Source organism: Salmonirosea aquatica (assembly GCF_009296315.1).
GTDB classification, from domain to species: Bacteria; Bacteroidota; Bacteroidia; order Cytophagales; family Spirosomataceae; genus Salmonirosea; species Salmonirosea aquatica.
Genome location: NZ_WHLY01000001.1, coordinates 57,672 through 115,342, shown reverse-complemented (window position 1 = coordinate 115,342; position 57,671 = coordinate 57,672). Strand labels below are relative to the sequence as shown.

The following is a 57,671-nucleotide window of genomic DNA, read 5'->3' as shown; positions in this document are numbered from 1 at the left end:
CCTGAACATAATTTCCCAGCTGTGGTACGTTGCGATCCATCCATGCCAGCCGATTTCGAAGCCAGTCTCTCAGAAAGTCCATTTCCTCGTCAAAAGTCCCGTGGTCTCCCACTACGTTCCAACGCTCATAATCACGCGGCTGCGCCTCGGAAACAAGATCGCGATTCTGCTGGATCATCGCCATGATAGTGCCAAGATTCAGCACTCCGTTCCGGAGGGTGGTCCATCGTGCCTGTAGCTGCGCCACGTACGCGGGATCGTCCAGGAGCCGCTTCCACCAGAAAGGCTGCTTCCGGTCTACCCGGCACAGCCGCTGGCTCTGGTACTGCCAGCCCGTCGTGTCGTTGGCAGCACAGAAATTATAGGGCGTGTTTCCCATGGAGGCATTGTAATCCCACATGGGACCCATGACCAGTTTACCGCCCTTGCTGTCGCGATTCTTGTACATGTAGGTACTGAAGCTATAAGCATCCGTCGATCGGACCAATTCCGAAAGCAAAAAATAATCGATAAAACTGCCCACATCGGCATACGCGCGGTACCCCTGCACCGGGTCTGTAAAAGCCGGTCCCGACAGGGCAGTCTCGAACTGATAAAGGTAATTCTTTATATAAACCAGGTGGGCGGGGTGTATGTCCTCGTCAGCGGGCTCGTGAAGTTCAAAATCAGTTCGAAAATCTCCGCATTCGTTGGGATACTGAGAATTCCAGTAGGGACCGGGTGTGCCGGCGTGGTGGTCTATCTTGACGATGTACCCACCCGTCAGGGCATTGCCGGTACTGTCCTTGTATTCGAGCTCAGAAATATCCACCCGGTTCTTATCCTGCTTGATTTTTTCCATCAGCACATAAATCCCCTTGTAGTCTTCATACTCAAAGGAATCATTCGAGGAAACAAACAGCTCCACAAAAACCGTCCGGGGAGAGTAGTGACCGGCATTCCTGGCCAGTGCGTGGGTGAGTACATCACGCATGAAGGTTTCATCGTCGTAGGTATTAAACAGTACCCAATCGTTCTCGACGGGCATTCCCAGCAACGATACATTCAGGTTAGAACCATCGGCTTTTCTGGTTTCGAGGCCGTAAGGCTTTTTGGGTGAATTCTGCGAGGTATTCCCGCGAAACTCGATGCCGATTTTTCCATTATAGTGGTTCAAAGAATCGGTCAGCTGATTCCTGTTCCCGGGGCCGTTGTAGATAATCCCCATGTCAGCCATGATCTTAGGTTCGTCTACGATCGTCTGCCCGTTGGTTTTTATAATGACAATGGGTAAGTTTGAGGACGTGGGAATGGATTGAGCGAGCAGGGGGACAGGAAGGCCCGCGATCACGAATGTCACGAGTGAAATTTTCATGGCGATGCTTGGATGAGGGATAGTGAGCTTCTTACAGTATACCTATATTAGCCGGGGAGCTGCTTGTGTGTTTTTTTTATTTGAATCAGGCGTTCACTCTGGAAGACGAAACGACCGCCTGTTGTATGGCATCGTAACCCCTCGATATTCACCACGTTGTCGTAGCCACGGGCTTTCAGGATGGAGCAGGCGTTCATCGAGCGGTAGCCACACCCGCACAATGCAAGGAGATGGGCCCGGGGTTTTAGAAAAAAAGCGCTATGTCATCACTGAGATGGTTCAAGGGGACATTACAGGGCTGTGCCTCCCGCAACGGGTCGATGACTGCCGCCTCACCTTCGGATTAGTATGAAATAGGCTCCCGGCGCCAGGCAGCCCGTATAGATTTGTTCGATTTTCATGTTTACAGATTGGTTTTTTTATAATAAATAATGAACTGACTTCACACCCGCATAACCAGCACCGGGGTTTTGGCATGGTTAAGGACGTCTTCCGCAACGCTGCCTGACAACAGGTGCCGGAGGCCTTTATAACCGTGGGTGAACAAAACGATCAGGTCAGCCTTGGTTTCTTCGGCGTAGTCGATGATACCCTCCTGCACCGTATTGGCGGTGCGCAATGCAAGCTCGTAATCGGTTATACCCTTAGTCCGTGCGAAGTCACTCATCCACTCCCTGACTCCATCGACCACCTTGCCATCCGTAGGGGTGAACACGTACAGGAATTTGTGAAGCCCTTGTTCACCCATCTGGAAAGGATAGTGGTGGATGGTTTTCAGGCGGTCGTCCGTGTCGATGGCGCAGACGATGTTTTCAGGCCGGAAGTGTTCGATGGCCTCTTTCACGATTAGCACCGGGCAATGGGCGTGCCGGACGATCACCTCGGCGTTGGAGCCGAAAAATAGCTCTTCCAACCCAGAAGCGCCCTGGGAAGTCATCACGATCAGATCGGCCTTCTGGCCGGTGACGTCGGCCACCATTCCGTCGCCATTCGTGATAAGTTTTAGCTTTATATCAATGCCCTGGTATTTTTTCTGTGAAATGAGCCGCCGCATTTCCTTCTCGGCCTCGCTTTCGGCGTCATAGAAATCCCTGACCATACTGTCGGTAGTGACGGGCATGGAGCCAGCGTAGGCAATGGACTGGACGGGGTACACCACCGAGTGCAGCAGAACGATGGATGCTTTGTAGACTCTTGCAATATCCGCCGCTACGGAGAGAGCCACTTCGGTACCGGGGCGTAGGTCGGTTGGGACGATGATCGTTTTCATGAGTGAAAGGGGTTAGTTGATAAATGGTAGGGACTTATTTTTCAATTCTGTTTTTGAAGAATGAGCAGCGGCCGCCGGGTGGTCAGGGCAAGCTGGCGAATTGCGCTGCGGTGAAAGAGCCGCGCGACCATACCCCAGTCGCGGTGAGCCAGCACGACAGCGTCGGGCCAGTGGAGCTTTACGTAGGTTTCGATACCGTCGGCTACGGTATCGAACATCAGATTTTGGAAAGTGATCCGTTTGGCTGCGTATGAAACTTCGAACATCTCCGTGATAGCTTCGGCCTCCAGGAAATCCTCTTCCTCCACTGGGCTGACATGGACTACGTTCACCCTGGCCCTGAGTTTTTCGCCCAGATCGAGAACCTGGTCGATGCAACTCACTTCGCTGCCCGCCAATTCGGCAAAATAGGCGAATTTCCGCAGGGTGTTCAGCCGCGTGGCATTGGGCAGAATCCACAGCGGGCGGCGGACTTCCTGCGCCACGGCCGACGAAACCGATCCCACCATTTTATCCCAGGCGTTGGATGCTCCCACAGTTCCCATGACCACAAAAGCGGGGTGTTCGCTGTGGGCCACTTCCAGAATCGCTTCGACGGGCTGGCCCACCACCATGCGACTGCTGATCTTCACGTCCAACATACCCGCTTCCCGCCTATAGTCGTTCAACTCGTCTTCAAAATGCTGTAGATCGGTGGTCAACTGATCATAGGAGCTGCTTTTCCTGCTGTCGCTGTCCATTTCCACCATCGGAATGCTCAAACTGGGAGCGGAGGGCGAAGGATGCACGACGTGGAGCAGCAATACACTCCCTCCAAGCTGGTGAGCCAGTTCCAGCCCGAAGTGGGCGGTGTGGTAAGACCTGGAACTAAGGTCGATGGGAATGAGGATGGTTTTCATGAGGTGGAGCTAAGTGTCGTCTATGAAATTGGTTATTACAAAAGTGCGGTATGTACCGCCCCGCGACCATGAGCGTCGTCAGATGCCGACATGAAAAAATTCAGCGAACCGGCTGACGGGCCCCATGTTAAATAAGCACCCTGCCGGTGATCTTTGCTGGTAGATAACCCCATCCGTGGGGCGGTCGCCCAAAAAGTTTTTTAACCATTAAACCAACCTGATCATGGAAATGGAAACCGCATTCCCCATCGCCCAAAGAATGGGCCGCAGCCTGTCGAACACCCTGTTCGACCCGTTGACCGACGCATTCGGCAAGTTCTTCCACGACCCCTTCACGCTGAGTATGCCCAAGGCCAACGTGACCGAAAGCACCGATGAAGTCAAAATCGACCTCGCGGCCCCCGGTTTGGAAAAAGAAGACTTCTCCATCAAGGCCGACGGAAAAGTGCTGACCGTCAGCGCGGAGAAAGAAAGCAGCACTTCGGAAGGCGAAGAAGAAACCAACTATCGTCGCGAGTATAGTTACACCTCGTTCTCGCGCTCATTTGTTCTGCCCGACTCAGCCTTGGTGGATGATACGCAGGCCAATTACCAAAACGGCGTACTCCATATCCGAATAGCTAAAAAGGATGCGCCGAAGCGCGAAAGCAAGACCATCGCGATCGACTGAAAAAATTAGTACTAACTCGGGTACGAATACGGGCCGCTTCACCTACAGCGGCCCGTATTCGTATTCAGGCAAAATTTTTCGATCGGTATCCCGAATATGCTTTCCGAACTACGGCCACTGCCGGTAGACATCCTTGTACACCCGCAGCACCTTGGCCTCGTCCAGATCCAGGACGTTATAAACCACCAGCACCGGAATGGCCCTGGGCAGGATGAGCGACTGCGGACTGGCGTCGATCGGGCAGGTCTCCATGTAATTGTCGTCGAAATGCTCGTAGCCCAGGAGGATGTTGGCCAACTCGACGGGCTTCTCCACCCGGATGCAGCCGTGGCTCAAAAAGCGGTCTTCGCGGGAGAAGACGCTCCTGTTGTTCGTGTCGTGCAGGAAGATCGCGTACGGGCTGGTCACCTGGAACTTCAACAGACCCAGCGCGTTGTCGCAGCCCGTCGATTGCCGCAGCCGATAGGGAAAGGTCTTGGTGGTCCAGTCGATGGTAACCGGATCCACGGCCCTGCCCTTACCGTCGATGACTTGCAGATTCAGGGCTTCCAATTGGGCGGCTGGATTACGGCGGATTTTGGGCAGCAGTTCCTTTACCGTAATCGAATGCGGGACGTTCCAATAAGGGTATAGTATGATGCTCGGCACCAGGGCCGCGAATCCCGGAGTTCTGGTCGAGGATTTCCCCACCGCTACCCGGCTGTCCAGCAGTGTGACTCCCTGGGCATCCACCACGCGCAATGTGGCGGAGGGTACGTTGACGATGATGTACTTGCCGCCGCTGAACCGATTGATCCAGCGGTAGGTGTTCAGCGTTTCGTACACCTGCTCGATCGTCAGCTCGTATTCCATGTAGTCGTCAACCAGGCAGCGCTTGCAGAATTCTTTCAAAAACCAATAATTGACATCTTTCGATTCAAGGGAGTCCAGCCGGGAGCGCCAGTCGCCCCCGGCCAGGAACTGCTGGGTCAGGCGTTCGATGCGAGCCGAGTCGATCTGCTCCGTGACTCCCTCGTAACTCATCCGGCGCGGTGTGTGGCCGTAAACGATCTCCGTGAAATAACGGGTCAGGCAAGCCGTGCCCGGTTGGACGCAAAAGTTGCTATCCACGCCAATGCTCTCGGCGTAGTTGCGCAGGCTATTCCAGGCTTCGGCGGTCTGGGCCTGGGCGGAATTGATGGCGAACAGTAAAAGGATAAGCAGTCGAAAGGTCCGGAACATGGTTCGGTCGGTTGGTTGGTAGGACAAATTTCATATCCATTCAGCGGGTTTCGGGTGACGCCGTATAGCCACCATCCTGATATAAATCAGTACCTCTCCTGACGCAGGCCGTAGGTCGTTTTTTTCCTGGCTCCTATTTTCGTTGTATTCAATTCGCACTACTTTCCCCTTCTAAATCATGACGTTCGAACCCGCCAAACGACTGCTGGCCTTCGTCCTGCCTTCTTCTTTCCAAAAAGGCGACGTGACTTTTTTTTCCGCTACCCAGGCATCCGACTTCCGGGTGCCTATCAAACCTAATGGCCAGGCACGGCAGTTGGTCCCCACCGACCAACTGGCCAAGGGCCGGTGGCTGGCCCGGCTGCAATGGTCCGACGGGCGGGTGTATTATTCCGACGAGCAGGAAATTCTCGTTTCCTGAATTACAGGCCATAACACCAGGCAATCCCCGAACTTTCGATGAGGTTCGGGGATTTCTTTGTGCAAGCGCTCGGTACATCGGCCCAGGCCGAATCTCACAGAGTCATGTCGAGTACCACGCGGCCTTCGATTTTTCCGTTGGCCAAATCAGACATGACCTGATCAACATTAGCCAGGGCTTCCGTACGGTAGTGGGTCTTGACTTTGCCTTCCGCCGCGAAGGCCAGGCTTTCGGTCAGGTCGAGCCGGGTGCCCACGATGGAGCCGCGAACGGTCTTGCGGTTAAGCACCACGTCGAATATGTTCAGGTCGAAAGCCCCGGCCGGTAACCCCACTAAGGCCATGGTTCCGTGTCGACGCAGCATCCCGAGCCCCTGATCGAATGCCCGGCGCGACGGAGCAGTGACCAGCACGCCGTGCGCCCCCCCGATTTGCCTCGTGATGACCGCGACCGGATCTTCCCGGCTGGCGTTGACCGCCAGGTCGGCCCCCATCGCCTGGGCCAAGTCCAGCTTATCGTCTTGGATATCCACCGCAGCCACACGTAGGCCCATCGCCCTGGCGTACTGCACCGCCAGGTGACCCAGGCCGCCTATCCCCGAGATGACCACCCATTCCCCCGGCCGGGTATCGGTTTCTTTCAGCCCCTTGTACACGGTGACCCCGGCGCAGAGGATGGGTGCGGCTTCGAGAAAAGGCAGCTTGTCAGGAATATGACCCACGTACTCAGGGTCGGCCAAGACGTATTCGGCGTAACTGCCCTGCACCGAATAGCCCGTATTTTGCTGCTCGTGGCAAAGTGTTTCCCAGCCCGCGTGACAGTATTCGCAGTGGCCGCAAGCCGTGTAGAGCCAGGGAACCCCGACGCGATCACCCACTTTCACCTGGGCCACTCCCTCGCCGACGGCCACCACGGTGCCCACGCCTTCGTGGCCGGGAATCAGCGGCAGGGTCGGCAGGACTGGCCAATCGCCGCTGATGGCATGGAGGTCGGTGTGGCAAATGCCGCAGGCGGCCACTTTCACCAGGATTCGGCCCGGTACCAGAGCGGGTACGGGTACTTCTTCAATTTCGAGGGGGCGGCCGAATTCATGGCACACCGCTGCCTTCATAGATTTCTTCATAGGACAGTGTAGTGGGATTTGGGGTAAATGTTCGAACGCCGACGGCGTCCCAAGTCTATACCCCAAAAGTACCGCGCCTCGCTTGACGACCGGGTCACAACTATCATCGTCCATCCTGATTTTCGTCAATCGACCAATAAACCGATTGTACGAGCTTTGCCCATGCCAATCGCATAAACTCTACCAGCACATCCTATGAAAACCATTGTCGTTGCCACCGATCTTACGTCCAACTCCAACAAAGCGGCCCACTTCGCCGCCCGGCTTGCCCGCGACCAGGGGGCAAGCCTAATTCTAGTGAATATTTACCGCTTCTGGCCTGCCAATCCCGCCGAGGTGGTAGGCGACTATCCGCTCAGCACCGAGGAAATGCGTGACAACCATCAGCGCGAACTGGACAGCCTGGCCAATTCGATCAGAAAAGAATACGGGTCGGGGATTGTCCTCGAAGCCCTGACCGAGGAGGGGTACGTCATTCCCACCGTCCAGGGAATCGTCGCCGAGAAAAAGGCCGATCTGCTGGTCATGTCGCCCGTGGGTTCGGCCCCGGACGGGGCACAAATCATGGGCAGCGTCGCCACGGACATGGTCACACAGACCACCGTGCCGCTGCTCATTGTCCCGCCCTCCCAGGAGTACGGCCCCTTCAAGAACGCCGTCGTGGGCATCGACCTGGATTCGCCGCCCGATGCCTTTGTCGTTGACAACCTGTTGCGGTTTGCCAAGAGATTCGGGTGCGTGGTCAATGTCATTTCCGTTCACAGCCAACCCGACGAACCGAGTATAAAGAAGCGGGCCGAACGCATCAGGCATCTGCTGGCATCGGTCCCCCACACCTTCACGGTGCTGAAAGGAGAAGAAGTTTACGAAACCCTGTTGGATTTCACAGTAAGTACCAAAGCCGACCTGATGATGATGATCCCTCAGGAACACGGCTGGCTGTGGAGTATATTCAACGAAGGTGAGAGCCAGCGGATGGCCCGTTTGACGGAAATTCCGTTACTGATCGTCGTCCGGTAAGACTTGGCGGTGCCCGCCGTTCCGTATGAGCCGGATTTTGATTCCGAAAAATTTCCACCCTTTTTATGCCCACACCCGCCTTGCCCCCGATCTTTGAAAAACCAGCGGGCCTCACAACCGAGCAAGCTAGCGTCGCCCGGCAGGCCTTCGGCTCTAACGGACTGAACCCTTTGTATAAAAACAAAGGATGGCGCATGGTGGGGGAGGTGGTCTCCGAACCCATGTTCCTGCTGCTTGCAGCTGCCAGTGCACTGTATATGGTACTGGGCGAGTGGCAGGAAGGCGCCGTGCTGGGCGTGGCGATGGTGCTGGTGGCGGGAATCTCGATCTACCAAACAGTGCGCAGTGACCGCGCCCTGTTGGTCCTGCGGCAACTTACCCGCCCGACAGCGTCGGTGATGCGGGCGGGTTGCCTGTCCGAGTTGGCGATCGAGGACATCGTGGTGGGCGACACGCTGTGGCTGACCGAGGGCGACACCGTACCCGCCGATGGCGTGCTGCTCTCGGCCAATGATTGCGCGGTGGACGAGTCCACCCTGACCGGCGAGTCCGTACCTACGGAGAAAGCCAATGCTGGAACGGACAAGTTCTTCAGGGGCACCACCCTGGTTTCCGGGAGTGCTTATGTACGGGTAACCGCGGTCGGCGAAGCTACCGAATTCGGCAGATTGGGACGATCACTCCAAGCGGTGGAAGTCGAAAAAACGCCGCTGCAAAAGCAAATCAGCCGATTTGTGCTGCGCATGGCCCTGGCTGGTTTCGCGGCATTCGTAGTGGTGTGGTCCATCAACTTTGCCCGAAGCGGCGACTGGGCCGCCTCGCTGTTGCTCGGGCTCACCCTGGCAATGGCGGTCATTCCAGAAGAAATCCCAGTGGCGTTCAGTAGCTTCATGGCGCTGGGAGCCGCCCGGATGGTCAAGTCCGGAGTGCTAACCAAACAGCCCCAAACCGTGGAAAGCCTGGGGTCGGCCACCGTGATTTGTACCGACAAGACCGGCACGATCACCCAGGAGGGCATGGCGGTCGCCAAACTCTACGACGCCGAAGCACGGGTAGTCGTGGGGGTCGATGCCCCCCTGAGCGAATCCGCCGGCCAAGTACTGCGGTACGCCCACCTCGCCTCCGAACTGGAACCCTTTGATCCCATGGAGCGGGCGATCGTGGCAGCCTATCGACGCACAGATGCCCGAGTGGTCGATAAGGCGGCTTCGATCCGCCATGAATACCCCCTGGGCGGAATTCCCCCCATGATGACGCACCTATACGCTTCGGACGCGGATGGCTTCCAGGTATCGGGCAAAGGAGCCGTCGAGCGCATCGTGCGGGTCTGCCGCCTCACCTCCGCCGAAATTGAAGAAGTACAAAGGCAGGCCGAGCACCTGGCGGCCCAAGGCTACCGGGTGCTCGGCGTGGCGGGCTGCTTTTGGTCGGGCGAGGCTTTTCCCGCGGATCAAGACGATTTCGATTGGACATTCCTGGGGCTGATAGCCCTGGAAAACCCGCCCAAGCCCAACGCCCGGCTGGTAGTCGACCAGTTTGAGCAAGCCGGGATTTCGGTGAAGATGATTACGGGGGACTCTCCCGAGACGGCCCGGGCCATCGCCCGGCAGATCGACCTGCCCACCGCTGACCGACTGCTGACTGGCCGGGAGGTCATGGCGCTTTCAGAGGGTGATTTGAAATTAAAGGTAAACGAAGTAAATGTCTTCGCCCGCATGTTTCCCGAAGCCAAGCTGCGGGTGATCCGGGCTTTGAAGGCCAACGGTCAGGTGGTGGCCATGACCGGAGACGGCGTCAACGACGGTCCGGCCCTGAAAGCGGCTCACATCGGGGTGGCCATGGGGAAGCGCGGCACCGAACTCGCCAGGCAGGCCGCCTCGCTCGTGTTGGTCGAGGACGACCTCGGGGGCATGGTCGATGCCATCGCCCAGGGACGGCGTATCTACCAGAACTTCAAGAAGGCCGTGGGCTATATCGTGGCCATCCACATTCCCATCATCCTCACCGTGACCCTCCCGCTACTGCTCGGCTGGCGTTACACCAATCTGTTCTCACCCGTCCATATCATATTCTTTGAGCTGGTGATGGGGCCCATCTGTTCGATCGCTTTCGAGAACGAACCCGCCGAACCCGGCCTGATGCGCAAAAAGCCCCGACGCCTGAACGAGACTTTCTTCACGGACCGCGAACTCGGCTTCCGGGTGGTGCAGGGGCTACTGATTTCACTGGCAACTTTGACCGTGTACTATATGATGATGCAAGCAGGAGCCTCGCCGGAGAAAGTAAGAACCATGGCCTTTGTTACGCTGGTGTTGAGCAATGGGTGGCTCACACTGGTGGTTCGGTCGGACTTTGAGTCGGTGTTCCGGACAATCCGCCGCCCCAACCGGGTGCTTTGGTACCTGCTGGGTCTGAGCGTCTCGCTTCCCGTGTTTTTTCTATTAATCCCACAGATCCGGGACTTTGTGCTCTTCGCCCCATTATCGCCTATTGATTTGGGCTGGTGTTTGGCCGCGTCGCTGGCTGGCGTGGGATGGGTGGAGGGCTATAAGTTCCGAAAATGGGTGAAGGTTTATAAAACACCGGGAGCTTCGTAGCCCTGATGAGCCTTTACTGTTTCCGATCGTGTAATTCCGGCCTAACGTGCACCCCATCGGTTATCTACAAGTTAGAACGGTCGAAATTGTCCCAGGGCGCCCCCTCGTTTCCAGACTACCTGGTGCTGCCCAAAGATACCTTCGCCTAATGAATTACCACACTTTCCAGATAAGGGACTGACGTGATAAATTTCATACCACCAGCTATTAAAGCTCATGTTATCTGACTCACGCAGAGTGTAATTTTATCATGAAGTTTAACTTCTCATACACCGCTGAGGAGCAAGCAGCAGCATTCTTTTATAATTACTCCAGCCCGATCGTCTTATGAGCACACTTCAGACCAACATAATTAAAGTGATAAAGGGAATCTCTATGAGGACAAACCCAGTAGCGAAGAAAACTGCCCTTGGAAAGACCGAAGATTTAGATGCGTTCCTTACCAGGATAAAAGCGAATGCCCACAGGATGAAGTCATAGCAGAATCTGAGGAAATCAAATCTGCTGCTTAGGCTGTAAAAGTCGCCATCCCAACAGATACCCTGTGATTTTATTCAGGTCGTTTTTGACCTAGCTAATCCTTGGGGTGTTGGGAAGGATGCAACTTTAAATTTAATTTGAAAGGATTTGGTCTGAAACCTGATTCAGCCGATAAAAACATTAATTATGAAATTATCATCCCCGTCTATTTTGGTACTTGTGATTACCATGTTGGGCGCCTGCACCGACCATGACATCCCCAATGCCTTGGATCGGTGGAGGGTTAAGAGCCTGACTCGGATACTGCCAGAGAACGGTGGGACAGCCAATATCAGCACCTTCGGGTATGATGCTCAAAACCGGCTCTTTTCTGTCGTTTCATGGCAAACGCCGGACAGTACCGCAGCCGTTATCGGCCGCACGTCTTATGAGTATGACGACCAAAACCGCCTGTCGATGGTGAGACGGTCAGTTGATCCATTTGGCTCAGAAGAATATAAATTTGCTTACAACGCCAACGGCCAGCTAGCCACACTTGATTACGATGCGGGCTTTCCGGACACCTATCATATGACTTTTATCTACAGCGGTGAAAGACTGGCGAGCAGTTTGAGGAAATTCGATTTCTTCTCTTCCCTCAGGTTCAGAAGCGTGCTCAATTATACGTTCAGTGGACGCAATCTTTCAAAAGTCAGCTCAAGCCAGACTATTGAGAAGGTCATTCCTTTCGTTTCAACAGACTCGGCAACCTTCACCTATGATGATAAAACCAATCCGTTTTACGGGGTTCACCTGGTTCCTGCCCCCGTTCTGCCCGCCAGGCCGACGTTTGCTCAGTTCAGCTATACACCTATTACGGTGGTTACGACAATCTGCTTACCTTAAGCCCGGCTAACATGCTGAGCGAAACCAAAGCATCGGGCGAGGAGGTCCGCTATGAATACCTATACAACAATGCAGGGTACCCCACAAGCCGTATAACCATAAAAAAGCGCTTCGGAAAGAGTGAAAGTGCGGTTGCAGAAACTTTACTGTATGAGTATGAAAATTATTAACGTAAACCTGACCTGGACATGCGACCCATTTTATCCAGAATCATCACGCTTGCCCTTTTTGGCACCCTTTGTTTTGTACAGGGCTGTATAGACCATGTTCCGCTACGTTCCACAGTGCTAACCACGCTTCCTTTCGAAGTACAGAACGGACAGTTTACTTTTACTATTCAAGGAGATCAGTTAGGTGATTCGCCTGTGAAAGAGTACGGTGTGGTCTATGCCGCCTATTTTCGGGCGGTCGGCAACCATAATTAAATCCAACGATTGACGACAGTCGAATTATGTTTAGTTTGCCACTTGTGCAGGGGCTCAATAGATTCGATTTCGGTCCCAACATCTTGAATGGAAGAACGTTTTTTTATTATCGTGCCTACGCCATATCGGAGGATAAATCGGTTGTTTATGGCAACAGACTGACTTTCATGCTTCCATAACCGAATCCCTAAGTCCGGTTGAAATTCAGATTTCAGTCAGTTCTGTGGAAGATACAAGCTTGGCCAAAGGCACCTGGGAGTAGGTAAAGTACGGTGAATACCAAAATCTAGAAAGATTTTCAGTTAAGATTGGCCCATAAAGGGTAAAAATTGTACTTTTTCATTGCCTTTCGTTGCTTCAGAGAAGGGGCAGGCAGCCAAGTGGTTGATGCTTCCTTTCCTGATTATTGAAGCGAAAGTATTCGGTTTGGCCTTAATACGAGCCTACCCATCCAGAGCATAAAAAGCCTGACGGTCCGATGGTTCAGGCAATAGAAATCGGACCGGCAGGCTTTTTATGCTCTCCACATACGGGATTCCCTCGAACTTGTGGTTTTGAATAGCAATGGGAAGGCGGCTTAGTTCAGAAAAGTTGAGGCGCTGCTTTCCCTCCTTGAAGTTGTCAGCCCACTGGCTGCACATTTGCATACCAGGGATGACTGGTTTTATTTGTGTGGCAGTCGTTATAGGCTACTTGGACCAGGTGGTTAACGTTCTGAGGGATTTCGTATCTCGTTGAGATGTCGTAAGTTCTTTCATTAGATCTTTTTCTTTCGTCCCCAAAGAACTGCGCGATTAGAATAAGAACCATTAAGGCAAGGAATAATTCCAGTGCCATACTACCAAGGAAAGGTTTAAAATCGAGCGAAGAAAAGGTTTATTTTGGCTCTTTAAGAAAATTCTGCTGACAGAAACAGGTGGTTTAATAAGTCTTATTTTGTTCAAAATTATTGGTCAGCAGGAATTTATAAGACACAGAATCAGTGAATGAGGACGATTAGCAGGCGGAAGGCCTTTTACTATCGTTAAAGTAAGGCAAAAATGGCAAGTTACAGTTAGGTTCGCTCCCCACAGGGCTTACTAAACGTTGAGCTGCAGTCCCTGTTACTGCTGATTCTTCGGACAATTTCCGAGTATATTTACAGCTATTAGGGAAAATCAAATAGCTCTCGATGAAAGGGTTCTGAAGAGCGGGATGGTATGAGGGCTTTATGATTTTCCATATTATTCCTATTACAGAATAGAACTACCAAAATGCAGGAGGAAGACGAATTATCCGCCGAAAGCGCCATCCACATCGACCGATTAAAGGCCATTGTTGAAGAAACGATCAGGGAGGAGCAGTTAATTATCAACAACCTGCTACACCCGCCTGCCGAGGTCCTGAACCGAGGTCAGCGGGTTTCTGATAAAGTCGCGCGGTTCGGCGGAAGCTGGAAATTCATTATCATCTTCGGGGTTATACTTCTGGTATGGATCGTATTCAATACGCTGGCACCCAATCAACAAAACTTTGACCCTTATCCCTTTATTTTAATGAACCTGGTACTCTCTTGCGTGGCGGCACTTCAGGCTCCCATCATCATGATGAGCCAGAACCGCCAGGAGGAAAAGGACCGGATCAGGAGCGAGAATGACTACCTCATCAACCTGAAAGCGGAACTGGAAGTCAGAAGCCTGCACCAAAAAATGGACTTACTGCTGCAGGAGGAAATCAAAACCCTTTACAATGCCCAAGCCCGGCAAATCAGTATGCTGCAGGAGTTGAATGGTAAACTGGACAAACTGACCAGATAAATCAGCCATACGATTGGATGGATTCCCAAAGAGTAAAATGGAATGTTACTTAAAGCAACTCTGTTTCATTGCCGGCGCAGTCATGGCGCTTTCCGACGGCCTGGCGGTACCATTCACCTTGGCATCCAGCCTGAGGGGGGGCGATTGCTTACAATAGGACCATTGTCGAGGCAGGCATTGCCGAAATCATGGCTGGTTCCATAGCAATAGGGCTGGAGGGTAATTTGCAGGAAAACAGAAATAGAACACTGTGTTTCCAAACTGAAGGGCGAGTATGAGGAAGTAGAACTCGTACCCGAAAAGGATAGGGTGGACTTCACGATGAAGTTCAAGACGGGTCTAGTGCAGAAGCAAGTCGCCCCAGTCGACGAACTTCGGATGATTGTTGTGGTCCCAAGACGCCTGGCGGTGATGGCCTGTGTGCTGTCCTTACGTGAGGCATTTGAGAGTAGTTCGCTGAAAGAAAAAGTATACAGGGATGTCAGCTCATCGGTGGCCATATCGTCTTTTCATCAAGCCTTTACCAGTTTACTCCGTCACGTCCAATCGCTGGTGGTATTTATCCGTTACTTGGAGACCTTAGCGCAAACGCTCATAACTAACAAATGGTCTATGTCAGGTAACCTGAAACTTTTGTGCCACTTCTACAAGATACCCCCAACAGTTGGCCAGGTCTGTTTCGAAAATCTAAAAAACACTTCAAACAGACCCCGGATGAATACGCGGTCATCGTCTAATTGTGGAATTAGATGCAAATACTGTAATCGGGGCAAGGAATACAGATTAGCAGCGTGGTTCTACCCTGTTAACGCATGGACACCTAGCGCCGGGATGGACAGGTGTTGATTCCCACCATTGTATATAAAGGGCAAAAGCTCATTAAACTGGTCAGGAGAAACACGGCGGATAAAACAATCAGCACTATGCCTAGTGTGCCGGAAACGGTACCAGTGGCATACAGGGCAATGGCCGTGATGGCGAGCACCGTCCGAACGATGCGATCAGTGATTCCCATGTTTTTTTTCATCGGGAGGGTGAATTTTGTTCAACAATGAGACAATGATACGGTGTATCAATATCAGGATCAGTGACATTTGTCACACATGTAAAAGGCTCACGGCAAATCGCCGTGAGCCTTTTACATGAATTCCGAAGAAAACAGCCAGGCATCAGAAACCAGCCAGACATCTGGTATTCATGACCCAAAAGTTTAAAGCGCCATTTTAGCCAGGTAGAAATCTACTATCTCCAGTCCGCTATGCAATCATTCCTCGAGAGCGTCGACCGTTTTCAGCGGAGAAAGAATGACCTTATCGCCCGGTTGCCAGGGATATGTTCAATGAAGTGTGTCATTTCTTAAATTCGGGTATGGCTTCGGTCGCGATCCCCGAACACAATTGTGGTTTCTAGTGCAAAACGGGGCCAAAAGTATTAAATGATGACTGGGAGAGTGAGTTTAAGAAACAATATCCTCTATTTCGGTTGCAAGCGGGTGCGACCGTTTCGATGGCGGCTCAACCTGCTTGACCCCAAGCCTTTTTTATGCTCTCTAAAGCCCGGAGTAGGAGACGGGTATCCGGTGCGGACTCACACGACGGTAACTTTTTTTTGCCAAGTCAAGTTGGGGAAAAGTGAAGGGCCATAGGGCATTCACCTCGCTTTGTAAGACAGTTAGGTGCAATCAACATCCCTCGGTAGTCTTCCGCTGATCCACACTCCTCGTCAAGAATGGTGAATTGTACAATAGCGGACATCAAGTGTTCGATAGCGGACAGCTTCGGCGTGTTCTTTCAGACCAAACAGGGCTCGGGGCGCTTGAAACGCATTTTCCTTTTGCTGGCATTGCATTTGATCAGCAAATATAGAACTAATTGTTTGCGAATGGAACGGACCTATCTGGGCGAATTTGAAGAAATTGTACTATTGACAGCGGCGGTGCTGGCCTTGCAAAGCGAGGCTTACGGCGTGGCGATCACCCACCAGATTATCGAGGAAACGGGCCGCTCGGTCCGGCTGAATCAGGTCCATGCGGCGCTGCAACGGCTGGAAGACAAGGGGATGGTAAAATCGCACCTGGGCGAACCAACGCCCCAGCGCGGAGGCCGACGCAAGCGACTGTTCAGCATCACGGCCTACGGGCAGCATACCCTACGGGACATTCAGACCGTGCGGGAAAGCCTTTGGAGTCGCTTGCAAATACCCTTCCGCCCCGCCTTAAACCTATGAGCACCCCTACCCCCCACGCCTGGCCGACCGGCTGCTGCAGTGGCTGGTGGCCCCACACCTGCTGGAATCCCTGCTGGGCGACCTGCACGAGGAGTTCGACTACCAGGTCGGGCGAATCGGCATACAGCGGGCGCGGTGGCGCTACTGGCGCGAGGTGCTGGGTTTTGTCAAACCCCGCTTCATCCGCCGACCCAAATCACAGTATTCAACCCTAAACACCATGGATATGCTACGCAATTATTTGAAAATCGCCCTGAGGAACCTGATTAAGAACAAAGCCTACTCGGCTATCAACATTGGTGGGCTGGCCGTAGGCATGGCTGTGGCCCTACTCATTGTTCTATGGGTATGGGACGAGTTGTCTTATAACAAATCATTTCAGAACTATGACCGGATTGCGCAAGTCATGCAAAATCAGACCTATAAGGGCTTCTTTTAGTAAATGGACAAAGAATGGCGCTAAGCACTTTACGATCTCAATGGGCGTAAGCCATTCTCCTCAAATTGATCGACTTTCTGAAAAGTGTAACGGCCTAACCGGTTAATATGTGCAAACCTGGCCGGAGACAGATGCCCAAAATCATTTTCATCCACTGTGTGCCCATCCTCCTGATGCTTTTTGAGGACTTCCTGAGTATACGCCGTGTTCCAAACCACAACCAAATTAGTCAGAACGTTCAAACAGCCGGCAGTCTCTTGCTGGGCATCCTCCTGTTTCCTCCGGAGATGGCCGTCGCCACCAAACCAAAGCCACGCACGAAGCGCGTGCAGCTGCTCCCCCTTGTTAAGCTGGGCATGGATGCGGCGGCGCAACGGTTTGCTTTGCAAATATCGCAGAATGAAGGTTGTTTTAACCAGTTTCCCGTACTCTTGCAAGAGTGCCGTCAAATGGTGTTGCCGCGGGTACCCCTGTAATTTGCTGATTAGCAGTGAGGATGTTACCCACCCGCTTTTTAGTGTGGCCGCAACTCGTAGCAGGTCATCCCATCTGGCACGGACGTATTCTGGTCGGAAGTTTGAAGTGAATTTAAGCGAGGGATACCGTAAGTCCATTCCCTTAATCCGGCAAAGCCGTTGGTTTGCCAGGTCGCGCAGCCTGGGAGAAAAGAGCAGCCCTAACAAATCGAACAAGGCGAAAACAATATCTGTATATCCGCCGGTGTCTGTTGTGTGCTCTACAATTTCAAGATCTGTCTCGTTACCCAGTATTTCATCCAGCACATAAGTCGCATCCCGGATTGTCGACGGTACAGATCTACTACCATACTGGGCATACTGGTCTGAGGTATGGGTAATGAGCGTATACCCCCTGCCGTAACCGTAATAACGCGGAATGGATTGTGCATTACGGATTTTGCCGCTTACCGGAAAGCGCTGCCCGTCAGAAGAAGACAACACCCCGCTGCCCCAATAGGAGGACAACCAAAGTTCATGTTGATAGTTAACCAGCCGGACCGTAGCCCGTTTGAGAGTCTCTTCCCTGATGTAATTGGTCGACACCCACCAAAGTGACTGATAGTCAAGACCTGTACTCTGGGCCATTTCGGCCAGGGGAATATTACATGCTCCCGCAAGAAGTGCTGCATACAACAATGCCTGGTGGTCTTTACTCTTGGATTCATTCTCCAAACCTGTCAGTTCACTGGAAAATCCTGTCCAATTGTCTACTTCGACCAGCAAATCAGTTAGCTCAACCCGCGGCAACAACCTGTCGACAGCTGCCCGAAGCGCTTTTAACGAATCAGGTACGTCATCCGCCTTTAACGGAGTTACTACCAGCTCACCCTCATCATCCAGACGAATATCACCGCCATCGGCCAGTATTCTTTCCATCAGCGGCAAGTGTGATTCCAGTTCCGAAATTTGCTCATCCAACCGGTAGGGTGTTGCATCCCTGTAGCCTAAATAGGTAAGCAATTCGGTACGATGCGCTTTCCAGTTGGCTTCCGGGATCAAATAAGTATCCGGACTCGCATATTTCCGGGAGTGATTCACATAGACATCTCCCGACCGGAGCCGGTCCCGCAGCCGGGCCAGAACACTTAACTCATAAGCGGGTCTGTCAATTTGCCCCTTTACAGGCTCAACGAAGGATTTCCAGGATGGCAGCATGAATTTCATAGGTATTTCATCAGGACTCTTTCGCTTTCTGCTCGTTTGCCAGTCGGCTACCAATTGAAGCGCCTGTTCAAAATCATCCCCTGCAAAGACATGCTCGAAGGTCAGGATATCCAAAAAACTGGCAGAAAAGGATTTAATGGATCGGTAGCGGTTAACAAGAAAGTGGTGAAAAGTCCTTGGCCCTTGTTTGGTCAGCCTTTGCATGATACTGATGGCTTCTACTAACTCGCTTCTGGATACGCTGGCATATATACTAGCTCTCAATTCGGCAGCCGGAATGTTGATCTCATCCACAATAGGTTCGGCAGCCTTTCCCAAAGTAACAAGTGCGCCATCCCTGGACTTGACTTGTTTCAGTTGGTACTCGGTCAGCTCCCGCGCTGATTGGCCACAGATATCCTCCCAGTACTCATCAAAAAGCCTCAGGGTATAATCCGTGATTGTAATGTATGCTTCCAGGCAAAAAGCAACCAGCATGGGGTAACGTTTTGTGCCGGACATTCGCATCACTGCCTGATTGGTCTTACTCCTGGCCAGGACTGCAAGCCGCTTTCGACGGTTGGGATGCAGACTGCTGGTATCCCATTGTTCGATACCGAGCTTGGCAAGATATTGCCGTTTATGCAGCATGAGTTTGATTTGGTTCGCCGTTGGACTAACCGGAGGTTTTGAAAGCCAGTTGTGTGGGGTTATCTTCAAGACTGTGTCAACGGTCAGAAGCTTGTCTAATTCCTCTTTGAAGGAATCGGTCAACAGTGTCGAAAGCCGGCGATAGGTTTCCTGATGCGCTAAATCAGCTAGGGAAACCACCAGCCGCTCCAGTTCGATAATGGCTGGCCTTAAAATTCCTTCTTTCCTTAGCCAGTCACATGCCAGAGATAATAGCACATGTTCGTTATCATGCTCTAAGGCTCGCTCCAAAAGCCAACGCTCCAGGGGTACCGTATCGATTAGGGGTTGCCACCTTCTTCGTTTTAGATACGAAAGGATCATGTATGAATGTTCCGAGATCGTTTTTTCCCGACTTCCATAATTGTTAAGGCATCGCGGATCGTCAATGGCCAGTTGTCCCGCAACATAATTGATCAGATTGTCCGGTACCTTCCGGTACCATTCCTGGGGCAAATGGTTCATCAACCTTATAACCGTCAACTGGAGGGCAAACCCTAGCCTGTTGTGATCACGCCGCATACCGGCTACCAGCAGATGATCTGTTGGGGATAGAAAACAATACCGGATTAAATCCTCCTGCGGTAGATCAGATGGAATGCTTTGATAACGTTCGCGTTCTTGATCAGAAAGAAATTCAGCGGGCATAGTTTTGATCCGGCGGAGTGGTGGCAAAAAAACGTTCGTTTACAGGTACAGCTCCTTACTTCTGGAAAAGAGGCGGAACCTGGTGAAAAAGTTGTATCCAAAACTTATCTACTTTATGAATGTACCGTATATTGCGAATTAATGAGTATCAGATACAAACTACAAAAATCAATGCGGGTAGGATACGCACGGGTCAGCACCCAGGAGCAAACATTAGATTCGCAGACCGATGCTTTACGTCAGGCAGGTTGCGAACGGATTTATGAAGACAGAATATCCGGAACGAAGTCCCGTAAACCGGAATTTGAATTGATGATGGGTTTCTTACGTAAGGGGGATACCATCGTAATCTGGAAGCTGGACCGGCTGGGGAGGTCGACACGTGGGCTTATTGAACTCGTTGAAGAACTTGGCAACAAAGGCATCCATCTGGTGTCTCTCAATGATCCTATCGATACTACTTCACCCGGAGGCTTGCTAGTGTTCCAAATATTCTGTGCGCTTGCTGAACATGAGCGCAATGTCATTGTGCAGCGTACCCGTGCCGGACTCGAGTCGGCTCGTGCCAGAGGGAGAAAAGGTGGTCGACCAAAGGGATTAGCTGTAAAATATCAGAAGATGGCTCCTTCGGTAAGGGATCTTTATGAACTAGGCCAGCAGTCTACAACCCAAATCATGAATTCCTTTCAGATTGGAAGTCGCAGGACATTGTACAAGATACTTCGTCACGCCGGGGTTAGCATCAGGCCGGTTGAGCGCTCAATACGTAAGGATGATTGAAATTCCCGGGCGGCGTTCCGCTTAGCGCTATTCTTTGGTCAGATACTAAAAGAATCCCTATAATGGCGTAGTTGGTACACAGCAACATAATCCGATGCCGCTGGGCAATGCGTTGCGAACGCAGTTTGGCTCTTCGTTTAAGTACGTTGTCATGTCGTCAGCAACTATCCCGACGATCTTGTCTGTCGGTAACGATAAGTTTACCAAAGGAGGCCGGTATATCGAATCAAATGCGCCAGATATGCTGAGTCTGCACATGATTCACGGAGTACGAACCGGCCTCAAAGACCCCAACTCAATTCTGCTATCGAGGTCAGTTGCCCAGGTTTTTTTCGGCAATCAGGACCCAATCGGTAAAGCCGTAAAAATCAACAATGGTATCGACGTGAAAGTGGCTGGTGTGTACGAAGATTTTCCCGAGAACTCCACCTTCAATGACGTGCTGTTTTTAGCACCGTGGGACATTATAGCCCGGGATACAAAGAATAAAGAGGACTGGGACGCCAATCAATTTATGACCTATGTCCAATTGGCCGATAAGGCGGATGTCGATCAGGTATCGGCAAGGATAAAAGATATCAAGATGAAACAGGTGCCTCAGGAAAGTAAATCATATAAGCCGGAAATGTTCCTGTTTCCAATGGCTAACTGGCATTTGTATTCCGATTTTGAAAATGGGGTTAGTGTCGGTGGACGTATTCAGTATGTCTGGCTTTTTGGCATCATCGGCGCCTTTGTATTACTGCTGGCCTGCATCAATTTCATGAATTTAAGTACAGCTCGTTCCGAAAAACGCGCCAAAGAAGTAGGCCTTCGGAAAGCGGTAGGATCGTTACGGACGCAGCTGGTGATCCAGTTTTTCAGCGAATCGTTACTGGTTGTTGGCGTCGCTTTTGTGCTGACGATTGGGTTGACGGTACTACTACTTCCTCAATTCAATGTGCTGTCTGGGAAGCAACTTTCCCTTATTTGGGAAAACCCGTATTTCTGGCTGGGTAGCGTGGGTTTTATCCTGCTTACGGGACTGTTGGCAGGGAGTTACCCCGCTTTGTATTTATCTTCTTTCCAGCCCGTTAAAGTCCTGAAGGGTGCTTTTCGGGTTGGACGATTTGCTGCCATTCCCCGCAAAGTTCTGGTGGTGGTGCAATTCACTGTTTCGGTAACGCTCATCATTGGTACGCTTATCGTATACCGACAGATTCAGTTTGCGCAGAGTCGTCCGATTGGGTATGACCGGAACGGATTGATTATCTTCCAAACGCCTACTCCAACCGTTCACACGCATTTCGATGCCATCCGGGATGAACTAAAACAGGCGGGCGCTATCGCCGAGATGACCGAATCGCACAGCCCCATGACCGATCTGTTTTTGGCGTTGGCCGATTTCGACTGGCCCGGTAAAGACCCGAATCTGCAAGCCAGTATTGGCGTCATTCAGGTATCGCATAGTTATGGAAAAACCGTGGACTGGCAAATCCAGCAAGGACGGGATTTTTCGAGAGCACTTGCTTCTGACTCATCGGGTATTATACTGAATGAATCGGCTGTCAAACTAATGGGACTTCAGCAGCCAGTTGGTAACATCATTAAGCTAAGAAATCTGTCGTTTCGGGTAATTGGTGTGATTAAAGATATGGTGATGGAGTCACCTTATGAACCTGTTCGGCAATCAGTGTATCTCATCAACGATCGAAAGGGGAATTTCGCTATTCTAAAACTGGCTCCTCAAACAAGCTCGCATGAAGCTCTGGCGAAAATTGAAGCCACGCTCAAAAAATATGATCCTGAATCTCCCTTCGATTTTAAATTCGTCGATCAGGAATACGCCCGAAAATTCGATGATGAAGTACATATCGGCACATTGGCATTGGTTTTCACGATTCTGGCTATTTTCATCTCATGCCTGGGTTTGTTTGGACTAGCCTCGTTCGTGGCCGAGCAGCGTACCAAAGAAATCGGCGTTCGGAAGGTACTGGGAGCTACGGTGTTTAATCTCTGGCAGTTGTTATCCAAAGATTTTGTGGTGTTAGTCCTGATTGCGCTTGGCATTGCCACCCCCATCGCCTGGTACTTCCTGAGTGACTGGCTTGCGAAATACGAATACCGCACCGACATCTCCTGGTGGATTTTTGCGGTTTCGGGTGCGGGAGCAGTAGTCCTCACGTTGCTGACAGTCAGCTACCAGAGCATCAAAGCGGCTCTGATGAATCCGGTCAAAAGCTTACGCAGCGAATAAGCCGTGAAACCTACCCCACCGCGCCTGGCCGACCGGCTGCTGCAGTGGCTGGTGGCCCCGCAGCTGATGGAATCCCTGCTGGGCGACCTGCACGAGGAGTTCGACTACCAGGTCGGGCGAATCAGCATACAGCGGGCGCGGTGGCGCTACTGGCGCGAGGTGCTGGGTTTTGTCAAACCCCGCTTCATCCGCCGACCCAAATCACAGTATTCAACCCTAAACACCATGGATATGCTACGCAATTATTTGAAAATCGCATTTCGGAATTTAGCGAAGCACAAAACGTTCTCGGCAATCAGTATGCTTGGCCTTGCACTGGGTATGGCAAGCAGCTTGCTGATTATGCTTTGGGTGCAGGATGAGAAGAGCGTCGATGCATTCCACGCCAACAAGCAGCAATTGTATCGGGTCTATATGCGGGAGTTTTTCAGCGGACAATTGCAGGGAGTAATCTGGACGCCTGGCCCATTAGCCGACGAATTGAAGCGATCGGTTCCCGAGATCAAGTATGCAACTCCTCACGAGGGAGTGGGTAATCAAACATTTTCCGTGGGTGATAAAACCTACAAGCAGGCGACGAATGCGGTGAGTGCCGATTTCTTTAAAATGTTTAGCTATAAACTCCTGCAGGGTACACCGGAAGCCGCCCTAAAAGACAAAAACTGCCTGGCCATTTCCCGGAGCATGGCTGAGACTTTTTTCGGTAGTCCCGAAGCCGCCATTGGCAAAACCATCCGATTTGATAACCGTAAAGACTTATTGGTGACCGCCGTATTCGAAAACACAGACCAACGCAGCACCTTACAGTTTGACTGCCTGCTGTCCTGGGAGGATTATATTGAAGAAAATGAGTGGGCTAAAGGCTGGGGCAGTACCAATCCGCTTACATTTTTCATGCTTCGATCCGATGCTGATCCGGCTCGGGTGGAGGCAAAAATGAAGCACCTGCTCGACAAATTCAACCGGGATGAAGGCAAGCCGCAACCCACCGAACTGGCCATGCAGCCTTTCCACGAATATTATCTCAACGGCAATTTCGAGAATGGAAACATAGTGGGCGGCCGTATTGAATATGTTCGGTTGTTTACCATCATAGCCGTATTCATTTTACTCATTGCCTGCGTCAATTTCATGAATCTGGCCACTGCCAGGTCGGCTAAACGGGCTAAGGAAGTTGGCGTGCGAAAAGTAATTGGAGCCGCCAGGTTGCTATTGATCGGGCAACTTGTTGGCGAAGCCCTGTTGATGGCCTTTCTTTCCGTCATTCTGGCCGTATTGTTTGTGGCCTTATCCCTGCCAGCTTTCAACAGCCTGACTGATAAGCAGATTATTTTACCTGTCAACGCACTTTCATTTTGGGGAGTTTTGGTTGGACTGGCCCTGATTACAGGCCTGGTGGCTGGAAGTTATCCTGCTTTTTTCCTGACTTCGCTTAGTCCGGTTCGGATTCTGAAAGGTACCTTCAGATTTGATAAAAATTCTATCTGGCTCCGTCAGGGATTGGTTGTGTTTCAGTTCGCCCTGTCAATTATCCTGATTATTGGCACCGTCGTCATCTATCGGCAGGTAGCCTACACACAATCCAAAAACCTGGGCTACGACCGCGAAAATCTCCTCTACTTTCCGTTAGAGGGCGATCTGGTCAGCAACTACGACCTGCTCAAGGATGAACTTACGAAGCTTCCGGGTGTAAAGCAGGTATCTCACATGACCGAATCGCCGGCATCAAGTGGCTTCGGTACAGAGTCAATAAACTGGCCGGGCAGTGATCCAAACAACAGGGTTCGTTTTACACCGGTAGGTGTCGGTTACGATTTTGTGAAGGCCATGGATATAAAGATTCGCGAAGGCCGGGACTTCTCGAAAGAATACGCTACCGATACAACTGGTTTTCTAATCAACGAAGCCGCCCTCAAGGTAATCGGATACCAGCAACCCATTGGGAAAACCCTGAATTGGGGGAGCTCGAAGGGCACAATTATTGGCGTATTGAAGGATTTCCACTTCCAGTCTCTGCATACGGCAATACGACCCATGATTGCCTACCTACGTACCAAAGAACGCTCTGGAAATGTGATAGTCCGGATCGAAGCCGGTAGAACCAGTGAAACTGTCGCCAGTCTGGAAGCCGTCTGCAAAAAACTAAACCCAAAGTTTCCCTTTACCTATTCGTTTACCGACCAGACTTACGCCCGACAGTATAAGAGCGAACAGATTGTGAGCACACTTTCGAACTACTTTGCTCTGCTGGCTATCTTTATTTCGTGCCTGGGTCTTTTTGGGTTGTCTACTTTTACCGCCGAACAGCGTACCAAGGAGATTGGTGTCAGGAAAGTAGTGGGCGCGTCTGTTGCGAGTATTGTCAGTCTACTCTCGCAAGATTTCCTGAAGCCGGTTGCCGTTGCCATTATGATAGGATCGCCGGTGGCCTGGTATGTGATGAACCGATGGTTGCAGGGTTTCGCATACAAGATTGATATGGAGTGGTGGATGTTTGCGCTGGCAGGCTTGCTGGCCGTGGGCATTGCCCTGCTGACGGTCAGCTTCCAGAGTATCAGGGCAGCCCTGGTCAATCCCGTGAAATCACTCCGTTCGGAATAAGCCATGAACATGGCTGTCCAACCCACTACCTAAGCAAGTCGCTGCTCACCCGAATGCACCCCTACTGGTATGAGAGGGCAAGCAAGACTTCGGCCACCCTGCGGCGATTGCTCAATGTGGCATCGCCGGGTCGCCCCTTAGGTTTGTGTTATGGTAATAAACTAAGAATGGTTAGTTTTTCATCAGTCAACCAGGGTGGGGCGATCTAACGCATTTACCTCAGGCAGTCTGAGTGCCCTGAACTACCTGCATTGAGCACCTACACGGATTTGTTACTGTTTACCTTATTTTCCTTGAAATCAGGGCTCTCGTACGATCTCTTAGGTTTCACCACCGGCATGGACGGCTCGACCGCCAAGCGAAATCAGGATATTGGTATATCCGTACTGGGCCATTCTTTGGCAGCCTCAGGACATGTCCCCAAGCGTGGTTTTGACAGCGCCGAGGAGTTCAAAGAATACTACCAGGGCAAGGGTGCCATCCTGATCGATGCCACCGAACAACGCACACAGCGGCCGGGCACCCGTGATCTTCTCTTCAAAGATGCGGTCGCAGCCGTGACGTTGTAAGGCGTCAAGTTGCGTGTCGGTGTTCTGATCTACGGCCGAAACCCTGGCGTATCCAAAAATCTAGTTCATAAAGGACAGTCCGTCGAAACGGTCAACAAGTTAGGTTCATCAGCATAAAGCACGATTCATGTGTGAACCTACTTTTTGGACCCCATTTTTGGGACCAAGTCAAAAAGAAACCCCTCCTTCCTGTAGAGCTCAGAAAGGTATGGCTTGTTGAACCCCTGTTAGTCCCAAAGCCCCGAAGTGCCGCCGATGCCAGAAGTTTGTTTAAGACGAGTATAAAAGGGAAACTTATTTTTGCTAGGGGTATGCCATTCGAAATGGTCCGTTTTTGGAAGGGAGGCAATTATGGATATTTTCATGGCCTGGGATTAGCCTGTTTCCCCAAGGGTAGACTGGAAACTCCCTGTATGGGAGTCGCGGTGAAAATTGGAACTTTGTATTGTGAGAACCAATATTTGTAAGGGTTAACATATTCTGAGAGGTCGGCTGCTTCCTGCAATCTATCGACTAAACCTGTTCTCGCCTGTACTTCGCTCCGGGCTTTCCACACTGTATGTTCGGCTACAGCTCATATCCCTTAAGGAGCGCTTAATATAATTTCTTCTTCCCTTCTATTCCAATAAAATTAAGGTTTCCTATCTTTTGACGGGAAGTCAATGCCGCCTAAAATGGATCCAATGGATTGAACCGTACTTGAACGGACCTCCGGCCCAAAAGGTAAAACTGACTGTTGCTTGTCGGCAGGCTTGCGCATTGATGGTTTTACCTTTTTCGGAGCTTTCATTTGATCGATGCCGAGCGATTTAACCAGGTAAGCCGTTTGGTTCTTCACATTAGGCCTTAGGCCGTTGGCAAACTCTGAGTCCAACTGGAAAAAGTTGTCTAGCAATCCGTAATCAGAAACAATGACATCTCTCTGCCAGCTTTTTAGCTTATAATTATTCATCAGCCGCAAGGCTGTTGCGACGGCTTCGTGAATGGGCATCTCTTGGACAATTTTCCGATCTTCATCAATATACTGCATAGCAATTTGCTGGGCAGTTTTTATGAAGAATCGTAACTCGATGATTCGCTTACCTTCCTTTTTGTTGGGTTCCCAATCCAAATTTATTGCGGCTTTGTTTTTCAGTTCTTTTTGAGCCACCATCAAAGCATTCTTTTTAAAATCGTAAAAAGAATAGCTTTTCGGACAATTGAGCATCATCATTAGTTGATCCACAGCGTAAGTGAACTGCATCTGCCCCCTATTTTGGTACATGCTTACAATTTCAAAGATCCGTTGCGCGTAAACCGAGCTGAGAGAAAGCATGACATCAATGTCGTATTTAGTATAGCGCTGTCCGAGTTCAGCGAAATGAGGAACCATTTCAGAAAACATCGTTAGCTCAATTACCCTTTTGCCATCCACTATCTCAGAACGGACGCGCGGGAAAGGTGTGATGAAGTCGAATTTATTGCGGTTGTCATCGCGATAGATCAAGCGCTTTGATTGCAACGATTCGGCGGCATCGGCAATTTGCTGATGGTGATCCCGCGTGAGGGAGGAAAATGGGATATTTACAATCACATTCGATTTGGGCCTCAACTCTCCTTTTAAAGCCAGGTGGCCAATCTGATTGACAACTAAAACCACGATCTTTTTCTCCAGTTCCGTAAATTCCTGTTTGGACTCTGTGAAGAGGTTAGGCTGATAATTGGTAGGCCGTTTGTTAAAAACGGGAGCTAATTGATCTTCAATTGATTGCTGGCCTTCCATGAGTGATTGGTGTCAGTGAGCTGATGTCCAGTTATTAATCCAAATCTAAGAAAAGGAGTTCGTTTTGCCAAACTCGGTTTTTAAGGTTAGCTGACACCGCCTAAACCTCGGTTTTCTCGCACTTTGAATAAGAGATGCATTATTGTAGGTTATCAGTGGAGGCCCTAGGTTCTCATTACAGCACCGCTTAAACCTCGGTTTATTAAATAAATGTTTATTCGCCATACCGCCTAAACCTCGGTTTGTAACGAGAATGCCCTAAACCCTAACACCGCCCAAACCTCGGTTTTCTATATACTGCATTTAAAAAGGAGAATAAATCTTCCACTTGAGCACCAGTTATCCACATTACTCTACTTAAGATCATCACCGCCTAAACCTCGGTTTCCTATATGCGCACCGCTTAAACCTCGGTTTGTCCTCCGCCTAAACCTCGCTTTGCTCCCTCCTAAACCTCGGTTTTCAAATAGTGGAACTCCGCCTAAACCTCGGTTTTACACCGCCTGAACCTCGGTTTTCTCTTTATAAAATATTAATTTACAAAACGTTACACGGCTTTTAAATCAATCAAAAAAGAATTGATAATAGATAATAGATCAAAACCTTTATTTTTTATTGGAAAGGGAAAAGAATAGTTTTTATGAAAACACTTATTTACCTTTGAAGTAAATAAGTGTTTTATTTTACATATTATGGAAGTCACAGAAAAGAAACAGCCAACTCAAAGACAGAAAAATGCTGATTTAGGAGTAGTCAGACAACTTGTCAAGGCCCAGAGCATTCAATTAGAGCCCTTAACAAATCAGGTTAGTGCCCTACCGAACGACCCTGAACTTGAATACTATTTCGTTCCCATGGAATTTATGAAGGATTATAAGCCCTTTTTTCCAGCCGATAAGGCACCTTATAAGAATCTAAAATTGGTCAACTTCAACAAACCCGCTATTTCATTATCTTTTTTTAGCAAACACAAATACACTGTCAAACGGGATAACGACCCAGAAGCAATTCTTTTGCATCTGAAAAATCACCGGGAGGAGCTGTTTGAATGCTCCCTATTCAAGCCGCTGGACAGTGAACAGGAAAAGCAACTTCGGCAAATTGACGAGTTGTTTCGTAACTACCGGGCTAATCCCGATTCATACCAAACCTGCTTTTCCAACTACTACCATTACTACCGATATTGGTATTGCTCCTATCGATACTTTGAAGATAGTGCTAACACCAAAGCCGATAGTGAGAGTGTACATCTCTTGAAGCACACCGAACGAATAAAAGGGCAAGTCCACGAGCGTCTTAACATAATCTTTATCGACATGAACTATATCACTCAGCCCATACCTTACGACAACAAGCTCGTAGATCGAGAACTGGAAACCTACCCTATCCAGATCAAGCAGGGTACTACCACGTTATTTATAAAGAAAATGTAACTAGTATAAAATAAGTAAGTATTCTGTTAATGAATCAGTTATACTTCACAGCTTTACTGTAACTGGCCCTAACTACTCAAAGGTATAATTTCCCCCACGGCTCTCGCTACGGAGTTTACAAACCATCCCTAAGCCTATAAGCGAATCTCAGGTCGTGAAAAGATTAAGAATGCATTATGTTGCTGTCCAATGATGTATCTTCGAAAACAAGGTGCTTGGGGTAGTCATTCCTTCGCGCCCCTATGGTTTTGCTTGACTATAACCCGCCGTCGCCGACTGAATCAAATACCACTTCCTGAGCGGCTGTCCATTATCCGTTCAATACCTTTCTTTTCCAGGCCCCATCGAGCTTTCGCCGCCGTACAATGCCTAAGGTGAGATCTTTGATGATTTAACTGTGTTCGGTTCTTCGTTTTAAATCTCTCTGGCAAATCAAGGTTCACAAAAATTCAGGATCCTCTGTAAGTTTTTCTGCATTGCCGCAACCTATGGTGAAAAACAATAGCTATGAACCTCCATAAAATCCTGACTACCGTTTTAGCCCTGATGTATTTTCATTGTCCGCGTGGCTACGCCCAGACCGAGTCAGCCGCTGCCAAACTGCTCCATGACTACTTGATCACGCAGCATCAGAGGATGGGGTTCAACGGCGTGGTAATGGTAAGTGCCAACAATAGCCTCATTTACCAGGACGCAGTAGGTATGGCCTCCAAAGAGTTAGACGTACCCATCACCCCCCAGTCCGTTTTCCGAATTGCGTCTATCACCAAGCAGTTCACCGCCCTGCTGACCGTCCTGGCAGCCAAGAAAGGCAAATTCGCGCTGACGGATTCACTCGCTGGATTCTTTCCCGAATTGACCGACCCCACGTGGCGGAAAATCACCCTGCACCAACTTTTGACCCATACCTCCGGCTTACCCCATAACGAGGGCATTGTCAACTATTGGAGCGTCAAGTCCTTTCTGCCCCTGAGCGATAAACAGGCAATGGCTGAAATTTTTGATCTCAAACTACTGGCCGAACCCGGCAAGGAAACCCATTACTCAAGCCCTGGCTATTTTCTATTGGCCGGTGTGTTGGAAAAAGTCTATCAGGACACCTACGCCAATATTTTGGCAATAAAAATAGGAGAACCGCTCCGGCTGTCAAATACGGGCGTGGCTTCGTCGCGAAAAATGATTCCCCGGCTGACCAGCGCCTACCATATGCTGGGCGATTGTCTGATTGTGGCTCCCAACCGTGATTTTAGCCTGATGAAAGGCTCTGGCGATTTGTATGCGTCGGCGGAAGATTTGACCCGATGGAACAGCAGTCTGTTAGACGGCACACTATGGCCCGGGGAAATAAAAGAGAAGCTGTTTTCCGTTCAGAACCCGCAACCCGTGAACGGAAGAGAAGACGGCTACGGCTACGGCTGGTTCATCAGGCCTGGCGGAAACCGGACGCGGGAAGCTTACTACACGGGCGGCGGTACGTTCGGGTGCTCTGCTATCTCGGTCATTTACCCGGAGGAAAACATGTCCATCGTAATTTTGAGCAACGTGTCCGCCCTGCCCGTCGACGAACTTTGGAAAGACGTGGAAAAGATTGTTTTCGGGGATGATTTTGAATTGCCTGTAGTTCATCAGGAAAAGAAACTTCCGGCGGGACATGTGGGCAAAATACCGGGAATCTACGTAGGGGAGAATGGTATGCAACTCACTATCTCTCTGTCGGGAAACCAGCTTTACGCCAAACTGGGTAGCAATCCGGCTTTCGAGATATATGCCGAAACTCTTTTCCAATTCTATGGCAAAAAGGTGGCGGTGGTGCTGCGCTTTCAGCCCGATAAGCAGGGGAACGTTACGAGAGTGGAGGCTGATGGGAAAGGTCAAAAGTTTACTTTCAAAAAGCAATAAGCCATGGAGCAGACCGAGTTTCTGGCCCTCATCGATCGACACCAAGGAATTATCCACAAGGTGTGCCGCCTGTACCGTGACACCCGGGAGGATCAGGAGGACCTGTTTCAGGAAATCGTCTACCAACTGTGGCGCTCCTTGCCTTCGTTCGTTGGCACGGCCAAATTCACCACCTGGATGTACCGCATCGCCTTGAACACCGCGATGGCCACCCACCGGAAGAATAAGCCACAGCTGGTGTCGGGCGACTCCCTTCCCGAACGTGCCGACGAGGATGGGGACGCAGAACGTCAGCACCGCGAGGAAAAAATGTTTGCGGCCCTGAAGCAGTTAGACGATCCCGAAAAAGCGCTGATCGCCCTCTATCTCGATGACCTGAGCTACCGGGAGATAGCCGAACTCACCGGCCTGACTGAGAACCATGTGGGGGTGAAGCTCAACCGCATCAAGACAAAAGTCAAGAAAATTTTAAATATAAACTGATGGAACTCGACGAGCTTAAATCCGACTGGAAGAACCTGACTCCCGACACGAAGACGGGCGATGCGCTGTTCCAAATGATTCAGAGAAACAGTCACCCGGTTCTGAAAGGAATCAGAAGGCAGTTAGTAATTGAAACGGCCCTGTTTACCGTTTTCCTGCTGGTGTATTACAGTGGGTTTAACGGGGACCAAAAACCGCTCTATACCAACGTTTTGCTGGTGACCGCGATGCTGTTGGTCATCGGCCATAATATTCTGGGGTACCTGGCTGCCCAAAACATCGTCGCAGGCTCTGACCTGAAAGTATCGCTCGAAAACTACCTTGTAAAAGTCAGAAGGTACGCTATCGTGTCGGTATCTTCCCGAGCGGCTGCTTTTATTTGCCTGATCCTGTTTTTTAGCTCGACGGTTACCTTTTCAAGCGGTAAACTGCTTGTTTTACTTGGCATGTTACTAGTAATTCCCGTTCAGGTCTTCTTTCTATCGAGGATATGGAAGAAAAGGATTGGAAATTTGAAAGCAATGTTGAAACAACTGGTTGAAAAATAGCAGATCAATTGTGAAAATAATTATTACGAGCCCAATGGTGCTCGTTGAAGTGAGTGGCGAGGGAAATTGTACGTTTGAGTAGTTAAGCCTGGCGTTGGCCGATTTTTTTTTGATAGCACCGCCTAAACCTCGGTTTTCATTCTCTGGCTGAATTCAGGGGTCTGGGTTGCCCGTACCACAAAGCCCTGCTCGATCACAATCTCGACCTGGGGTGATAGAAATCCGTAGGGCAAACGCTCGCTAAGCACATAGGCTTTGTTTGTTTCTACTTTCCCCTCCCCTACTTCCCGGAGATTTAGCATCAAATCCGCCATCTGACGTGGTAAGTTTCCGTTGTGTAAAACCTGGCCAGATTCGTCCCGGATAACATAGCGGGATTCCTTACCCAGTTCCACCTCCTGCGTAAGATCCGCATTGAAATCTTTCATACGAGGTTTCTGAATTTTTACCCGGTGGTGTAGCGCGGTCAGGGTAAGCAGGGATTCGCTGACCATAGCCAAGGCGGCGGACGATTCGGGAATGCTGATTCGTACGCTGCCACCGACTTGGTTTACTTCGATCAGGGTACCCCCATCATTGAACGCCTCGATCTTTTTCAGCAGTCCTTCTCGGACAGTATGATAACGTTCCTCCTCCGGCAGTTGATAGGCAATGCGTCTGCTTTTGGCCGTGATAGGATTCACAGGAAACAGATCGCTGATCATTCGTTGCACGAATTGTAAGTCATAAAGATGACCTTTCGCGTCTCGGTCAAAACTCAAAACCAGACACCAGTCCTTTACTTTATTAAAAGACGCGATGTAGCGAAAGGTTGTCTCGACCTGCTGTCGGGTGAGTTGGCCGCCCGTTGAAAAATACACGGAATCGAAAGCTTGGTCACCGTCGATGCTCCGCAGCTGCCGGTGGGAAAGGGCATCGATGGCGCTTTCCAGTACGTGAAACCGTTTGACTTTAAGCGGCGGGTTCGAGATGAATACGCTGTTGATGCGATCGCTGCCGGAGGCGTGCAGCTTTACCTTGTCATTTCTGAGTTCCAAACCTACCACCTCAGTGGACTTCCCGTTGTAGTAAGGAAAGGCGACATTGGTGAAGCGAATATATTCTCGTTCTGGGTGGACTTTAGTCGTCATATAGCCTACCGCCCGGTTCTCGCTTGGATCGAAATAGGCAACGTGGGAGAATATCCGACCCTTAAATTCAGGACGTTGGATAGTTTCAGGAGCGATGTGCCGCCGGTTGAGATAATTCTCTTCTTCCAAAGGTCTGACATCGAATAACGCTTCGGTGAAGGGTTTTACCGCTACTGACTCCCCTACCCTTTCCAGTGGTCGACGATTTTGACTCACCTGCTCGGGGTCGATGCGAAGATAATCGTAAAGTACATGGGTAATGTTCCTAAACTCGTGTTCTCCGGGATGGTTATAAGTCGAGAAAACGGTAGAAAGACGGTTGCGAATGAAATCGATTACTGTACCTGAATCAGTGAAATCTCCGGCCCGCTGGTAAACTTGTTGGGTGGGGTCTTTGGGATTTTTGATAATGATCCGGTCTCCGTGTCCAGGATGTTCCAACACGGGTCGGGTGCGGCCTTTGCGCGGCAATAGCTGATACCCATAATGAACTGCCAACTCGATGATGGAGACATTTGCTCGTAGCTCCGGCACCGGAATCAGATTGGGGAAACGCTCTTTTAACTCATCGAACTTGGTCATGGGAATAAACTCTTAGCGTGGGGCCCGAAAAAAGAGTTCAAGATTCTATTCCCTTTAATTTTTCCGTAGCCTGAATGATTTTGTCGCACAGCTTGGAAACCGATTGGCTTCCATTCCGTAGTTTTCCAGCAAGCTCGTTGATTTCCTTGATCAATTGTACCCTTTCTGAATTGCTCTCCTGGTTGAGTTCGGGCTTGGGAGTTGTAGGTTCGGACGCGTCGCCGCGTGCTAAAGCGATAATGTCTGATTTACGCATTTTGACCTTACCACCCAGCACATCTTTTCTTAATTCAGCATTCATGCTGTCGATTCCTATTGCAAAGTCGGCGTCTCGTTTGATAGTCTTCGGACTAACGTTGAATTGCTCCGCCAGTTTTTCTGCCGTCGTCCCTCCTACTTCATAAGGGTCAATTTGTCCTTTATGCGTGGACTTCAAATTCTCGATGTCTTGCTCTATTGATTTCCCCTTAATTTCACCTCTGGATGCATAAGGGTCAAATTGTCCCTTATGGTTTTCCCGCGTGTATTTGCCTTTTTCCAGCTTCTGGGTGTTATACTTTTTGCCACGTAGGTAAGAAATTTGTTCTGGTGATAAATTCCTCCTACCTAGTTGATTATCAATCATATATTCCTTCACCTCAGCGAAGGAAACAAACGTGGATAAGTTGATTCGGTAATCCAGCCCATGTTTGGTGCAGATTTGGTACCGATTATGTCCGTCGATCAAGATGTACTCTCCTTGGCGGGCTGACTCGCTGTCTTCCGGCACCTCCCATACCAGAAGTGCCTCCCGGCAGCCTTCTCGCAAAATGTTGACTTCGAGTTGGCCGAATTCTTCATTTTGCAGCGGCGGGATGAGGTCTTCCAACTCGGGCAGAATCTTGATCTTGTTGCGAATCTCTTCATGACGCATTAGGCCCTGATCCTTAATCATGCGGCTGTCCTGGAGAAAATTCTGATACTTTTTCACGCGGTTTCTGATTTAAGAGTTTTGATTTTCAGTATTTCATCCGCCAGTTTCATGTAGTCTTCAGCGGCGTTGCAATTAGGTGAGTACGTGAATAAATCCTGCTGGGCGATCTGCGATTCTTTGACCGTTACATTGTTGCGAATCTCGCTTTTGAAAATCCGGAAGTTGCCAAGGGTCTGATTAATATAGTCGATCATGTCGCGGTGTACCTTCAGGCGGCGATCGACCATAGTCAGCAGAATGCCCTCGATTTTGAGATTATAATTGATTCGGTCACGCACCTGAAAAATTCTGTCGAAAAGATTGGAAACGCCTTTCATAGCCGAAGCTTCCGGCTGCAGCGTAACTAAACATGAATCTGAAGCCACCAGAGCGGAATTGGTAAAAATGTTGAGTGCAGGCGGACAGTCGATCAGAATGTAGTCGTACTGACTCAGCAATGGGGTGAGCGCATTTCGCAATTGATTGACGCCACCTACCGCCTGCACGAGTTCAAGATCGGCGTATGCAAGTTCTAAATCGCTGGGAGCTAAATCGTAACCCTCGGCGACAGGGTGGATAAATAGCGGGGTACTTTTCAATAAGGTATGGGCTACTTGCGCTTCGGGTTCGTCGACACCCAGAGATTGGGAAAGATTGCCCTGAGAGTCCATATCTACCATGAGTACCCTTTTACCCCGAAATGAGAGCGCACGACCTAGGTTAATGGTCGTAGTGGTTTTGCCAACCCCGCCCTTATGATTAATAATGGAAAGCACCCTGGCCTGATGCTGGCTTCCTGATGACAAACCGTATTTTTCCAACACAGGAGTCAAAGCGGCCAGATGCCGATCATTGAGTGTACGCTTTCCAGCGATGGCTTTTGAAAGGGTAGAGGACGGAAGAGCCGCTTCCTTCTCCAGAATTGACACAGATAAAGCTGGATTGGTGCCCAGAAATTCAATAACATCCTTATTAGAAAACATAATCAACCTGTTTGTCTGATTTTATAGACAAATAAGGATATAAATTTTTAATAAGTCAATAATATTAGACTTTTTTAGAAATTATTTTATGCTATTGATGCCGTAGAATGGCAGGAATAAAAAATAGATGATTAAACGTTGGGCGTTTCCCTGCGGGCCGGGCCACTACGGGGTACGCTGCGCTCCGTGCTAAGCACAAGGTCTCCGCCCTTCCCTCTGTGTCCCTAACGCAAATCGGATGTTCATTGATGAACCTTTCATTAGATTATAATATTGAAAATTTCGTATTGAAAAATTATAGGATTTTAAAACAGCATTATTATAAAATTTATAAAGTTATTCTATTCCATAGAAATGGTATTTATCGAGCTACAATTCGCGATTACCGTATTCATTCAGATTCAAAAGACTAATGGCTTTCCTACTTAAACAAAAAGAATAGAAGGGAACAAAAGCGTCAGTATGTCATAATTTCATTATATCAATGTTTCAAAATATTGATATAATGAGTATCTTAGTATTGTCATAAAACACTAAACGACAATACGATGAAAGCGCAGCAGAAAGAAGTATTTGACATTTATGGATTTATCAATGGTCAAATAGTGAAGAAGTTGGAAAACGGGGTGATTCCGTGGCGTAAGCCCTGGAAAGTTACAGTGGTGGACGGGCAGCAATATAGCATCCCCCATAACTACGCCACTAAGAGACCTTACAGCGGAGTAAACGCTTTTTTGCTGGCCCTCACCCCTTACAGTACGCCTATGTTTTTGACCTTCAACCAGGTAATAGAGCTGGGTGGAAAGGTGAAAAAAGGTGCCGTCAGTTTACCCGTTGTTTTCTGGAAGCCACTAAAACCCGAGGAGGGCGACAAGAGAGAAAAGAATCGGTTGATTTTACGCTATTATCGCATATTCAACATCGAGGATACAACCTTGCCCGTCAAGATTCAGGAGCCGGAGAAGGAAACCCGGCCCAAGGTTGTCGAAGCCTGTGAGCATATTATCGACCAGATGCCCAATTGCCCCCGGCTGATAAACAAAGACCTAAGCCGATGCTATTACGCGCCCGCGCTCGATGTCATAAACATGGCCCCGGCGCAAAACTTCAAATCGCCGGAGGATTATTACAGCGTCTTGTTTCATGAACTCGTCCACTCAACCGGACACAGTAGCCGATTGAACCGCCCGGAGATAACAGAATTAGCCGCCTTCGGTAGCCAGACCTATACCAAGGAAGAGCTAACCGCCGAACTCGGAGCCGCTTACCTCTGTGGAATTAGTGGCATCAGCGCCCAGACTATCGACAATAACGCCGCCTATATTGCGGGCTGGCTGGATCGACTGCGGGATGATAAACGCTTTTTCTTTGAGGCAGCCCAGAAAGCCCAACGAGCCGCAAATTTCATTCAGAATATTAGCTACCAAACCGAATCGTGATCCTTTGCCTGGCCGTCTATTTATGAATTATAGGTGGCCAGACATTTTCTACAAACCCATGGAACAGTACACCCTTAAATTCATTCCCCCAAATCGGTACCCAAGTGCGTGTCTGATTACAATCTATCGACGGTCCGGCATCGTGGTTGCGACAGATACAGACGAAGGTATGAGCGTAACTAATGCCTGTGAGTTGATAGCTAGTGAAGTAGTGAAACGGTATAATTTGGATGCTCAAAAGATGATCTACATCGAACAGTATCGGCCCGGTCGCCCAGATCAAACCACGGAATTGGTGAAATTTGATTTTGTCGATGGTAAGGGTTTCAGGCATCCAAATTGGAATCATATTCCTGCGGAGGTGTTCAAAACGATGATTTCTATCGCTGAGGAAGTAGAGGAAATATAATGAACTTTCGTAATCTTAAAATATTTTAATTTTAAGATTATAATATTTTGAATTAAAAATCATTTTTTTAGCCTGGTTGTTCGTCTGTGTTTTAAGATTAGTAACCAGGCTATTTTTTGTTTTGTGGAATTGCAGCCGTTAATTATTTTAGCAGCTCAAAAATGAGATATAAGGGAGGGGAAGGCTAATTTTTGCGGATAGCAAGATAGCAGTTCATAATTCATTAATATATAGATAATTAAATGAGTTAAAGAGGCCTAAAAGTGTACAAATGAATTCCAACTTCCTTTATTTGAGACCGTTGAGAATTTTCATTTGTACACGCTAATTTTTAATTGCTTGATTTTGAGATGGAGAGAGAAACCGTGAAGATTGATGCCGAGGTAGCTGAGCGCGCCCGCAAGCAAGTCGAGAAAATTAACCAAAAGCTGGTCCGAAAGAAAGGGCCGGGCAAACCTGCCAAAGTAACGTTCAATGAATATTTGAGCAAGGCCGTTGCTCACTACATTGAATTAGATTACGACCCTAGCCGGGAGGATGACAAGCACCCTTTGAAGGATACTGTCATCCGCACCACCGAGCGGATCATCAGCTATTTGCAGAGCCACGAGAAGTGGTACATGGAACCAGTCCGCCAGCACCTGGAAAAGGTGGAGCAGCGACTGGATCAAACTCCGATTCCCGAAAGCCAAGACCCAAACATTGACCTTGGTTTCATTCGCGATATGAGTTTATACTCCTACCTGACGAGCGACTTGGTATTAAACCTGCTTTTTCACCAACATCGCGAGACGCCTGATAAACTTGCCGAACTTCAAGAGTGGGCCAGCAAGCGATACCAAGAACGTTACGACGAATTGATAACAAAATACTGATGTGACAGAATGCTGTAATTTAATTATCTCAGTGTTTTAAAATATCAATATTTAAATATCATAGCTGATGGTCATTCGCGTATTGCCCGCCAGGAAGGGCGGCATCTACACCAATTCGGGGTCATCCCAGGCACTAATCAATTACCTCGAGCATGAGGCAAAGGAAGAGGTGGATCCGAAACGCTCGATCTTCTTCGATCAAAAACGCGAGGGCATTGCCAGTCATGAAGTGCAGGAACATATCGACACCAATGTAAAAGGGCTACGAAAGAACAAGCCGCATTTCCATTCCGTGGTGATTTCCCCAAGCCGAGCAGAGCTTCGACATTTGGAGGGAGATGAGGAGAAGTTGAAATCCTATACCCGCCAAGTAATGGACAATTATGCTCAAAATTTCAAAAACAGACATCAAGGCAAAGTGGAGGGGAAGGATGTGGTTTGGTACGCTACCCTCCATAAGGATCGGCAGTACTCTGGGTTAGACGAGGAGGTGCAGACAGGGCAGGCTCAACCTAAACAGAAGAAGCAGGGAGAGCAAACGCACATTCATGTCGTCGTCTCGGCGCGGGATCAGACGATGAGTCGGTCGCTGCATCCTGATAGCGGGAGCCGTCAGTTCAACTATAATGCCTGGCTGACAAAAAGCAAAAAGGACTTTGAACAGTCCTTCGGCTATAGACCCGTAATCACGGAAGCACAGCAGAAGCAAAGGCTGGAAAAACAGGTGAATCGGTTGGAGAGGGGAGGGCTGCTCCTCGATCGTGAGCAGATGCATGATATCGGACGAAATCAGAAATATTCACCTGATTTCTGGAAGCGAATGAATGAGGTTGAGCGCGGAGCCAAAAAGGGGGATGTCTTCACACCCCGACAAGCTTACGAACGCCTGATTGAAAATCCTGAACCAAAAGAGCGGAAGGACAAAGGAGCGAAAAAGCCGGACATATTACCTTCAAAAGTTGAATCGGTTAAATATAAAAGCAAGTCGGTGAATTCTGACACCGAGTCTATAACTGGAAAAAGGCAGGATAAAAAATTGGAGGTTCACCATTTGGCAGAGAAGGGTGAACAGAAGATCGACAAACACACAGATGCCTCTTCTGACCAGAAATTTAGACCTGTCCGTATTGATATCACGCCACTGATCGGCGCGTTGCGGTTTGAAAGTGTTCCCAATACCGGCGGCCACGCTACTGGTAAAGATGATGATTTCCGACGTCGAGCGAGGAGACGGAGATAAGTGAGAATGAAGTTGACCGAGAAATGAAAATCTGTTTCAATGAATCAAAACCGGAATGCCGTGTGGCTGCTGGTGGCTTTGGTCGCCGCAGTAGTGGGGGGAGAGTACTTCCTGTTGTTGTACGTTCCGCCGCGGGATGTCGGCTGGTATAATAAACTATTGAACGTGTACATGAAAGGCGGCTGGTTGATCCGGGTAGTTTTTGCCCTGATTATTCCCGTGGCTCTTGCTATACCCGACGATGCCGACTTGGCAGGAAACCAAGCGAGGAAGCTGCGGAAGCAAAGGCGCCCTTCTACGATGATTCAACTAGTCACGGTATTGGGGTACCTCGTTGGCGTTATGCTATTATGCATAGCACACCAATTCCCGTTTCAGTTCAAATATTTGGTGCCGACAGGAGCGGCGATAAGCGCGATTTTTGGTTTGGGAGTGGGCTACTGGTTGCTACGACCCAAGCCCAAGCGACCCCTCGTCGAGGATCGCCAGGCAGGTGTTCCGTCAAAAGGCTTTCAGTTTGGTACCACCACGGGCGGCTGGATCAAGATACCCAATCCGTTCAGAGGCATCTTCATCGCGGGTGGTCCCGGTTCGGGGAAATCGGCTTCGCTGGCCAAGCCCCTCATTCGCCAGGCCCTCGCGCAAGACTACTGCGGCATTTTGTACGATGTCAAGTTTCCTGAACTGACAGACTATGCCTACCATCGCCGCCAGAATAGTCCCGAGGCAACGTCACGGTTTTGCGTCATCAATTTTCAGGACATGGATCGCACTCACCGCCTGAATCCGATTGCCCCGGAAAATATTCCTAGCATCGCTTATGCGGAGGAATACGCTTTGGCACTGCTCAGAAACCTGCAACAGGAAACCATCGAGAAACAAGATTTCTGGTCGCGTTCCTGCACGGCGGTTCTGACGGGCCTGATTTGGTACCTACGCAAGCACCATCCGAAGTACTGCACCTTGCCCCACGCCGTGACGCTGATTACCAAGATGCCTTATGACAAACTCATGACCATGATCGGAAATGACTCCGAATGTCTCAGTTACGTCATGAGTGTGGTTACGGCCATTGGTAACAAGTCGGCCGACCAGCTCTCCGGGGTGATGGGTACTTTACAGGTCATGTTGGCCAAGCTGTCCAGTCCCGAAGTGTTCTGGGTGATGTCGGCAACGGATGAAGGTTTCAGCATGGATTTGAATAATCCCGAGAAGCCAATTTGGCTCTGCCTGGGTGGCGACCGGGAAGTAATGGATTCAATGCGGCCCCTCCTGGGACTATACAGCACGGTGGCCCTGAAACGGATGAACCGCATGGGAAAGCATCATTCCATTCTGTTGCTAGATGAGGCTCCCACGATTTACATACCCAACTTCGAGCAGATACCCGCTACCGGGCGAAGCTCGCAGATCGCGACGGTGTACATGTGCCAGGATTTGTCGCAGGTGCGGAAGTACTACGGGGAAAAGGAAAGCCAGATGATTCTGGGAACGCTCAGCAACCAGTTTTACGGTGCGGTGTCGAGCGCGGAAACGGCCAGATACGTCAGCCAGTTGATCGGTCAGCACGAAGTCGTTACGCCGGAGGAATCGCGAGACAACAGCTCGTCCTTCGATCTGGGAAGTATGTTTGACGGAAAGTACCAACCGAACCGGGGCCGTAGTACAATCAGCTACCGGAAGCAACAGCGGCCTATCGTCAATCCCGAAGAACTTCACGAGTTTGACCAAGGCGAGTTCATCGGCTTTACAGTCGAATCGCAACAAGGGCGGTTTTGGGGAAGAATCGCTTTGGAAGCTGAGGATAAAGAAACGACAGGACTTCCAAAATTCTCCAAACAGCACGATTTGCAAACCAATATGGATAGCATCGTGCTGGACTGCGCCGCGATGTTGGGGCTGGGGGATAAGGAGATCGAGAAGTTACTTTATAAAGAGTCTAACTTAGTAGGGTAGTCTTAATGCTGGGAGGAAATGATACCGAATTAATGCCTGTCAAGATCAGAAAATGCGATTGATTATGATTATTTTTGAGTAACAAAAACTATCCAAAAAATGAAAACCATAGACAGCTTACAAGGCAAAGAATTGGGGTTCGACGTCACGGTTTTACCGGATACTCTGCTGGTGGATTTTACGGAAATCCGCCAGGAAATCATCGAGCGGTACGGATATGCTGAGAAACCCGCCGACGAGCCGTGGATTATCGGCAAGCTCAGCCGGGAAGACTTCTTCCGCATGAAGGAGGAGGAGTCAGAAGAATCAGAAAACGACGAAAAACTTTAAACACAGAGATTGAAAAATGACCCGCGATCAAGAGGCGTTTTTGGAGGTGCTCAATCGGCACCAGGTAGAGTATGCGATCATAGGGGGAAAGGCAGTTCAATCGTACGGCAGCTCGCGCAAGTCTGACGATTTGGATGTTTGGATTAACCCAACGGCGGAGAATGCGAATAAAATGGTAGCTTCGGTGAAAGACTTCATCGGCGCTAAACTGCATCCCAGCGATTTTACAGATAATAACATTGTATTTTTTGGACGGGATCCCTACCGAATTGATATTCACAAAGACGTAACGGGCTTAGGTCAATTTCCCGATCATTATCATGATCGTGTACCAGTTCGGACAAACGAAGGAACCGAATTCAGCGTGTTATCCCCCAAAGATTTGGTGGCCAGCAAAAAGGCAGCCAGACGGGCTAAGGATTTGCGGGACGTGGAATATCTGGAAGAGCGCGTACTAGGAATCCGCCGACAGGCTGATCGGAAGATAAACGAAACTCAGCAGAGGCCGCTTCAAAAGGTAGATTTTGAACAGTTCAAACAACAGATCGACCTGGTTGAATATGCAAAAGACCAGGGCTACATCAAGGATTTGCAGCGTAGCGGGGGCAATTCGGTTTCCCTCTACAAAGCCGATAGCGGGGGGAAAGACAGGATCGTTGTTTATCCTCGTCAGGGTGCAGAAGCCGATATTTACTTTAACCCAAACGACGGGGCCGATAAAGGGACGGTGGTGCAATTCCAACACCGCCGGGGCACCGGCGAATGGAAGGATACGATTCAGTCGTTGCAAAACTACCTCGGTCAGATGGACAACCGCGTAGGTCGAACTATTGCCCAACCCGTGTCTCCTGCTCCCAATCACCCAGCTCCCACCCGTGAGCAGGCTGTCGTTCGGAGCTTTGATTTGAAGCCATTGAGTGAGACCAATTACCTCAAAAGCCGGGGTCTTTCGGATGAAACAATTAAAGCCCCTGAATTTGAGAATGCTGTTTTCAATCGTACCTACCTCGACCGCAATCGGGGCAAGCAGTTCGTCAACACGGTGTTCCCCATCAAGAATGAGCAGGGTACCGTGGCCATCATCGTTCGGAATGATAATATCAAGATTGTGGACGGTCCCCGTGGCGACGGACTTTGGATATCCAATCCGAAAGTGATCGAGCCAGGCGGACGCGCGGACCGAATGGTAATCGCCGAAAGCCCGATCGACGCCATGAGTTTCCATCAGTTGAAACCTCCGGCGGAAGGGGAGAAAAGAATCTATCTCGGCACGGCGGGTAATTTGTCATCGGGAGCGCCAGACACGGTACAGAAGCTGGTCGATAAGTACCAGCCCCGACAGATCGTCATGGCCAACGACAATGACAACGCTGGCATCCGTAACAGTATCAATTTGGTGGGACGTCTGCGGTACTCCGGCGTCCAGGAAAGCAACAATGTACAGGCGCATTTGAACCTGCCTTCCCCCAGCCAGGCCCGGCTTACTGTTTCGGTGAGCCATCCCGACCAGGCGACGGGTAAGCGAAGGGTACAGGAACTAACCGAGCGATTCTCGACCGCTCTCAACAAGAATTCGCCTAAAGACGAGCCGGAAGCCCGGATCAGTGTGAAAAGCTGGCAGGACAACCGCACAGAGTTTGAAGTGTCGATGCCTAATACCCGCCAAAATTTGATTCGGACGCAAAACGAACTAGTAGCCGCCAAAGGATTGCAGGAGGTAGTCAGCTTGAAGCTGCCGCACAACAAAGACTTTACGGAGGATCTGCAAAAGGGCGAGAAACTCAATTTGACGCCTCTACCAAGTCCGATGAAGCAACAGGCCGCTCCCATGCTGACTCCCGATGTGCCGAAGATGGCACCAAAGTTTGATTTGCCCCCGGCCGGAATGAAGCGGTAAACGGGCTGTTGCCAAATACGTCATTTGAAAAGAAATTATGAAGTACCTCATCGTCGATACCGAAACAAATGGGTTGCCGCAGTGCAATCACCTACCCGTTACGGACTTGCCTAACTGGCCGAGGCTCATCTCCGTGGCCTGGGGCTTGTATGACGATGAGGGCCACGAACTGAGCCGACACTATGAGCTTGTAAAACCGGAGGGCTTTCGCTGGAACAAAGTAGCGCAGCGTATCCACAGAATCAGCCAGGAGCAAGCGGAACGCAAAGGGAAACCCTTGACCGAGGTACTGGAGCAACTATGGCAAGACACTGAAAAAGCGGATGCCTGGGTAGGTCATAATATCAGCTTCGATTGCGGGGTGATCGGTGCCGAGTTTCTCCGAATGCAGAAAGCGCAGCCGGGTAGGGTAGGGGAGCTGCCCGCCCGGCCACTGCTTTGTACGATGGAGGCCAGCGCCCACGTAACGGCCAATCGAGTGCCAACCCGTCTGGATGAACTGTACCATCTGCTAACGGGAAAACGGATGAAGGGAATGCACGATGCCAGCGCCGATATGCTGGCCACAGCTAAATGTTTTTTTGAACTTAAACGGAGTGGATATTTTGAAACAGAAGAGATTGAGCGTCATCGCAGCAGCTAGCTTGTTGCTCCTAAACATGACTAGCTGCAAAGACAAGAACGCCGAACCCGATTTCCCGCTTACAAAAGCGTACTACGCTTTCCGGGCATTTAACCCAACTAACCCCAGCCAACCGCGCAATGAAGTGGGCTTCGATACACTGACCTACCGCGCGGAGGATGGCAGCACCCGCGTCCTGTCCAATCGGAGTATATTCTTCACGAACGATTACGACACGACGATTTACGTCAATGTCCCTGCTGACCGGATACTGGAAGGGTACCTATCATCGAGTAAGGCGCAAAGTGTTTCTATTGAAGTCGGGCTGATCGACAAATCCGGGGCTAAGCAGAAGCAAGGGTATAATTTGGCGGGAATCAACAGTCAGAACCTGAATGCCAGTACTTTGGTGAAGGTAAGTTTGCGGAGGCAGGTATCTGCGATGGATATTCGGGAGGCGAATTGATTACACATATCCTATAACTCAACTGGGATCGCCTTCCGTCAGAATTTCTCCAAATGCTTTTCTGATAATTTCTTCTCTATCGGATGCAATTCTCTCGAAGCTGTCGTTCGTCTTGTTTAAAATATCCCCGCTATTGTTATCAGATGGTTGTTCTGTATCATGCTCAGTTTCAATATTAACATGAGATTTATTTCTAGCTACAAATAGAAGAACATTTCTTTCATATTCATCTAACTCATCAAAAAAGTGTTCCCGTATTTGCTGACTAGCTTCGAATATCTCTTGCGATATAGCTATATTAGGTGCCTCTAGGAATATCAGCATCTCACGTTCGTGCAGTCTTATGATCTGACTTATAAGTCCCCCCTCATCAGGATCTTTTCCAAAAGGTACACGATAGTAGAGATCGCGTTCACCTAGTAACCGTTTGAGTGTGGGCATTATTGAAGAAAAGGGCCCTCCTGAAGGTAATGAATTCCTGATGGACCATAGTTTCATGACTAACTCTTCGCACTCCTTGGCAGCAATTTCTCGAGTGGTGTCGTCGATTGCACTTTCAGTTTTGGAAATTAACTCTGCCACTCGTTGTGACATCCATCGTTCAAGCACACTATTGCCTTTGTGTATACCCAGCTCATGAATGATCTGCTGGCCAAGATGAGCAACTTCGGTCCACGGTTTCGAAGGTTCCGTCTTGACGCAAGAGGAGGAGGATGTGCTTTCCTTGGTCGTATCGTTTTTCATGATAAGATTCACTGTGGTTGCGCTGGAGAATAACTTCGATTAACATATCTTTCTGTTGCTTTTGCATATATTTTTGCAAATAAGACGATCTCATCCAAAGTCGGAATCCTGATGAATATGGATTGTGTTGGTTATAACGCGAATCCCGCAAATCGTCGCTCCAAGACTCGCGTTCCGCAACTAAGGCATTTGATTGATTCCTGTAAGCAGTGTTCTGAGGATTCAGAGTCAAAGAGAATTCAGAGACGACTTTATCAGATAGTAATATTCCGTATCCACTAACCTTACGATGAGAAATATCTGTTTGCTCTAAACCTTCGTGCAGTGGATAGAGTTCTTGAACGGTAGGTTCTAATAAAAAATCTTTAGTCAAATACTCTAACGAATCTGCGTCATCCATATCGGTATTAAAGCCAAATGTTGGAAAGATTGGATGATATAGATCGCTCAACTGAAGCGCTCTCATCAATGAAACAGCCATTTCTGAATCTACCAGGACGCTTTTGACGTGAACACTACCGTAATGCTTTTCAACTCCAAAGTCATAACTACCATAAATCACCATACTGCCGCCACGGTTCCGTTCCCCGAAGCCCAAAGCGTCAATGTAGTCATCGGTACTTCTCTCTTCCCACGGCTCAGGCATTTTTCCCCAGCATTCTGCTCGCAACGGAATTTCTCCTCGCAGATCAGCCAGCCAGCCTGATTTCCAGGAATTTGATAACATTCTGATTATCCATTCATCCCAATAGGATACTGAACTATCTTCATAATATTCTTCCATTCGGACGCTAAGTTTATTGACTAATTCACCAGCTACGCACATGAGAGCATTCTGCGTTAGATATGTTTTAAGCGAATCTACTATGGCCTCGGATTTATGGAAGTGTGTAAGCCCATATTCATATCGGTTTAGATAATCCCAGTTTTTGTTACAGTCATCTTCTGCAAAGTTCCACCGATCACAAATCCACTTTTCAGCAAGTGTGGCAATTGTACCGCTGGTTTGGCAGAAAACATCTCCTAGGCGTCTAAACCAATAGTCTTCCACATCAAAAGGGTCAAAGTGAAACCGTTCTGCATCTTCACTTTCAAGACTCAATTCATCACCAACTACATCGTAACTACGGTCAAGAAGAAAGGTGATAGGCTGATTTACCTGTTCTATCATCTGCAATTTTTCAGTTGTCAGAATGTTAAGATGGTGCTGTTGTAGGCGCAATATTGCAGAACGGGCCAATCCACATATCTGCACGTGGGGTAATTCGGAGTTCAGAGCGTGGTTTGAAATTGAATCGGCATACATCGCTATTTCATCGGGTAGCTCGAAAGCTAACTGTTCCACCAGTAGCATTGTCCAAACTCGGGCTGACATCCAAAAAAACTCGATTCCTTTTGGGGCTAAAGAACTCGTTTTCGTATGAGAAAGCGTCATCAGCCTCATCAGCAGATCCTTTCGATAAGATACATTTTCCCGTAGCGTCAGTACTTCACGAATAGCATGAACTGCTTGCCAACGAACACGCTTATCAGGATAGCCAAACAGATACCATGCGAATTCGGCTAAGCATTCTATTGAATCAACCGTAGTGTTTTCAGAATTAGTGATCAGTTTAGTAAATGGCAGAGATTTTCCATCGTTAACCAATTGGCTTTCTAATCGGTTTAACAGCCATTCTATCAAACCCTGCGAAGAGGTATAGTCGAGAGAGTTGATTATTGCTCGCGCATTCCTACAAAGCATGTCAGCACTGAGGTACTCGAGTTTATCAGCAACTCCAGGTAACAGCAAAGCGGCTCTCGACTCTCCGGCTAAGGGTAAACTGCACAACTCCTCTAAATGAGAGGGCCAATCCTCCTCATTCGTCAACCGACCTATATTACGAGAATAAAAACTGGGTAATCCATTTAAGGCCCAATCTTGAATGGGCTTACTGTTTTTCCAATCCCCAAGAAAAACATTGAAAAGATCAACAGAAATATCGCTTTGGCTATCTTGATAGAGCCATATTTTACTCACTAAATCAAGGAACTCGACCCTCCTGGAAAAAGGAACCTGTTGACCCAGCTCCTTCAAACATTCGAAAAGCTCTCGTCTGCCTAATCGAGCGTATAGACGGATGTCATCGCATTCTCGAAAGGCTTGAATATTACCATGAGAAGCTCTTTCAAACCATTCAATAAATTCTCTTTCAGCTTTGAGTGTATACTCGGTTTTTTCATCAGAGTTTTTAAGAGGTGGTCTGATGTGCGACAAAAAAGAGAGTATACCTTCCAACTGTTTCATTTCGGGAACATGAGCCATATTGTTCTCCTTGGCCCAGCTCACAATACGTTCAATTGCTTCGGCCCTATGCCCTACAGGTGCATCCCTCCGCGCCCAATAGCATAACTTCTCAAAGATTTCATTGTTGTTATTGGAGCCGATAGATTTATCCTTCTTAATTGAATTCTCGAGCAGTTTGAGGCCATAGGATGTAAAATTAACTCCGTCTCCCAGTAACCGTAAAAGCGGAACGCCAATATTAGCGGACCATTGATTCGATTCAGAGGCACCTTTTATTAATGGAAAGGCGCTGTCACCCAGTGGACATTTATTTAGCAAATCCCATCGACTGCTTAGTCTTAGTCCGGCGGTTAAGTTTAGTTGTGCTACCGCTTCTATTGTTTCTTCGAAAGGTGCAGCTAAGTCGCCAGATAAGAAGGGCTGGTATGCTTCCACTAACCCAGCTTGCTTAGCTCCTAATCGGTGGCCTTCTGAAGGACTGACGCTCTTACTGATGTGTTTGAGTAAGTGTACAGCGATTGTAAGCCGATGCGCAACCTCGTCGCCAATACCTTGTTCGGCCGCTTGCACCGCTCTGCCGTATAGATCACGGCTGAGTCCAGAGTCGTAAAAGAATGACGCCTTAGCACAATCTAATATTACTTTCCACCGATCGTCAATAGAGATGGAATCCTCCTGGGCGTCATCTGCGATTTTTTCAAGCCAGCGAAGCGCTAATTGTCTGTACTCTATCGTACTCGCTGCTTGTTTGGCTATTTGAAGTCGAATATTTCTCGCCTGATACGCATTCGTATAGCGCTGCACTTCGCCAAATAACTTATTCAAAAGATCTTGCTGCCCTGGTATATTGATTAATACTTCCCCTGCGACAATTAGCCAAATACGTTGCTTATCAATGTAATAACGACTATTACCTGGCTTGATGGGCACCATAGCATCCAATCCTTTCTCAATGGTTTCCACGGCGACACTCTTATCAAGAGAATCGACCAAAGATTGTGTTCTTAAAGAGAATACTGGAAAAATATAGCCTATTTTTTCTCTGAATCTCCGTCGATCAGAATCATGAGCATCTGGTACATACTCCCCTTTCTTGCTTTCGGTGGATTTCTGGTACTTAGAGGGAATTAGATCATCTACTATCAAAACTCTTTTTTGCAGTTCCGCTTTCAGGACTTCGCTTCTAAGTGGATAAGTAAATTCGTCAAAATCTCCGAATTCTGATGGCATTCGATTGGGAAAAGGACTGACCAACTCATCCAATACCTTCAGTACGGTGGCATTTTCAATTTTGTGCTGAGTAAATAATTCTGCTATTGTTAATGCCCATTCAAGTCTAGGATCACTAAATACGAGGCGTTTTTCCGTGGGATTTCGTGAGATGCTTTTTTCGTTAATTGCAGTCAGGAGATGCCCAGCCAGATTTTCAACGCGCTCCTTCTGAATAGGCCTTTTACTCTCCCATAGTGCTGCCAGCACAACACATTCGCCCAACAGAGGTAAGTCAGCCTCACGAATATAGTGCTCAATTTCTTCATCACTCAACCAAATAGCCGCATTCTTTACCATCAACGCCAAGCTATCTAGCCTAGCTCTCAATGGCTTCCAGCGGTTCAGTGATTTTTTGGCTTCCTGTACTCCATGAAGCCAGAATACAGCTTCTGTTTGATTTGCTATGTCCTGATCCTTGATTTCCCATTCATGACTCCTCCTATCATCTTTTGGTTGGTTCATGTATTTACGTACCCAAGCCCACCCATGTTTAAGATGTTCTTCAGCTAACGATTTTTGAACTGCATCACGAGCATACACTGCTGCTAACTGAAAATGCATCGCCCCCAACCACTGCCTTCCGTACCTTCTTACTTCATTATTTTCATCGAAATATTCTGAAAGGTCTTCGTTATCACCAAAATGATTTGCCAAAGGCAAACAAGCCAGCACGAGACTTTTTGCTGCATCATTAGTTCGAGTAATTTCTGCTGCCATCAACAGTAGTTTTGCTCCGTCAGTATCTCTTTTCAATATAGCGGCGGACTGCATCGCCAAATTCAGCCTCCTATGGTATGTTTGAAGCCGCAGAAGGCTATCTGTTATTAATTCAAGAGAGGGTTCATCCAATATCAGTTGGATTAATTCCACATACTGTTTGGCCTCTATTAAGTGATCGGCAACTACTCGGGCTGCGTAGGGGTTAGAATTGGCTAAACCTTTAAAATGATTAGCTAGATGATTTAGAGTAGATGTTATAATTGGCTTAGTGTCAGAACGTGTTCGCAAGTGCGTCTCGAAGTCTTCATCCCGAAAATTTATCTTAGCATCTTCAAAGATCAATCCCGGACGTAACGCCTGACAAAAGTCAGTTGCTTCTGCATTTGTGATAGCACAGGCTCCTGCGAATATCTCAATCGGAATAGGACGCTGTAGACAGATTAGGGTGGCTAGCAGCCTGTTTGTCTTTGCCTTATCTGGTTGATATTGGACAGCTTGTTGAATTAGGTCTTCAAAAATCTCTTCTGGAATAAGGTGCGCATGACGAAAGACATAAATGAAAGAAGATAGTTTTCCGTCGATATTTTTTGCCTTGTCAAGAAGATAGCGTTGTATTCTGGGATTGTGACGGGTACGCGTATGAAATGCTATTAATGAATTTGGCTTCGCAAGCGGAAATGATTGCCTGAAATGTTCCGCAGAGCCTTTTTCGTCGAAACCACTTAATTCAAATGGAATAGTTCCTTCCGGCGACCCGAGGGAATTTAATCGCGCAGTTCGGGCAGACATTAACAAGCGGCAATTATCAGGTAACGTAAGAGCCCAGAAATGAGGGACAAATGATTTTTTCTCCCCATCCACTTCTGACTTCGCTACGGAGTTGTCAGCTGCGTCAATGGCTAGAACTAATAGACCGCCCGCCTCAGCCACGATTTTAGCCGCCTTATTCAATCGATCCTGGAAGGCATCGATCATGTCAAATTCATTTTGGTGATGTCTGACTAGAAAGGGAATTCCAGTTAGAACTGACAACTCATTACTGATTTGAAACAATGCACGCTTCAAGGTATGTCTGCCAGAATTTATAGAGTTATAGATCCCTGCTCCATAGCAATCATACAAAACAATCTGTGATCCAGGAGGTAAGTAATTTTTTAACTGTTGTATCGTCGTGCTTTTACCTACACCAGCAATGCCATGTGCCAATGTTCTTCTGTGGATGACAACAACATCAGCTAGTGCCTTAGCCTCCTCAGTTAGAATAAGATTCTCAGGAAAAATAAGGTGCGAAGGTTCGGGAAACAATTCCTTCATGTTAAGAACACCTAACTGAGCTAAGACATCCTCCCGATTCAGTCCGGTTGAATCCTCTTTTTCAGGTAGTGCCTCCTTCCTTACCAGATCGGTTAACTGTAATAAGGTGTCGTTCCTACCGCCGGTAGACACAGACTGACCAATCTCTTGCATCATACTAAGATGCTGTCCCATTCGAGTGTCTTCTCCACAACCTGTGAGATCCAGTACCTTCAAGAAGCTGATGAAATCAGGCTCTTGCAAAGTAAGCTGACTAAAAAGTTTTTGGACATCCCTTCTGATCCATGCTGGATTCTCAGGCAGATTAATAACCAATTCATTCAAATCGGTAGGGTGCGAATTCTGAAGCGAAAAAGCCGCATGTATTGTATCAACTAATCTTTTGAGTTTAGGGGCAAGCGGTTGATTACTGACCAATCTTATCTTTGTCTTTAAAACAACATCTCTCTGAGTGAACCCAGCCTTCAAGAGATCTAGGTAGCTAACTGAAAGACGCTCTATTACTGAATCATTGGAATTCCCAGAACGTCTTTTGCATAAGCGACCATAGGTCCAGAGCTTATCAGGATGGCGTGTGCTGTATTTTAGCTGAGAGATGACAATCTTGCTTGCCGTGGCAAAATCCTCACCTCCATAATATTCAGTCAAATCGGCGGCCAAGAAATGCTCTTCGTCTGGCGACAGATTGGCAATATCGCTTGGTGACACCCCCTCGACTTTGATACACGTCAGCGGAGAATTGGGCGAAAGCATCGAAATAACCTTTCGAGTTGCCCACAATATGTGAAAGTCATGACCCGCATTGGAATCTCGGACGCTGGTTGGCTTGCCTTTGTTTGGTTGAGTCTTTTGGGTGGGATGAATCAAGTTGCCCGCGGTTGGCTAGGTTAGCATTTTATATAAAAAACTAAGATAGCATAAGCCTCAAATTTTCCCTAATTTCGAGAAGATAGCCATTTTGAAAGAATCACAAATACGGATCGAATCAGGAACTGCAATCCTTGACTTACTCATCGCTAATACATTGAGTTTCCTTTTACAACCATGCTTTTTTAAACAGGATACACGGATTGGATAACCGATGGGTGAGGTGCGACTGTTCTCCTCACTAATCAGATACGAAACTCTACACCTTGAGCGTGATAGTTATCCAAATCTATTTTGCCTCTCGAAAGATGCAATAGGTAAAATAGCACACAGTCAAGCTTACCGATTGTAACTCAGCCCCAGCCGCCAATGCTCTTTTTCATACACCAGTGCCTGGAAGCATTTCTCTTTTAGCCCAGGCTTACCACTATCCCCACCAAATACCAAATTCACCTCGACAACGACGGAATCGGGCGTGATTTCGCGTAAGGCCACGGCTTCGGCGGCGGTAATGGTGCCACCGCGTGTGGCGTTCTGCATGGAAAGGGGGAGGAGCCCCGGTAGCTCGCGCACTTCGCGGCGGAAGGCGTTGGAGAGGTAGGGGTATAGGTTAGTGCTATTGTTGCGCGCGTATTCGTTGGCCACGTAAAAAGCCTCCTCGGCGGTCCGCTTCGCTTGCCAGTGCTTGCCTTGATAAAAGGTCTTGAATAGGACAATTACCAGTAACAGAGCCAGCAAGCCGCCGATGGTTTGAAACGGGTACTTGGATATAATAGCGGATATCTTGGCAGTTAGTATCTGACCAGGCTTCAAATCTTCCTCTTGATCTGCCTTGACTTGTGAAGTAGTTTGGCGCAGGTTTTCCAAAAATCGCCTGATCTTGTTTATCTCCGCAGCCTTTGGCTGGCTTTTTTTCGATGCCGGATCGTTAGCTATATGGGTTTCGGCGGATCCGTTGAGACCTGCGCTGCCGTTCAGATTGGCGCGGGACTTCATGTCTGAGTTATCTTTCATATTACAAAGAGAGGTCAAGGTAGCGATACGATTCCTGCATATAAGTGCGGGCGCGTTTCATTTCGAACACTTGTTGAAGGGGCGTCTTTTCTAATGATTCCTCCATAAGTGCATCACCCTTTCGGCGGTATTCCACGGCTTGCGTGGCCATGTCCATTGCCGACTTTTGTAGGGAAGCCCGTTCTCCGGTCGTCAGTCTTAGGCCGCGCGGAGCGTTCTGTTCGGAGAAGTAGCCCATATCGGGAGCCATCGGATCTATGATTTGCGGATTCTGGAAGGCTCCGTCCATGCTCGACAGAAAGCTTTGGGCGTCGTTGTTTACCTGATCTAGCATGGTTTGAAATAGGCTACCTATCGCGTCCGGTAGATTGCCCATGTCACCCAGCGACATGAGATCGAAGCCGGAACCAATATTAGGCGGATCGCTGATCAGTTGCTGAATACTGGACTGAGACATCCTTTGCATGATGGTTTGCCGGAGGCGGCGGGCAATGTCGAGCGCGGTTCCATTTTGCTCGTCATTTAAGGCATTGTTCAGCGTGACGGATTGGGCGTACAGCTCATCGGCTAGCTTATAGTACAGCAGGGACTGAACAATTTTCTTTTTCTGGGTCGCCGTCTGGAATTGCAGCAGGTGCAAAGCCTCCTCTCCCCGTGCCGTACCCAGGTCGGTCAGGTTGGCGGGTTGCCTGGCATCCAGTCCCGATTTCCCAAAAAACAGATCGTAGATGTTGCTGCCGCTGTTATGGGCCAGGGTGTGGTTCCGGGCGGCACCGTTGACGATTTGCTTTTCAAGTTGATGCAAGAAAGCTGCCGACACATAGCCGCTAAGGTACTGGTTTACCTCTTGTTGAATCTGATTGAACACGACCAAATCATTAAAGCGAATCTGTCCGTCGCGCGAACGGATGGCTTTCAGTTCCGAGACGGAGCGCATCAACTCCTCGACGCTCCGGCTGATCTCCAATTGAGCCTGGGTATAGAGTTCGGTACCTTGCGCGCTTTCCTCGATACGGGCAAGCTTGGCCAGCTCCTTCTTGTTCTTATCCAGAATCTTTTTCAGTTCCAATAACCGGGCCTTGGCGTAGGGGTCTTTTCCCCCGCCAATTCCCAGCAGTGAAAGGCCCATGCTAATAATCGTTTCGATTTGGCTGGTGGCGGGAGTAGGTATAATCAGCAGCGACGCCAGAAGGCAGAGAATGATTGATTTTTTCATTTGACGGGAATAAAGAATACCTTGAAACCATCTTGCAATTGCAGTTTTTGCCGAACCTCACGACGACGGCCCGTCGTAGCGGCGGACGCCAGACCCGCACCAAGCGTAGCCAACGCATTGCCGGCACCCTGAATCTGGGTCGCGCGGTTGACGGAATAGCCCGCCGACCAAGCCGCTTGTCCGGCTGCTTGGTTCAAAGCACTGTTAGTCACTTGATCGACTTGTTGCCGGGCGGGCTTTTCGGATTGTACGGCTAAACCCTCGTTCATGTCGATGTCGAGGGCACGCATACGGATGGGTACCGCCTCGCCCGTGGCCAGGAGTCGAAGCGTCGTAATATTGAATAAAGCCCGCGAGTTGTTTACCTGAGCGAATCCAACCAGGATCGAGCCCTTTGGAGCAAAACGACCGCGAATCATAGCGTTGGCCAGCGTTCGGAACATGACGCGGGAACCATTGGAAATCGTTTGATCGCCGCTTACCACGCCAGGAATGGGATCGTTGGTTTCAACCTGGCTATGCCCCGCGACGGACATATCGGATGCCTCGTACTGATTACCAGACGTAGCACCACTGCCTTTTTCGCCCTCAGCCTTAACCGTGTTGAAGCCCGCGCGCATGAGGTATTCATCCCGCACTTTGTTGCGAAAAGGATCGTCGGCAGTTGAGTATTCTTCCTGCGAACGACGGGGAGGAGGCGTTTGGCTGGTCGAGGTATTCCGGCTACGCGGCTGTCGTGCCAATTGCTGGGAGCGATTCAACTCTTGCTGCACGGAAGCATCCTGCCGGATTGAATCAGTACCCTTGGGATTTTTTCGGTTTTCTTCCTGCTGTTTGAGCGCCAAACCGTAGATACTGTTCACATTGTCGTAATTCATCGTCCGCATTTGCTCATCATCGGCATAATCGGTCGGTTGAGTGTTTTGAGGCCGTTCCTTTTCAGCCACATCAATCGGCTCTGCCGGAACCGGAGCCATTTGCGCGGCCCGAAATCCGTTCGAGGAAACCGTCATTTTCCAAATCATAAAGACGATGGCGGCCACGGCAATCAACCCAACACCCAATGCCAAGATGACCCGTTTAGGCTTTGCTGACTTTGGGATGTTTGCACGAGCGTTTGGAACATTTTCTTCCGGCTCTTCATCATCCAAGAATTCCTCTTCCTCGTCTTCCTCTAGAAAGGATTTTTCATCTATGACTTCTTCATCGGCAATTTCCTCGTCTAGTATTCCTTCCTCGTGCCACTTATCACTTGAAGAGTGCTCTTCTTCATTCTCGCCTGGAAAGCCACTCTCGTCAAAATCATCTTCAAACCCATTGAGACTTGACGCTTGTCCTTCATCGTCAAAGGGTGGGGTAGGAGAGTCCGATTGTTCCCATTCTGATGCGGTATCGTCAAATGCATCGTCCTGCAATTCAGCATCACGCTTTTTTCTTTTTCCAGTCATTCCAAAACCAGGTTAAATTTGAAAAACGATCTTTGTTTGTTTCCTTTTTGAGTTCGTTGTGGTTTGAAGCAGGCTTTCTTGGCCGGGCGTACAAAACGGTTTTCATGGGCAGATTGAGCGTGACATTGCGAGTGCCACTCTTTTCCCGAATATTAACCACAAACTCACTTCGACTCTGTGGAGCGAACTGCGGCAGAGCAAATCGTAACTGAACTTTTTGATCCGCTTCAACTCTGTCAGGTACTGTTTCGACTATCGGCTCCATTGGGTAAGTCTCCCCGTCGAGGTATACCCCTTTTCGTTTTCTGGCTTGGTTCTGATACCAGAAGCTAACCTGATCGAGGAGGTAGGGCATAGAAGTTTTGTTATGTATGGTAAGCTGGATATAGGTATTCGTGGAATCGTGCAACAGGTGAGTGATTTTGACCATGATGCCACTGTTTCGTTCCTGATCGAAATTCTGGGGCCATCCGCTCAGTAAGGAATCCATCCGAGTTTTCAGAGAATTTTCGGCGTTGAAAGCTGATTCCTCATCATAAACAGGCTGATTCACAACCGGGGTAATTGTCGCCGTGGGATTTAGTGAGGCGAGTAATTGGTCGCTGTTAGGTGTGCTGGCGGGAATGGTAGTCTGACCCGTTGGGGGGAGCGCAGGCAGTTCAGGCAAGTGAACCTCAGTTTGGACGGGCAGTGACATTTTACTTATATCCACGAAAGCCGCTGACATTCCTTCTGATACACTCAGATAACCCAGGTAGGTATTGTCGGAAGTTCTGACAAGCAGAGGCGTAAGTCGTGCCGAGGTCGTCCGAGGCTTGACAAAAACTATGTTTCCCGATTCTATTTTTACCAGATATTCTGGACTAATATCCACCATGGCCACCTTTGACGGGAAAATTAGATAGGTTGTCGAGGTGCGATTGATCTTGATGGTATCGGGGAGGTAAGCTTGCGCCTGGCACCATTGGGATACCCCTATGACCAGCATTAGAAAAAGGGTTGTCTTGCTCATTGTGATAGCTCAGTTAGTGGTTTTCGGCTACCGATCGTGCTTCGTCGGTCTGAATTGCGCGCGGGTATTCAATGAAAGAAAAGGTATCGATTAAGAGGCCATAGGGGTTGATGTCCGAGCGAAGGCGGCGCGAGAGCGTGAATCGCGCTGCGACGGGCTGAACGGCGATCTGATTGTCATACACTACCTGCTGCGCTCCCCAGACAAATCCCTGATAGGGCTCAACGCTCATATCCACCCTCACCGAGTCGCAGGTCCAGTTGGTATGTGAGTTGTAGCGGTGGTAGTTCTCGAGTACCCTTCCCCGCTTGAAGGTTTCGTAAATCGCCCGACCGTCATTGTGGTCCACCAGCTTCATGCCGTGGTTTACCCGTTCGCGGAAGGTGTTGGCGTCATGCTGGAACATGAGATCCATGAATGACCGCACCAGATTTCGCGCTTCGTACTGCGTAGGCTGAACCTGTCCGGCTGAGATTGCCGCATTGGTCCCGTTATCAGCAACCATATAGACTCGCTCGGCATTTTGGCTGCTTTCCTTTAAGTAGGCGTACAGCCAGAAGACATTGCTCAGTGCCAAAGCAACTATCAGGCCCAGGCAGATGACTTTTAAGGACTTAATCAGAGTTGTTACGTTATTCGCTTGCTGCATCATAGGAATTCTATTTATGATTCACGATCGGCTTTGCGCTTGGGACTATTATCGTATTCAGCCAAGGCATCTCCTCGCTCGGTGTTTTGGTATTTAGGCTTTTCGGTTGAA

At 49.1% G+C, this 57,671-nt stretch carries 47 protein-coding genes and 2 pseudogenes (2 of these 49 cut by a window edge); 26 read left to right on the top strand and 23 right to left on the bottom strand.

Annotation, left to right across the window (positions count from 1 at the left end; translation table 11 throughout):
• From GBK04_RS00480 to GBK04_RS00470, 3 genes are all read right to left on the bottom strand, one after another.
• Positions 1-1,354, bottom strand: the 5' portion of a protein-coding gene (locus GBK04_RS00480; protein WP_152755900.1) for a CotH kinase family protein. The gene continues 431 nt to the left of window position 1, outside the view; the window shows 1,354 of its 1,785 coding nt (coding positions 1-1,354); it begins with the start codon at positions 1,352-1,354; its stop codon lies off the left edge, out of view.
• A 442-nt stretch (positions 1,355-1,796) separates the two neighbouring features.
• Positions 1,797-2,624, bottom strand: a complete 828-nt coding sequence (locus GBK04_RS00475; protein ID WP_152755899.1) for a universal stress protein — start codon at positions 2,622-2,624, stop codon at positions 1,797-1,799.
• Between the two features lie 41 nt (positions 2,625-2,665).
• A complete protein-coding gene (locus tag GBK04_RS00470; RefSeq protein WP_152755897.1) occupies positions 2,666-3,523 on the bottom strand; it encodes a universal stress protein in 858 nt (285 codons plus the stop codon).
• Between the two features lie 223 nt (positions 3,524-3,746).
• Between GBK04_RS00470 and GBK04_RS00465 the strand changes: the two genes are divergently transcribed.
• Positions 3,747-4,193 carry an Hsp20/alpha crystallin family protein gene (locus tag GBK04_RS00465; protein ID WP_152755895.1) on the top strand — a complete coding sequence of 149 codons (447 nt, stop codon included), beginning with the start codon at positions 3,747-3,749 and terminating at the stop codon, positions 4,191-4,193.
• A 108-nt stretch (positions 4,194-4,301) separates the two neighbouring features.
• On the opposite strand, the gene GBK04_RS00460 is transcribed toward GBK04_RS00465, so the two are convergent.
• Complete coding sequence (locus tag GBK04_RS00460) at positions 4,302-5,414, bottom strand: L,D-transpeptidase family protein (RefSeq protein WP_152755893.1); 1,113 nt, start codon at positions 5,412-5,414, stop codon at positions 4,302-4,304.
• Positions 5,415-5,592: 178 nt separating this feature from the next.
• Between GBK04_RS00460 and GBK04_RS00455 the strand changes: the two genes are divergently transcribed.
• Positions 5,593-5,835 carry a FixH family protein gene (locus GBK04_RS00455; protein WP_152755891.1) on the top strand — a complete coding sequence of 81 codons (243 nt, stop codon included), beginning with the start codon at positions 5,593-5,595 and terminating at the stop codon, positions 5,833-5,835.
• Positions 5,836-5,929: 94 nt separating this feature from the next.
• On the opposite strand, the gene adhP is transcribed toward GBK04_RS00455, so the two are convergent.
• A complete protein-coding gene (gene adhP, locus GBK04_RS00450; protein ID WP_373330566.1) occupies positions 5,930-7,087 on the bottom strand; it encodes an alcohol dehydrogenase AdhP in 1,158 nt (385 codons plus the stop codon).
• Positions 7,088-7,153: 66 nt separating this feature from the next.
• Here adhP and GBK04_RS00445 point away from each other — a divergent pair, with 66 nt between their 5' ends.
• The 4 genes from GBK04_RS00445 to GBK04_RS00430 all read left to right on the top strand — a co-directional run bounded on the left by GBK04_RS00445 (position 7,154) and on the right by GBK04_RS00430 (position 12,365).
• Positions 7,154-7,978 (top strand): universal stress protein, encoded by an 825-nt coding sequence (locus GBK04_RS00445; RefSeq protein ID WP_152755889.1) that lies wholly within the window; start codon positions 7,154-7,156, stop codon positions 7,976-7,978.
• Positions 7,979-8,043: 65 nt separating this feature from the next.
• Positions 8,044-10,575 (top strand): cation-translocating P-type ATPase, encoded by a 2,532-nt coding sequence (locus tag GBK04_RS00440; protein ID WP_152755887.1) that lies wholly within the window; start codon positions 8,044-8,046, stop codon positions 10,573-10,575.
• A gap of 666 nt (positions 10,576-11,241) precedes the next feature.
• On the top strand, positions 11,242-11,940 hold the full coding sequence (locus tag GBK04_RS00435; RefSeq protein WP_152755885.1) for a hypothetical protein: 699 nt from the start codon (positions 11,242-11,244) through the stop codon (positions 11,938-11,940).
• 188 nt (positions 11,941-12,128) lie between these two features.
• A complete protein-coding gene (locus GBK04_RS00430) occupies positions 12,129-12,365 on the top strand; it encodes a hypothetical protein (RefSeq protein ID WP_152755883.1) in 237 nt (78 codons plus the stop codon).
• A 443-nt stretch (positions 12,366-12,808) separates the two neighbouring features.
• On the opposite strand, the gene GBK04_RS00425 is transcribed toward GBK04_RS00430, so the two are convergent.
• Positions 12,809-13,012 carry a hypothetical protein gene (locus tag GBK04_RS00425; protein ID WP_152755881.1) on the bottom strand — a complete coding sequence of 68 codons (204 nt, stop codon included), beginning with the start codon at positions 13,010-13,012 and terminating at the stop codon, positions 12,809-12,811.
• Positions 12,987-13,175 carry a heme-binding domain-containing protein gene (locus tag GBK04_RS00420; RefSeq protein WP_373330588.1) on the bottom strand — a complete coding sequence of 63 codons (189 nt, stop codon included), beginning with the start codon at positions 13,173-13,175 and terminating at the stop codon, positions 12,987-12,989. The genes GBK04_RS00425 and GBK04_RS00420 overlap by 26 nt, the downstream gene beginning before the upstream one ends.
• Before the next feature lie 443 nt (positions 13,176-13,618).
• Here GBK04_RS00420 and GBK04_RS00415 point away from each other — a divergent pair, with 443 nt between their 5' ends.
• Positions 13,619-14,161, top strand: coding sequence for a DUF1003 domain-containing protein (locus GBK04_RS00415; RefSeq protein ID WP_152755877.1), 543 nt, complete (start codon positions 13,619-13,621; stop codon positions 14,159-14,161).
• Between the two features lie 820 nt (positions 14,162-14,981).
• On the opposite strand, the gene GBK04_RS00410 is transcribed toward GBK04_RS00415, so the two are convergent.
• Both GBK04_RS00410 and GBK04_RS00405 read right to left on the bottom strand, forming a co-directional pair.
• A complete protein-coding gene (locus tag GBK04_RS00410) occupies positions 14,982-15,188 on the bottom strand; it encodes a YgaP family membrane protein (RefSeq protein WP_152755876.1) in 207 nt (68 codons plus the stop codon).
• A gap of 237 nt (positions 15,189-15,425) precedes the next feature.
• Positions 15,426-15,488, bottom strand: a pseudogene (locus tag GBK04_RS00405) (hypothetical protein); the annotation flags it as partial.
• 554 nt (positions 15,489-16,042) lie between these two features.
• Here GBK04_RS00405 and GBK04_RS00400 point away from each other — a divergent pair.
• Complete coding sequence (locus GBK04_RS00400; protein ID WP_152755874.1) at positions 16,043-16,387, top strand: PadR family transcriptional regulator; 345 nt, start codon at positions 16,043-16,045, stop codon at positions 16,385-16,387.
• A 19-nt stretch (positions 16,388-16,406) separates the two neighbouring features.
• Positions 16,407-16,826 (top strand): permease prefix domain 2-containing transporter, encoded by a 420-nt coding sequence (locus tag GBK04_RS00395; RefSeq protein WP_373330587.1) that lies wholly within the window; start codon positions 16,407-16,409, stop codon positions 16,824-16,826.
• Between the two features lie 29 nt (positions 16,827-16,855).
• Here GBK04_RS00395 and GBK04_RS00390 read toward each other — a convergent pair whose 3' ends face one another.
• Positions 16,856-19,825: a Tn3 family transposase gene (locus GBK04_RS00390; protein WP_152755870.1), complete on the bottom strand. Its 2,970-nt coding sequence runs from the start codon at positions 19,823-19,825 to the stop codon at positions 16,856-16,858.
• A 171-nt stretch (positions 19,826-19,996) separates the two neighbouring features.
• On the opposite strand from GBK04_RS00390, the gene GBK04_RS00385 reads away from it, so the two are divergent.
• The 4 genes from GBK04_RS00385 to GBK04_RS30120 all read left to right on the top strand — a co-directional run bounded on the left by GBK04_RS00385 (position 19,997) and on the right by GBK04_RS30120 (position 26,011).
• A complete protein-coding gene (locus GBK04_RS00385; protein WP_152755868.1) occupies positions 19,997-20,605 on the top strand; it encodes a recombinase family protein in 609 nt (202 codons plus the stop codon).
• 94 nt (positions 20,606-20,699) lie between these two features.
• Entirely contained in the window at positions 20,700-22,841 is a 2,142-nt protein-coding gene (locus GBK04_RS00380; protein WP_152755866.1) for an ABC transporter permease, read from the top strand.
• Positions 22,842-22,844: 3 nt separating this feature from the next.
• Entirely contained in the window at positions 22,845-25,442 is a 2,598-nt protein-coding gene (locus GBK04_RS00375) for an ABC transporter permease (RefSeq protein WP_373330565.1), read from the top strand.
• A 251-nt stretch (positions 25,443-25,693) separates the two neighbouring features.
• Complete coding sequence (locus GBK04_RS30120; RefSeq protein WP_373330564.1) at positions 25,694-26,011, top strand: hypothetical protein; 318 nt, start codon at positions 25,694-25,696, stop codon at positions 26,009-26,011.
• Here the strand turns inward: GBK04_RS30120 and GBK04_RS31550 are convergent.
• Both GBK04_RS31550 and GBK04_RS00365 read right to left on the bottom strand, forming a co-directional pair.
• Positions 26,012-26,071, bottom strand: a pseudogene (locus GBK04_RS31550) (recombinase family protein); the annotation flags it as partial.
• A gap of 571 nt (positions 26,072-26,642) precedes the next feature.
• Positions 26,643-27,773 carry a replication initiation protein gene (locus GBK04_RS00365; RefSeq protein WP_152755864.1) on the bottom strand — a complete coding sequence of 377 codons (1,131 nt, stop codon included), beginning with the start codon at positions 27,771-27,773 and terminating at the stop codon, positions 26,643-26,645.
• Positions 27,774-28,627: 854 nt separating this feature from the next.
• On the opposite strand from GBK04_RS00365, the gene GBK04_RS00360 reads away from it, so the two are divergent.
• The 4 genes from GBK04_RS00360 to GBK04_RS00345 all read left to right on the top strand — a co-directional run bounded on the left by GBK04_RS00360 (position 28,628) and on the right by GBK04_RS00345 (position 32,136).
• A complete protein-coding gene (locus GBK04_RS00360; RefSeq protein ID WP_373330563.1) occupies positions 28,628-29,206 on the top strand; it encodes a hypothetical protein in 579 nt (192 codons plus the stop codon).
• Between the two features lie 507 nt (positions 29,207-29,713).
• A complete protein-coding gene (locus GBK04_RS00355; RefSeq protein WP_152755860.1) occupies positions 29,714-31,105 on the top strand; it encodes a serine hydrolase domain-containing protein in 1,392 nt (463 codons plus the stop codon).
• 3 nt (positions 31,106-31,108) lie between these two features.
• Positions 31,109-31,588, top strand: coding sequence for an RNA polymerase sigma factor (locus tag GBK04_RS00350; protein WP_152755858.1), 480 nt, complete (start codon positions 31,109-31,111; stop codon positions 31,586-31,588).
• Positions 31,588-32,136, top strand: coding sequence for a hypothetical protein (locus tag GBK04_RS00345; protein ID WP_152755856.1), 549 nt, complete (start codon positions 31,588-31,590; stop codon positions 32,134-32,136). The genes GBK04_RS00350 and GBK04_RS00345 overlap by 1 nt, the downstream gene beginning before the upstream one ends.
• 122 nt (positions 32,137-32,258) lie before the next feature.
• On the opposite strand, the gene GBK04_RS00340 is transcribed toward GBK04_RS00345, so the two are convergent.
• Genes GBK04_RS00340 through GBK04_RS00330 form a run of 3 tightly spaced genes read right to left on the bottom strand, consistent with a single transcriptional unit; the run spans position 32,259 to position 35,783 of the window.
• Positions 32,259-33,848 carry a toprim domain-containing protein gene (locus tag GBK04_RS00340; RefSeq protein ID WP_152755854.1) on the bottom strand — a complete coding sequence of 530 codons (1,590 nt, stop codon included), beginning with the start codon at positions 33,846-33,848 and terminating at the stop codon, positions 32,259-32,261.
• A gap of 37 nt (positions 33,849-33,885) precedes the next feature.
• A complete protein-coding gene (locus GBK04_RS00335; protein WP_152755852.1) occupies positions 33,886-34,818 on the bottom strand; it encodes a ParB N-terminal domain-containing protein in 933 nt (310 codons plus the stop codon).
• Entirely contained in the window at positions 34,815-35,783 is a 969-nt protein-coding gene (locus tag GBK04_RS00330; protein ID WP_152755850.1) for a ParA family protein, read from the bottom strand. The genes GBK04_RS00335 and GBK04_RS00330 overlap by 4 nt, the downstream gene beginning before the upstream one ends.
• A 548-nt stretch (positions 35,784-36,331) precedes the next feature.
• Here GBK04_RS00330 and GBK04_RS00325 point away from each other — a divergent pair.
• The 9 genes from GBK04_RS00325 to GBK04_RS00285 all read left to right on the top strand — a co-directional run bounded on the left by GBK04_RS00325 (position 36,332) and on the right by GBK04_RS00285 (position 45,017).
• Entirely contained in the window at positions 36,332-37,222 is an 891-nt protein-coding gene (locus GBK04_RS00325) for an ArdC family protein (protein ID WP_152755848.1), read from the top strand.
• Between the two features lie 58 nt (positions 37,223-37,280).
• Complete coding sequence (locus GBK04_RS00320; RefSeq protein ID WP_152755846.1) at positions 37,281-37,631, top strand: hypothetical protein; 351 nt, start codon at positions 37,281-37,283, stop codon at positions 37,629-37,631.
• Between the two features lie 350 nt (positions 37,632-37,981).
• On the top strand, positions 37,982-38,506 hold the full coding sequence (locus tag GBK04_RS00315; protein WP_152755844.1) for a hypothetical protein: 525 nt from the start codon (positions 37,982-37,984) through the stop codon (positions 38,504-38,506).
• A 67-nt stretch (positions 38,507-38,573) separates the two neighbouring features.
• Positions 38,574-39,746: a DUF5712 family protein gene (locus GBK04_RS00310; protein ID WP_152755842.1), complete on the top strand. Its 1,173-nt coding sequence runs from the start codon at positions 38,574-38,576 to the stop codon at positions 39,744-39,746.
• 39 nt (positions 39,747-39,785) lie between these two features.
• Positions 39,786-41,702, top strand: coding sequence for a type IV secretory system conjugative DNA transfer family protein (locus GBK04_RS00305; protein WP_152755840.1), 1,917 nt, complete (start codon positions 39,786-39,788; stop codon positions 41,700-41,702).
• 99 nt (positions 41,703-41,801) lie between these two features.
• Positions 41,802-42,032 carry a hypothetical protein gene (locus GBK04_RS00300; RefSeq protein ID WP_152755838.1) on the top strand — a complete coding sequence of 77 codons (231 nt, stop codon included), beginning with the start codon at positions 41,802-41,804 and terminating at the stop codon, positions 42,030-42,032.
• Positions 42,033-42,048: 16 nt separating this feature from the next.
• Positions 42,049-43,929, top strand: coding sequence for a nucleotidyltransferase (locus GBK04_RS00295; protein ID WP_152755836.1), 1,881 nt, complete (start codon positions 42,049-42,051; stop codon positions 43,927-43,929).
• A gap of 37 nt (positions 43,930-43,966) precedes the next feature.
• A complete protein-coding gene (locus tag GBK04_RS00290) occupies positions 43,967-44,572 on the top strand; it encodes a 3'-5' exonuclease (RefSeq protein ID WP_152755834.1) in 606 nt (201 codons plus the stop codon).
• A 16-nt stretch (positions 44,573-44,588) separates the two neighbouring features.
• On the top strand, positions 44,589-45,017 hold the full coding sequence (locus tag GBK04_RS00285) for a hypothetical protein (RefSeq protein WP_152755832.1): 429 nt from the start codon (positions 44,589-44,591) through the stop codon (positions 45,015-45,017).
• A gap of 18 nt (positions 45,018-45,035) precedes the next feature.
• Here GBK04_RS00285 and GBK04_RS00280 read toward each other — a convergent pair whose 3' ends face one another.
• From GBK04_RS00280 to GBK04_RS00245, 8 genes are all read right to left on the bottom strand, one after another.
• On the bottom strand, positions 45,036-45,599 hold the full coding sequence (locus GBK04_RS00280) for a hypothetical protein (RefSeq protein ID WP_152755830.1): 564 nt from the start codon (positions 45,597-45,599) through the stop codon (positions 45,036-45,038).
• Between the two features lie 52 nt (positions 45,600-45,651).
• Positions 45,652-52,221: a hypothetical protein gene (locus GBK04_RS00275; RefSeq protein WP_152755828.1), complete on the bottom strand. Its 6,570-nt coding sequence runs from the start codon at positions 52,219-52,221 to the stop codon at positions 45,652-45,654.
• A 339-nt stretch (positions 52,222-52,560) separates the two neighbouring features.
• Positions 52,561-53,235 (bottom strand): hypothetical protein, encoded by a 675-nt coding sequence (locus GBK04_RS00270; RefSeq protein WP_152755826.1) that lies wholly within the window; start codon positions 53,233-53,235, stop codon positions 52,561-52,563.
• 1 nt (position 53,236) lies between these two features.
• A complete protein-coding gene (locus tag GBK04_RS00265) occupies positions 53,237-54,451 on the bottom strand; it encodes a hypothetical protein (protein WP_152755824.1) in 1,215 nt (404 codons plus the stop codon).
• Positions 54,448-55,899 carry a conjugative transposon protein TraM gene (traM, locus tag GBK04_RS00260; protein WP_152755822.1) on the bottom strand — a complete coding sequence of 484 codons (1,452 nt, stop codon included), beginning with the start codon at positions 55,897-55,899 and terminating at the stop codon, positions 54,448-54,450. The genes GBK04_RS00265 and traM overlap by 4 nt, the downstream gene beginning before the upstream one ends.
• Positions 55,874-56,911, bottom strand: coding sequence for a DUF4138 domain-containing protein (locus GBK04_RS00255; protein ID WP_152755820.1), 1,038 nt, complete (start codon positions 56,909-56,911; stop codon positions 55,874-55,876). Before GBK04_RS00255 ends, traM begins: the two co-directional genes overlap by 26 nt.
• A gap of 13 nt (positions 56,912-56,924) precedes the next feature.
• Positions 56,925-57,563: a hypothetical protein gene (locus GBK04_RS00250; RefSeq protein ID WP_152755818.1), complete on the bottom strand. Its 639-nt coding sequence runs from the start codon at positions 57,561-57,563 to the stop codon at positions 56,925-56,927.
• Between the two features lie 11 nt (positions 57,564-57,574).
• On the bottom strand, positions 57,575-57,671 hold the end of the coding sequence (locus tag GBK04_RS00245) for a hypothetical protein (RefSeq protein WP_373330562.1). 995 nt of this gene lie beyond the right edge of the window; only the last 97 of its 1,092 coding nucleotides appear in the window; its start codon lies beyond the right edge, outside the window; its stop codon occupies positions 57,575-57,577.

What these genes read in the sequence shown, in the direction of transcription:
- GBK04_RS00475 (WP_152755899.1), bottom strand. Translation starts at nt 2,624, where the DNA reads ATGAAAACGATCATCGTCCCAACCGACCTACGCCCCGGTACCGAAGTG.
- GBK04_RS00470 (WP_152755897.1), bottom strand. Translation starts at nt 3,523, where the DNA reads ATGAAAACCATCCTCATTCCCATCGACCTTAGTTCCAGGTCTTACCAC.
- GBK04_RS00465 (WP_152755895.1), top strand. Translation starts at nt 3,747, where the DNA reads ATGGAAATGGAAACCGCATTCCCCATCGCCCAAAGAATGGGCCGCAGC.
- GBK04_RS00460 (WP_152755893.1), bottom strand. Translation starts at nt 5,414, where the DNA reads ATGTTCCGGACCTTTCGACTGCTTATCCTTTTACTGTTCGCCATCAAT.
- GBK04_RS00455 (WP_152755891.1), top strand. Translation starts at nt 5,593, where the DNA reads ATGACGTTCGAACCCGCCAAACGACTGCTGGCCTTCGTCCTGCCTTCT.
- GBK04_RS00445 (WP_152755889.1), top strand. Translation starts at nt 7,154, where the DNA reads ATGAAAACCATTGTCGTTGCCACCGATCTTACGTCCAACTCCAACAAA.
- GBK04_RS00440 (WP_152755887.1), top strand. Translation starts at nt 8,044, where the DNA reads ATGCCCACACCCGCCTTGCCCCCGATCTTTGAAAAACCAGCGGGCCTC.
- GBK04_RS00435 (WP_152755885.1), top strand. Translation starts at nt 11,242, where the DNA reads ATGAAATTATCATCCCCGTCTATTTTGGTACTTGTGATTACCATGTTG.
- GBK04_RS00430 (WP_152755883.1), top strand. Translation starts at nt 12,129, where the DNA reads ATGCGACCCATTTTATCCAGAATCATCACGCTTGCCCTTTTTGGCACC.
- GBK04_RS00425 (WP_152755881.1), bottom strand. Translation starts at nt 13,012, where the DNA reads ATGCAAATGTGCAGCCAGTGGGCTGACAACTTCAAGGAGGGAAAGCAG.
- GBK04_RS00420 (WP_373330588.1), bottom strand. Translation starts at nt 13,175, where the DNA reads ATGGTTCTTATTCTAATCGCGCAGTTCTTTGGGGACGAAAGAAAAAGA.
- GBK04_RS00415 (WP_152755877.1), top strand. Translation starts at nt 13,619, where the DNA reads ATGCAGGAGGAAGACGAATTATCCGCCGAAAGCGCCATCCACATCGAC.
- GBK04_RS00410 (WP_152755876.1), bottom strand. Translation starts at nt 15,188, where the DNA reads ATGAAAAAAAACATGGGAATCACTGATCGCATCGTTCGGACGGTGCTC.
- GBK04_RS00400 (WP_152755874.1), top strand. Translation starts at nt 16,043, where the DNA reads ATGGAACGGACCTATCTGGGCGAATTTGAAGAAATTGTACTATTGACA.
- GBK04_RS00390 (WP_152755870.1), bottom strand. Translation starts at nt 19,825, where the DNA reads ATGCCCGCTGAATTTCTTTCTGATCAAGAACGCGAACGTTATCAAAGC.
- GBK04_RS00385 (WP_152755868.1), top strand. Translation starts at nt 19,997, where the DNA reads ATGCGGGTAGGATACGCACGGGTCAGCACCCAGGAGCAAACATTAGAT.
- GBK04_RS00380 (WP_152755866.1), top strand. Translation starts at nt 20,700, where the DNA reads ATGCCGCTGGGCAATGCGTTGCGAACGCAGTTTGGCTCTTCGTTTAAG.
- GBK04_RS00365 (WP_152755864.1), bottom strand. Translation starts at nt 27,773, where the DNA reads ATGGAAGGCCAGCAATCAATTGAAGATCAATTAGCTCCCGTTTTTAAC.
- GBK04_RS00360 (WP_373330563.1), top strand. Translation starts at nt 28,628, where the DNA reads ATGGAATTTATGAAGGATTATAAGCCCTTTTTTCCAGCCGATAAGGCA.
- GBK04_RS00355 (WP_152755860.1), top strand. Translation starts at nt 29,714, where the DNA reads ATGAACCTCCATAAAATCCTGACTACCGTTTTAGCCCTGATGTATTTT.
- GBK04_RS00350 (WP_152755858.1), top strand. Translation starts at nt 31,109, where the DNA reads ATGGAGCAGACCGAGTTTCTGGCCCTCATCGATCGACACCAAGGAATT.
- GBK04_RS00345 (WP_152755856.1), top strand. Translation starts at nt 31,588, where the DNA reads ATGGAACTCGACGAGCTTAAATCCGACTGGAAGAACCTGACTCCCGAC.
- GBK04_RS00340 (WP_152755854.1), bottom strand. Translation starts at nt 33,848, where the DNA reads ATGACCAAGTTCGATGAGTTAAAAGAGCGTTTCCCCAATCTGATTCCG.
- GBK04_RS00330 (WP_152755850.1), bottom strand. Translation starts at nt 35,783, where the DNA reads ATGTTTTCTAATAAGGATGTTATTGAATTTCTGGGCACCAATCCAGCT.
- GBK04_RS00325 (WP_152755848.1), top strand. Translation starts at nt 36,332, where the DNA reads ATGAAAGCGCAGCAGAAAGAAGTATTTGACATTTATGGATTTATCAAT.
- GBK04_RS00320 (WP_152755846.1), top strand. Translation starts at nt 37,281, where the DNA reads ATGGAACAGTACACCCTTAAATTCATTCCCCCAAATCGGTACCCAAGT.
- GBK04_RS00315 (WP_152755844.1), top strand. Translation starts at nt 37,982, where the DNA reads ATGGAGAGAGAAACCGTGAAGATTGATGCCGAGGTAGCTGAGCGCGCC.
- GBK04_RS00310 (WP_152755842.1), top strand. Translation starts at nt 38,574, where the DNA reads ATGGTCATTCGCGTATTGCCCGCCAGGAAGGGCGGCATCTACACCAAT.
- GBK04_RS00305 (WP_152755840.1), top strand. Translation starts at nt 39,786, where the DNA reads ATGAATCAAAACCGGAATGCCGTGTGGCTGCTGGTGGCTTTGGTCGCC.
- GBK04_RS00300 (WP_152755838.1), top strand. Translation starts at nt 41,802, where the DNA reads ATGAAAACCATAGACAGCTTACAAGGCAAAGAATTGGGGTTCGACGTC.
- GBK04_RS00295 (WP_152755836.1), top strand. Translation starts at nt 42,049, where the DNA reads ATGACCCGCGATCAAGAGGCGTTTTTGGAGGTGCTCAATCGGCACCAG.
- GBK04_RS00290 (WP_152755834.1), top strand. Translation starts at nt 43,967, where the DNA reads ATGAAGTACCTCATCGTCGATACCGAAACAAATGGGTTGCCGCAGTGC.
- GBK04_RS00285 (WP_152755832.1), top strand. Translation starts at nt 44,589, where the DNA reads ATGACTAGCTGCAAAGACAAGAACGCCGAACCCGATTTCCCGCTTACA.
- GBK04_RS00270 (WP_152755826.1), bottom strand. Translation starts at nt 53,235, where the DNA reads ATGAAAGATAACTCAGACATGAAGTCCCGCGCCAATCTGAACGGCAGC.
- GBK04_RS00265 (WP_152755824.1), bottom strand. Translation starts at nt 54,451, where the DNA reads ATGAAAAAATCAATCATTCTCTGCCTTCTGGCGTCGCTGCTGATTATA.
- traM (WP_152755822.1), bottom strand. Translation starts at nt 55,899, where the DNA reads ATGACTGGAAAAAGAAAAAAGCGTGATGCTGAATTGCAGGACGATGCA.
- GBK04_RS00255 (WP_152755820.1), bottom strand. Translation starts at nt 56,911, where the DNA reads ATGAGCAAGACAACCCTTTTTCTAATGCTGGTCATAGGGGTATCCCAA.
- GBK04_RS00250 (WP_152755818.1), bottom strand. Translation starts at nt 57,563, where the DNA reads ATGATGCAGCAAGCGAATAACGTAACAACTCTGATTAAGTCCTTAAAA.